Source organism: Microbacterium sp. 69-7, from assembly GCF_001897985.1.
In the GTDB taxonomy this organism is placed as follows: domain Bacteria; phylum Actinomycetota; class Actinomycetes; order Actinomycetales; family Microbacteriaceae; genus Microbacterium; species Microbacterium laevaniformans.
The window spans coordinates 1-50,185 of sequence record NZ_MKRU01000090.1; the positions used below are offsets into that span (position 1 = coordinate 1).

The 50,185-nt window shown below is 70.1% G+C and carries 47 protein-coding genes and 1 pseudogene; 26 read left to right on the plus strand and 22 right to left on the minus strand.

Annotated elements, in window-relative coordinates; translation table 11 throughout:
• The coding region (argG, locus tag BGN98_RS09670) for an argininosuccinate synthase (protein WP_288121154.1) at positions 1 to 1,435 on the minus strand (1,435 nt) is incomplete at its 3' end.
• A 396-nt stretch (positions 1,436 to 1,831) separates the two neighbouring features.
• Between argG and BGN98_RS09675 the strand changes: the two genes are divergently transcribed.
• The 4 genes and pseudogenes from BGN98_RS09675 to BGN98_RS14830 all read left to right on the plus strand — a co-directional run bounded on the left by BGN98_RS09675 (position 1,832) and on the right by BGN98_RS14830 (position 4,185).
• Positions 1,832 to 2,005 carry an LPXTG cell wall anchor domain-containing protein gene (locus BGN98_RS09675; protein WP_204946392.1) on the plus strand — a complete coding sequence of 58 codons (174 nt, stop codon included), beginning with the start codon at positions 1,832 to 1,834 and terminating at the stop codon, positions 2,003 to 2,005.
• Between the two features lie 157 nt (positions 2,006 to 2,162).
• Positions 2,163 to 3,449: an adenylosuccinate synthase gene (locus tag BGN98_RS09680; RefSeq protein WP_036282698.1), complete on the plus strand. Its 1,287-nt coding sequence runs from the start codon at positions 2,163 to 2,165 to the stop codon at positions 3,447 to 3,449.
• A 34-nt stretch (positions 3,450 to 3,483) separates the two neighbouring features.
• Positions 3,484 to 3,937, plus strand: a pseudogene (locus tag BGN98_RS14825) (beta-propeller fold lactonase family protein); the annotation flags it as partial.
• Positions 3,916 to 4,185, plus strand: coding sequence for a beta-propeller fold lactonase family protein (locus BGN98_RS14830; RefSeq protein ID WP_502687827.1), 270 nt, complete (start codon positions 3,916 to 3,918; stop codon positions 4,183 to 4,185). The pseudogene BGN98_RS14825 and the gene BGN98_RS14830, both read left to right, overlap by 22 nt.
• Before the next feature lie 41 nt (positions 4,186 to 4,226).
• Here BGN98_RS14830 and BGN98_RS09690 read toward each other — a convergent pair whose 3' ends face one another.
• Positions 4,227 to 5,417, minus strand: a complete 1,191-nt coding sequence (locus BGN98_RS09690) for an AI-2E family transporter (RefSeq protein WP_288121157.1) — start codon at positions 5,415 to 5,417, stop codon at positions 4,227 to 4,229.
• A 72-nt stretch (positions 5,418 to 5,489) separates the two neighbouring features.
• Here BGN98_RS09690 and BGN98_RS09695 point away from each other — a divergent pair, with 72 nt between their 5' ends.
• A complete protein-coding gene (locus BGN98_RS09695) occupies positions 5,490 to 5,780 on the plus strand; it encodes a chorismate mutase (protein ID WP_036288797.1) in 291 nt (96 codons plus the stop codon).
• Between the two features lie 30 nt (positions 5,781 to 5,810).
• Here BGN98_RS09695 and BGN98_RS09700 read toward each other — a convergent pair whose 3' ends face one another.
• From BGN98_RS09700 to BGN98_RS09710, 3 genes are read right to left on the minus strand one after another with little or no spacing between them, the layout of a single operon-like run.
• Positions 5,811 to 6,497 (minus strand): hypothetical protein, encoded by a 687-nt coding sequence (locus BGN98_RS09700; protein ID WP_288121160.1) that lies wholly within the window; start codon positions 6,495 to 6,497, stop codon positions 5,811 to 5,813.
• Positions 6,494 to 7,420: an ABC transporter ATP-binding protein gene (locus BGN98_RS09705; RefSeq protein WP_061681203.1), complete on the minus strand. Its 927-nt coding sequence runs from the start codon at positions 7,418 to 7,420 to the stop codon at positions 6,494 to 6,496. The genes BGN98_RS09700 and BGN98_RS09705 overlap by 4 nt, the downstream gene beginning before the upstream one ends.
• Complete coding sequence (locus BGN98_RS09710) at positions 7,417 to 7,809, minus strand: GntR family transcriptional regulator (RefSeq protein ID WP_061681240.1); 393 nt, start codon at positions 7,807 to 7,809, stop codon at positions 7,417 to 7,419. Before BGN98_RS09710 ends, BGN98_RS09705 begins: the two co-directional genes overlap by 4 nt.
• A gap of 356 nt (positions 7,810 to 8,165) precedes the next feature.
• Here BGN98_RS09710 and BGN98_RS09715 point away from each other — a divergent pair, with 356 nt between their 5' ends.
• Genes BGN98_RS09715 through BGN98_RS09725 form a run of 3 tightly spaced genes read left to right on the plus strand, consistent with a single transcriptional unit; the run spans position 8,166 to position 11,295 of the window.
• The gene (locus BGN98_RS09715) at positions 8,166 to 9,452 is read left to right on the plus strand and encodes a quaternary amine ABC transporter ATP-binding protein (RefSeq protein WP_005054850.1); all 1,287 of its coding nucleotides are present in this window, start codon (positions 8,166 to 8,168) and stop codon (positions 9,450 to 9,452) included.
• Complete coding sequence (locus BGN98_RS09720; RefSeq protein ID WP_288121163.1) at positions 9,452 to 10,402, plus strand: ABC transporter permease; 951 nt, start codon at positions 9,452 to 9,454, stop codon at positions 10,400 to 10,402. Before BGN98_RS09715 ends, BGN98_RS09720 begins: the two co-directional genes overlap by 1 nt.
• Positions 10,399 to 11,295, plus strand: coding sequence for a glycine betaine ABC transporter substrate-binding protein (locus tag BGN98_RS09725; RefSeq protein WP_288121164.1), 897 nt, complete (start codon positions 10,399 to 10,401; stop codon positions 11,293 to 11,295). The genes BGN98_RS09720 and BGN98_RS09725 overlap by 4 nt, the downstream gene beginning before the upstream one ends.
• 6 nt (positions 11,296 to 11,301) lie before the next feature.
• Here BGN98_RS09725 and BGN98_RS09730 read toward each other — a convergent pair whose 3' ends face one another.
• The 5 genes from BGN98_RS09730 to BGN98_RS09750 form a co-directional block, all read right to left on the minus strand.
• Positions 11,302 to 12,063: a hypothetical protein gene (locus BGN98_RS09730; RefSeq protein WP_288121166.1), complete on the minus strand. Its 762-nt coding sequence runs from the start codon at positions 12,061 to 12,063 to the stop codon at positions 11,302 to 11,304.
• Positions 12,064 to 12,072: 9 nt separating this feature from the next.
• Positions 12,073 to 13,029, minus strand: coding sequence for a TolC family protein (locus tag BGN98_RS09735; protein WP_288121168.1), 957 nt, complete (start codon positions 13,027 to 13,029; stop codon positions 12,073 to 12,075).
• A gap of 173 nt (positions 13,030 to 13,202) precedes the next feature.
• Positions 13,203 to 13,337: a hypothetical protein gene (locus tag BGN98_RS09740; RefSeq protein WP_259457186.1), complete on the minus strand. Its 135-nt coding sequence runs from the start codon at positions 13,335 to 13,337 to the stop codon at positions 13,203 to 13,205.
• A gap of 5 nt (positions 13,338 to 13,342) precedes the next feature.
• Entirely contained in the window at positions 13,343 to 15,679 is a 2,337-nt protein-coding gene (gene purL, locus BGN98_RS09745) for a phosphoribosylformylglycinamidine synthase subunit PurL (protein WP_288121170.1), read from the minus strand.
• Positions 15,680 to 15,768: 89 nt separating this feature from the next.
• The gene (locus BGN98_RS09750) at positions 15,769 to 16,038 is read right to left on the minus strand and encodes a hypothetical protein (RefSeq protein ID WP_036288833.1); all 270 of its coding nucleotides are present in this window, start codon (positions 16,036 to 16,038) and stop codon (positions 15,769 to 15,771) included.
• Between the two features lie 108 nt (positions 16,039 to 16,146).
• Here BGN98_RS09750 and BGN98_RS09755 point away from each other — a divergent pair, with 108 nt between their 5' ends.
• The 5 genes from BGN98_RS09755 (at position 16,147) to BGN98_RS09775 (ending at position 24,196) form a co-directional block, all read left to right on the plus strand.
• The gene (locus BGN98_RS09755; protein ID WP_036288819.1) at positions 16,147 to 16,542 is read left to right on the plus strand and encodes a VOC family protein; all 396 of its coding nucleotides are present in this window, start codon (positions 16,147 to 16,149) and stop codon (positions 16,540 to 16,542) included.
• A 126-nt stretch (positions 16,543 to 16,668) separates the two neighbouring features.
• The gene (locus tag BGN98_RS09760) at positions 16,669 to 22,197 is read left to right on the plus strand and encodes a metallophosphoesterase (RefSeq protein WP_288121173.1); all 5,529 of its coding nucleotides are present in this window, start codon (positions 16,669 to 16,671) and stop codon (positions 22,195 to 22,197) included.
• 82 nt (positions 22,198 to 22,279) lie between these two features.
• Positions 22,280 to 22,609: a TraR/DksA family transcriptional regulator gene (locus BGN98_RS09765; RefSeq protein ID WP_288121175.1), complete on the plus strand. Its 330-nt coding sequence runs from the start codon at positions 22,280 to 22,282 to the stop codon at positions 22,607 to 22,609.
• A gap of 260 nt (positions 22,610 to 22,869) precedes the next feature.
• Positions 22,870 to 23,232 carry an ArsR/SmtB family transcription factor gene (locus tag BGN98_RS09770; RefSeq protein ID WP_043341692.1) on the plus strand — a complete coding sequence of 121 codons (363 nt, stop codon included), beginning with the start codon at positions 22,870 to 22,872 and terminating at the stop codon, positions 23,230 to 23,232.
• 1 nt (position 23,233) lies between these two features.
• Entirely contained in the window at positions 23,234 to 24,196 is a 963-nt protein-coding gene (locus tag BGN98_RS09775; protein WP_288121179.1) for an SRPBCC family protein, read from the plus strand.
• A 158-nt stretch (positions 24,197 to 24,354) separates the two neighbouring features.
• Here BGN98_RS09775 and BGN98_RS09780 read toward each other — a convergent pair whose 3' ends face one another.
• From BGN98_RS09780 to kdpF, 6 genes are all read right to left on the minus strand, one after another.
• Positions 24,355 to 25,044 (minus strand): response regulator, encoded by a 690-nt coding sequence (locus tag BGN98_RS09780; RefSeq protein WP_288121181.1) that lies wholly within the window; start codon positions 25,042 to 25,044, stop codon positions 24,355 to 24,357.
• A 4-nt stretch (positions 25,045 to 25,048) separates the two neighbouring features.
• On the minus strand, positions 25,049 to 27,601 hold the full coding sequence (locus tag BGN98_RS09785; protein ID WP_288121183.1) for a DUF4118 domain-containing protein: 2,553 nt from the start codon (positions 27,599 to 27,601) through the stop codon (positions 25,049 to 25,051).
• Positions 27,602 to 27,857: 256 nt separating this feature from the next.
• Positions 27,858 to 28,466: a potassium-transporting ATPase subunit KdpC gene (kdpC, locus tag BGN98_RS09790; RefSeq protein ID WP_288121185.1), complete on the minus strand. Its 609-nt coding sequence runs from the start codon at positions 28,464 to 28,466 to the stop codon at positions 27,858 to 27,860.
• A gap of 23 nt (positions 28,467 to 28,489) precedes the next feature.
• Positions 28,490 to 30,661: a potassium-transporting ATPase subunit KdpB gene (gene kdpB, locus BGN98_RS09795; protein WP_288121187.1), complete on the minus strand. Its 2,172-nt coding sequence runs from the start codon at positions 30,659 to 30,661 to the stop codon at positions 28,490 to 28,492.
• 1 nt (position 30,662) lies between these two features.
• A complete protein-coding gene (gene kdpA, locus BGN98_RS09800; RefSeq protein WP_005054350.1) occupies positions 30,663 to 32,351 on the minus strand; it encodes a potassium-transporting ATPase subunit KdpA in 1,689 nt (562 codons plus the stop codon).
• Positions 32,351 to 32,440 carry a K(+)-transporting ATPase subunit F gene (kdpF, locus tag BGN98_RS09805; RefSeq protein ID WP_016463763.1) on the minus strand — a complete coding sequence of 30 codons (90 nt, stop codon included), beginning with the start codon at positions 32,438 to 32,440 and terminating at the stop codon, positions 32,351 to 32,353. Before kdpF ends, kdpA begins: the two co-directional genes overlap by 1 nt.
• Positions 32,441 to 32,772: 332 nt before the next feature.
• Here kdpF and BGN98_RS09810 point away from each other — a divergent pair, with 332 nt between their 5' ends.
• Genes BGN98_RS09810 through BGN98_RS09820 form a run of 3 tightly spaced genes read left to right on the plus strand, consistent with a single transcriptional unit; the run spans position 32,773 to position 35,776 of the window.
• The gene (locus BGN98_RS09810) at positions 32,773 to 33,918 is read left to right on the plus strand and encodes a heme/hemin ABC transporter substrate-binding protein (protein WP_288121190.1); all 1,146 of its coding nucleotides are present in this window, start codon (positions 32,773 to 32,775) and stop codon (positions 33,916 to 33,918) included.
• Positions 33,915 to 35,000, plus strand: coding sequence for a FecCD family ABC transporter permease (locus tag BGN98_RS09815; protein WP_288121191.1), 1,086 nt, complete (start codon positions 33,915 to 33,917; stop codon positions 34,998 to 35,000). The genes BGN98_RS09810 and BGN98_RS09815 overlap by 4 nt, the downstream gene beginning before the upstream one ends.
• Positions 34,997 to 35,776 carry a heme ABC transporter ATP-binding protein gene (locus BGN98_RS09820; RefSeq protein WP_016463760.1) on the plus strand — a complete coding sequence of 260 codons (780 nt, stop codon included), beginning with the start codon at positions 34,997 to 34,999 and terminating at the stop codon, positions 35,774 to 35,776. The genes BGN98_RS09815 and BGN98_RS09820 overlap by 4 nt, the downstream gene beginning before the upstream one ends.
• Positions 35,777 to 35,857: 81 nt before the next feature.
• Here the strand turns inward: BGN98_RS09820 and BGN98_RS09825 are convergent, their stop codons facing one another.
• Entirely contained in the window at positions 35,858 to 37,183 is a 1,326-nt protein-coding gene (locus BGN98_RS09825) for an NAD(P)/FAD-dependent oxidoreductase (RefSeq protein WP_061681134.1), read from the minus strand.
• A gap of 139 nt (positions 37,184 to 37,322) precedes the next feature.
• On the opposite strand from BGN98_RS09825, the gene BGN98_RS09830 reads away from it, so the two are divergent.
• A complete protein-coding gene (locus BGN98_RS09830; protein WP_016463758.1) occupies positions 37,323 to 37,646 on the plus strand; it encodes a hypothetical protein in 324 nt (107 codons plus the stop codon).
• A gap of 154 nt (positions 37,647 to 37,800) precedes the next feature.
• Here the strand turns inward: BGN98_RS09830 and BGN98_RS09835 are convergent, their stop codons facing one another.
• Positions 37,801 to 38,409 carry a zinc-binding alcohol dehydrogenase gene (locus BGN98_RS09835; protein WP_288121193.1) on the minus strand — a complete coding sequence of 203 codons (609 nt, stop codon included), beginning with the start codon at positions 38,407 to 38,409 and terminating at the stop codon, positions 37,801 to 37,803.
• A 99-nt stretch (positions 38,410 to 38,508) separates the two neighbouring features.
• Here BGN98_RS09835 and purM point away from each other — a divergent pair, with 99 nt between their 5' ends.
• The 3 genes from purM to BGN98_RS09850 all read left to right on the plus strand — a co-directional run bounded on the left by purM (position 38,509) and on the right by BGN98_RS09850 (position 42,436).
• Positions 38,509 to 39,621, plus strand: a complete 1,113-nt coding sequence (purM, locus tag BGN98_RS09840) for a phosphoribosylformylglycinamidine cyclo-ligase (RefSeq protein WP_288121196.1) — start codon at positions 38,509 to 38,511, stop codon at positions 39,619 to 39,621.
• A gap of 61 nt (positions 39,622 to 39,682) precedes the next feature.
• A complete protein-coding gene (gene purF / locus BGN98_RS09845) occupies positions 39,683 to 41,164 on the plus strand; it encodes an amidophosphoribosyltransferase (RefSeq protein WP_061681110.1) in 1,482 nt (493 codons plus the stop codon).
• 30 nt (positions 41,165 to 41,194) lie between these two features.
• A complete protein-coding gene (locus BGN98_RS09850; RefSeq protein ID WP_288121199.1) occupies positions 41,195 to 42,436 on the plus strand; it encodes an MFS transporter in 1,242 nt (413 codons plus the stop codon).
• 33 nt (positions 42,437 to 42,469) lie between these two features.
• On the opposite strand, the gene BGN98_RS09855 is transcribed toward BGN98_RS09850, so the two are convergent.
• On the minus strand, positions 42,470 to 42,649 hold the full coding sequence (locus BGN98_RS09855) for a DUF3073 domain-containing protein (RefSeq protein ID WP_005054410.1): 180 nt from the start codon (positions 42,647 to 42,649) through the stop codon (positions 42,470 to 42,472).
• A gap of 166 nt (positions 42,650 to 42,815) precedes the next feature.
• On the opposite strand from BGN98_RS09855, the gene BGN98_RS09860 reads away from it, so the two are divergent.
• A complete protein-coding gene (locus BGN98_RS09860) occupies positions 42,816 to 43,334 on the plus strand; it encodes a universal stress protein (protein ID WP_288121202.1) in 519 nt (172 codons plus the stop codon).
• 128 nt (positions 43,335 to 43,462) lie between these two features.
• Here BGN98_RS09860 and BGN98_RS09865 read toward each other — a convergent pair whose 3' ends face one another.
• The 3 genes from BGN98_RS09865 to BGN98_RS09875 form a co-directional block, all read right to left on the minus strand.
• Positions 43,463 to 44,098, minus strand: a complete 636-nt coding sequence (locus tag BGN98_RS09865; protein ID WP_288121205.1) for a PadR family transcriptional regulator — start codon at positions 44,096 to 44,098, stop codon at positions 43,463 to 43,465.
• Positions 44,099 to 44,100: 2 nt separating this feature from the next.
• Complete coding sequence (locus tag BGN98_RS09870; RefSeq protein WP_061681104.1) at positions 44,101 to 44,952, minus strand: DUF4097 family beta strand repeat-containing protein; 852 nt, start codon at positions 44,950 to 44,952, stop codon at positions 44,101 to 44,103.
• A 235-nt stretch (positions 44,953 to 45,187) separates the two neighbouring features.
• Positions 45,188 to 45,349 (minus strand): hypothetical protein, encoded by a 162-nt coding sequence (locus BGN98_RS09875; protein WP_005054418.1) that lies wholly within the window; start codon positions 45,347 to 45,349, stop codon positions 45,188 to 45,190.
• Positions 45,350 to 45,458: 109 nt separating this feature from the next.
• On the opposite strand from BGN98_RS09875, the gene BGN98_RS09880 reads away from it, so the two are divergent.
• From BGN98_RS09880 to BGN98_RS09900, 5 genes are all read left to right on the plus strand, one after another.
• Positions 45,459 to 45,728, plus strand: coding sequence for a DUF7218 family protein (locus BGN98_RS09880; RefSeq protein ID WP_016463750.1), 270 nt, complete (start codon positions 45,459 to 45,461; stop codon positions 45,726 to 45,728).
• A gap of 1 nt (position 45,729) precedes the next feature.
• On the plus strand, positions 45,730 to 46,692 hold the full coding sequence (locus BGN98_RS09885) for a DNA topoisomerase IB (protein ID WP_288121212.1): 963 nt from the start codon (positions 45,730 to 45,732) through the stop codon (positions 46,690 to 46,692).
• Positions 46,693 to 46,712: 20 nt separating this feature from the next.
• Positions 46,713 to 47,147: a fluoride efflux transporter FluC gene (locus BGN98_RS09890; protein WP_231477239.1), complete on the plus strand. Its 435-nt coding sequence runs from the start codon at positions 46,713 to 46,715 to the stop codon at positions 47,145 to 47,147.
• Positions 47,144 to 47,521: a fluoride efflux transporter CrcB gene (gene crcB, locus BGN98_RS09895; RefSeq protein ID WP_005054428.1), complete on the plus strand. Its 378-nt coding sequence runs from the start codon at positions 47,144 to 47,146 to the stop codon at positions 47,519 to 47,521. The genes BGN98_RS09890 and crcB overlap by 4 nt, the downstream gene beginning before the upstream one ends.
• 162 nt (positions 47,522 to 47,683) lie before the next feature.
• On the plus strand, positions 47,684 to 50,185 hold a 2,502-nt coding region (locus BGN98_RS09900; protein WP_288121217.1), incomplete at its 3' end, for an efflux RND transporter permease subunit.

Below are 50,185 nucleotides of genomic sequence, written 5' to 3' on the forward strand. Positions count from 1 at the left end.
CGCCGAAGTCGAACGACGCCGACTCGGATGCCTCGTCGACCGCCTCCGCGAGCTGTTCGCGCGCCTCGTCGAACGGGGCCACGTGTCCGGTGATCTGCGCCGACGCGCCCGACGCGAGGTCGCCGACCAGTTCGGCGGTCGCGCCGCCGATGAGTCCGAGGCCCGCGTACTGCTCGAGACGGGCCCGCGAGTCGGCGATGTCGAGGTTGCGCATCGTGAGCTGACCGATGCGGTCGGTCGGCCCGAACGCGGAATCTCCGACGCGCTCCATCGAGAGCTTCTCCGGGGCGTACGACAGGTTCGGCGACACGGTGTCGAGGATCGTGTAGTCCTCCCCGCGGCGAAGGCGCAGGGTGACGGTGCCGCTGATGGCAGAGCCCACCCATCGCTGGATCGACTCGCGCAGCATGAACGACTGCGGCTCCAGCCAGCGTCCCTCGTACATGAGGCGGCCGAGTCGGCGACCCTGCTCGTGATACGTCGCCAGCGTGTCCTCGTTGAGGATGCCGTTGACGAGGCGCTCGTACGCGATGAACAGGAGCGCCATGCCGGGTGCCTCGTAGATACCGCGGGACTTCGCCTCGATGATGCGGTTCTCGATCTGGTCGCTCATGCCCAGTCCGTGACGGCCGCCGATCGCGTTCGCCTCTCTGACCAGGGCGACGGCATCGGCGAACTCGACGCCGTTGATGGCGACCGGCCGGCCGGCCTCGAAGGTGATCGAGACGTCCTCCGTCGCGATCTCGACGGTGGGGTCCCAGAAGCGCACGCCCATGATCGGGTCGACGATCTCGAGCGAGACGTCGAGGTGCTCGAGGGTCTTGGCCTCGTGGGTCGCACCCCAGATGTTGGCATCGGTGGAGTATGCCTTCTCGACCGAGTCGCGGTACGGGAAGTCGTGCGCGACGAGCCACTCGCTCATCTCTTTTCGACCACCCAGCTCGGTGACGAAATCGGCATCCAGCCAGGGCTTGTAGATGCGCAGCGCCGGGTTGGCGAGCAGGCCGTAGCGGTAGAAGCGCTCGATGTCGTTGCCCTTGTACGTCGAGCCGTCGCCCCAGATGTCGACGCCGTCTTCCTTCATCGCGCGCACGAGGAGCGTGCCGGTGACGGCGCGGCCGATGGGCGTCGTGTTGAAGTAGGTGCGCCCGCCCGAGCGGATGTGGAACGCACCGCAGGCGAGGGCGACGAGGCCCTCCTCGACCATCAGCGGCTTGCAGTCGATGAGGCGCGACTTCTCGGCGCCGTACTGCAGGGCGCGACCGGGGATCGCATCGATGTCGTCCTCGTCGTACTGGCCCAGATCGCCGGTGTAGGTGTACGGGACGGCGCCCTTGTCGCGCATCCATGCGACGGCGACGGAGGTATCGAGCCCCCCGGAGAAGGCGATGCCGACGCGCTCGCCGACGGGCAGGGACTGAAGGACCTTCGACATGGAACCTCAGTCTACTGAGGGGCGGCGGTGCAACCTGCGGGTGCGGGCTCTCACGGCCGCGGGGGTCACCGGATTCGCATAGCCACGCATCCATCCACTACGTTCTGCCCGTGCCGTTCGACCTGACGTTCCAGAACACCGGCACCGGCTTCCTCACCGTCTCGGAACTCACGACACGCTTCCGGCGCAGCTGAACTACCTGGCGACGCCGGCGCCCGTGTTCACGAAGCAGGCCGACGGTCTTCTCTCCGACAAGGTCACGGTGGGTCTCAGCCCCGACGGGCGCACGGTCACGTTCACGTGGCCGTCGGACGGCAACCGCATGAAGCCCGGCGAGGTGTTCAAGGTCCGCCTCTTCCTCGAGCTGCAGCCGGCCACTCCGCCGACCCGGCCAGCGTGGTCATCGGCGCCGACACGACGATCGCGATCGGCGTCGACAACCGCTTCGACAAGCCGTTGCCCGCGACCGGTGGCAGCTCCGCGCTCGTGCTCGGGGTGTCCGGCTTCGGTATCGCGGGTGTGATCGTCGGCATCGTGCTGCTGACGCGCCGCCGCCGCCGCGAGGTCTGACGGATGCGCCCGGCGGGGCGGGCGTGATGATCGCCCGCCCGCCCCGCCCGCGCAGCGTCGGAGCGCAGCACGGGCTGCTCGATAGGATGGGGTGTACCGGCATTCCCGGTGCAACCGTCCGATATGCGCCAGAAGGCCGAAAACGGGGGAGCAGTCCATGCCAGGCATCGTGATCGTCGGCGTCCAGTGGGGAGACGAAGGCAAGGGCAAGGCCACCGATCTTCTCGGTGAGCGCACCGACTGGGTCGTCAAATTCAACGGCGGCAACAACGCCGGTCACACCGTCGTCATCGGCGATGAGAAGTACGCGCTGCACCTGCTGCCCTCCGGCATCCTGTCGCCCGGCGTGAACGCCGTCATCGGCAACGGCGTCGTCGTCGACCTCGAGGTGCTGTTCGCCGAGCTGGAGGCGCTCAACGCCCGGGGCCTCGACACGTCGCGCTTGAAGATCAGCGCCAACGCACACGTGATCACGCAGTATCACCGCACCCTCGACAAGGTCACCGAGCGCTTCCTCGGCAAGCGCATGATCGGTACGACCGGGCGCGGCATCGGTCCGACCTACGCCGACAAGATCAATCGCGTCGGCATCCGCATTCAGGACCTCTTCGACGAGAACATCCTGCGCCAGAAGGTCGAGGGTGCGCTCGATCAGAAGAACCACCTGCTGGTCAAGGTCTTCAACCGCCGTGCCATCACCGTCGACGAGGTCGTCGACGATCTGCTCTCCTACGTCGAGCGCCTGCGCCCCATGGTCTGCGACACCGGGCTGCTGCTCAGTCGGGCATTGGATGCCGGTGACGTCGTCGTCTTCGAGGGCGGCCAGGCCACGATGCTCGACGTGGACCACGGCACGTACCCGTTCGTGACCTCCTCCTCCGCCACCGCCGGCGGCGCCTCGACCGGTTCGGGCGTCGGCCCCAACCGCCTCGACCGCATCGTCGGCATCGTCAAGGCCTACACGACACGCGTGGGCTCCGGCCCGTTCCCGACGGAGCTGTTCGACGACAAGGGCGAGTGGCTGCGCAAGCGCGGCTTCGAGTTCGGCACGACGACGGGTCGGCCCCGCCGCGTGGGCTGGTACGACGCGCCGATCACGCGCTACGCGACCCGCATCAACGGCATCACCGACCTCGTCCTCACCAAGCTCGACATCCTCACCGGACTCGAGCAGATCCCCGTGTGCGTCGCATACGACGTGGACGGCGAGCGGTTCGATGAGGTCCCGGTCAATCAGAGCGACTTCCACCACGCGACCCCGATCTTCGAGTACTTCCCGGGCTGGCAGGACGACATCTCCGGCGCACGGAGCTTCGAGGACCTGCCCGTCCCGGCGCAGGAGTACGTGCTGGCTCTCGAGGCGATGAGCGGCACGCGCATCTCGGTGATCGGCGTGGGGCCCGCCCGTGACGCGGTCATCGTGCGTCACGATCTCGTCGACTGAGGTGCGCTTCTTCCTCGGCGGATACTCCGCCGATATGGGCGGCCGCGCGGAGGGCGTCGGAACGCTCCTGGCGGGCAACGCCGATGACGTGTCGGCCGGCGGAGAGCTCGCCCGGCGCACGGAGGTCGCGGTGCGCGCCGACTCGCCGTCGTGGCTCGCGTGGCATCCGACCCTTCCCGTCGTCTACGCGGCACTCGAGGGGCGCGGTGTGGTGCAGGCCTATCGCCGCATCGGCGACGAGAGGTTCGTTCCGCACGGGGGTGCGCTGGAAGCCGGCGAGGCCGTCTGCCACATCGCTGTCGCAGCAGACGCGACTGTCGCGCGCGCACCACGTGCGCTTCCTCCCGCGCGACACGATCGCGACGACCGATCTCGGGCTCGATCTGGTGCGGTTCTGGCGGGGTGACCCGGCGCGGGGCTCGCACGACGTCGCGCTTGCGCGGGAGACCGGGCCGCGCCACAGTCGATGGCATCCCTCCGAGCATCTGTTCGTGGTGACCGAGCTGTCGAACGAGCTCTACGCACTGGCCCACGATGCGAGCGGGCAGTGGCGGGTCGTCGCCGGGGCGTGGACTGGCCGCGGCATCACGTCGTCGTGCGCGACACCCTCCTCGTGGCGGGTCAGCGCTCCGACGAGATCGCCGCGCTCACGCTGGATGAGCGCACCGGGGTGCCGGGGCGCGCCCGACGCCGCGTGGACGCCCCCTCGCCCACCTGCCTGCTCGCGGCATCCTGAGGTCGCCGCCGAGGGCCGCCGGGTCGGGAAGCCGATGGGGCTCAGGTCGCAGCATCCTGCTTGGGGATGAAGACCTTCTTGATGATCAGCAGGATGGAGGCGGTCACGGGAATCGCGACGAGCGCGCCGAGCAGACCCATGAGCGTGCCGCCCACGAGGGCGCCGATCACCACGAGTGCGCCGGGCACGGCGATGGCCTTGTTCATCACCTTCGGCGTGAGCACGTATGCCTCGAGCTGCATGTAGACCAGATACGCGACGGCGAAGATGAGCGCCGACAGGGGACTGGCGAAGAGGGCGACCACCGAGGCGATGCCCCAGAACAGCACCGTACCGACGAGCGGAATGATCGTGAGGCAGAAGGCGACCACCGCCATCAGGGCGGGGAACGGCAGGCCCAGCACCGTGTAGAGGATGAAGCTCACCACGGCGTTGAAGAAGGCGAGCACCACCATGCCGCCCAGGTAGCCACCGACGGACTCGGTGATCTGCTCGGTCAGGTCGGCGGTCAATGAGCGACTGCGCGCGGGCATCAGGCGGTAGAACGCCTGCTTGATCTCGGGCAGCGAGGCGAGGAAGTACAGGCTCAGCACGATGACGATGATCATCCCGGAGATCGTGGTGCCGATGGAGATGCCGATCTGCAGCACGCCTCCGCCGATCGCCGCGAGATGGCCCGGGTCGGTGAGGAACTTCTGCACCTCGGCGACGATCGCGGGCACCTGGTCGCCGAACTGATCGCGGGCCCAGCGGTAGAGGTCGGTCTGCTGGAAGGACGTCACGAGGGTGGGAACGTCCGTGATGAACTGGGCGATCTGGCGCACCACCGTCGGCACGATGAGCCACAGAACCGCGACCAGCAGCAGCGCGAGGGCGAAATAGACGATCACGATCGCCCACGCGCGACCGACTCCGTGCCGCTGCAGTCGCTGCACGACGGGGTTGAGCCCGAGCGCGACGAACAGGGCGAAGGCGACGTAGATCCACACCGTGACCAAGCTGGTGACGGCCATGCCCAGCAGGATTGCCACCAGGCCGCCGAGCGTCAGGAAGAAGCCCACGACGAAGGGGCGGTTCAGGGTCGTCCACACCGCCCGCCCCGTGTGTGAGCGATGCGCAGCAGCCTCGGCCGACACCGCACCGTCGGTCGTTCTCGCCCGGTCGGAACCCGCAGCGGTCTTCGTGCCACGCCGGAGCGAACGCGGGCGGGGCTCGTTCGATGCTGCTGCCATGGTCACACTCTAGGGCTGTCGGCGGATGCCGCGGGGAGAGGCGGTAGTGTCGGCGAGGACGAGAGGAAGCCCATGACCGACGCCGCCGTTCACCTGCAGCGCCTGCGTGCCAGCATCGACAACATCGACGCGGCGCTGATCTTCATGCTCGCCGAACGCTTCCGCTGCACGCAGCAGGTCGGGGTGCTCAAAGCGGAGCATCGGATGCCGGCATCCGACCCCGCTCGCGAAGAGCAGCAGATCGCGCGTCTGCGTCGCCTCGCTCTCGAGGCCGACCTCGATCCCGAGTTCGCCGAGAAGTGGTTCAACTTCGTCGTCGCCGAGGTCATCCGCCATCACACCGCCGCGGCGGCCGCCGACTGATTCCTGCGGCCGGGCGACGGCGCCGCCGGGTCAGGGGGTGGCGCGCCGCAGCGTGAGGAACGATGCGGCGCCGAGGACGACCGTGAGCGCAGCCAGCACCGCCGTCAGCCCCATCGGCCCCAGGTCGGCGAGCCAGGTCCACACCGTCGCCCAGGCATCCATCCGCCCGACGAGCCACAGGGCGACGATCAGCAGCACCCCCACGCCCGACAGCGTGAGCGTCAGCCCGAGAGGGCCGAAGCGGCGGTAGAGAGTCGCTCCCCAGAAGCCGGCCACGAACAGCACCATCCCCACCACGGCGAAGAAGACTCCCGCCCCGACGGGGCCGGCGGTCCACACCCAGTCGAGCGAGAAGAAGTAGCCGTTGACGCCCCAGCCTCCGGTGGCGCGCTCGATCGCGCCGCCGGCGGCGAAGACCGCGCCCAGGAGGACGGCCGTCACCAGGGCCGCGAGCATCGTGCCGAAGAAGAACTCCCGACGGGTGATGCTGAGCGCCTGAGAGAACGGGAACGTGTAGCTCAGCGACATGATGCCCAGGCCGAAGAAATACCAGATCGGAGCCTGACTTCCGCCGCCGTACTTCGCCCCGCCGTAGGGGATGAGCGCGAAGATCGCGATCGAGAGCACGAGGCTGACGACGAGGATGATCAGCGGCAGCCACACGAACGTGTACTTGTTGACGAACTGCATGCGAGTGACGGTGAGAACCCGGTTCATCGGCGTGCTCCTTCGGCGGGGGTGGTGGCGGCGGCGCTCGCCGCGACCGAGGATTCGGCGTCGTGCTGGGTGAGGCGGACGATTAGCTGCTGCAGAGAGACCGCACCCACCTCGAGCCCGGATGCCGCCAGCTGTGCCCTGTCCTGCGTGTCGAGTTCGCCGAGCAGGGTCGCGCTGGCCACGCGGCCGAGGCTCTCGCGGTGAAGCACCTCGCGCCCCGCGGTGAAGGCGTCGACGGCGACGGCGTCGCCGATGATCGTCGAGGCCCGGCCGCGGACGGCATCGGTCTCCTCGTCGAGGATGATGCGCCCGCGATCGATGACGATCACCCGTTCGATGAGGTCGGCGACTTCGTCGATGAGATGGCTGGACAGCACGATCGTGCGGGGGTGTTCGGCGTAGTCGGCGAGGAGACGGTCGTAGAAGATCTGGCGCGCGACGGCATCCAGTCCGAGGTAGGGCTCGTCGAAGAACGTCAGCTCGGCGCGCGAGGCGAGTCCGATGATGACACCGACCGCCGACAGCTGCCCGCGGGAGAGCTTCTTGATCCGCGTCTTCATGGGCAGCTGGAACGCATCGATGAGCTCGTCCGCGAGATCCTGGTTCCAGTGCGGGAAGAACATCGCCGCCATCCGGAAGGCGTGGACGGGTCGGGCGTCGTCGGGATAGCGCTGACTCTCGCGCACGAAGCAGATCCGGCCCAGCACGCGGCTGTTCTCGTACGGGTTCTCGCCGAAGACGCTGACCTCGCCGCTCGTCGCGAAGTTCTGGGCGGTCAGGATCGACATCAGGGTCGTCTTGCCGGCGCCGTTGCGGCCCAGCAGGCCGTAGATGACGTTCTCTTGGAGGGTGAGGGACACCCCGTCCAGAGCAGCGGCGTTCTTGTAGCGCTTGACGAGGTCGGTCACCTGGACGACGGTCATCGGGCGCCTCCTTCCGGGGTCGATGTGGGGTGGGCCGCCGCCTGGTCGCGGACCATGGCAGCGAGTTCGTCGGCGCTGAGGCCGAGCGTGTGCGCCTCCGCGAGCAGGGGCTGGATGAATCGGGCGGCGAAGGCGGCGCGGCGCTCGGCGCGCAGGCTCTCGCGGGCGCCTGCCGCCACGAACATGCCGATTCCGCGGCGCTTGACGAGCACGCCCTTTTCCACGAGCATGTTCACTCCCTTCGCGGCCGTGGCCGGGTTGATGCGGTAGAACGCCGCCAGTTCGTTCGTCGACGGCGCGCGGGTGTCTTCGGGAAGGCTCCCGTCCACGATGGAGTCCTCGACGCTCTCGGCGATCTGCACGAAGAGCGCGCGTCCCTCATCGATCACGTGGCCTCCCGGCATCCAGTGAATTGGTTAGTTACTTGACTAAGTAACCATAGAACGTTGACGGCGTCAAGCGCTGCCGGAGCGCCGCGGTCTCCGCGTGCGCGCGATAGCGAGAAGTCGGCGTCGCGTCCAATTTGCGTGCGCATTCACCGGATGAAACGGTGGTGGCGGCCCCACGCGGGGTCGACCCCCAGACCAGTCCGCGACCGCTGTCGTGCCCGTTGGCACCGGCGGACGTAAGGTCGGCGGCCTGTGCCCGGATCCGATGTCCGGTGCCGAGCGCTCTGCCCGAGCGCGAGTGGCCGTCACCCGGGCGTGACCGATGCAGCCTGTGCACCGGGCTGCCGAGGTGTTCTGTGACCGACGCTGTTTCCGCTGCGCCCCTGTTGGAGGCGCGGCATCTGTTCAAAGTCTTCGGACGCGATCCGAAGGATGCCGTCGCGCGCTTGCGCGCCGGTCAGTCCCGCGCCGAGGTGGCGGATGCCGGGACGGCCGCCGTCGTCGACGCCAGCTTCACCGTCAACCGCGGCGAGATCTTCGTGATCATGGGACTGTCCGGATCGGGCAAGTCGACCATCATCCGCATGCTCAACGGGCTGCTCGCCCCGACCGCGGGCGACGTGACGATCAACGGCCGCAACGTCACCACGGCCTCCGCCGCGCAGCTGCGCAGCATCCGCCGCGAGTCGGTGTCGATGGTCTTCCAGCATTTCGCGCTGCTACCGCACCTCAGCGTGCTCGACAACGCGGCCTACGCGCTCGAGATCCAAGGCGTGGGCAAGGCCGAGCGTCGGGAGCGCGCACGGGAGATCCTCGACCGGGTCGGGCTCGGCGACCGTGTCGACGCCCTTCCCGACCAGCTCTCCGGTGGCATGCGCCAGCGCGTCGGCATCGCTCGGGCCCTGACGGCCGGCACCGACATGCTGCTCATGGACGAGGCTTTCTCCGCCCTCGATCCCCTCATCCGTCGCGAAATGCAGGAACAGCTCGTCGAACTGCAGCGCGAGCTCGGACGCACGATCGTGTTCATCACCCACGACCTCAACGAGGCGATGTTCCTCGGCGACCGTATCGCCGTGATGCGCGACGGTCGCATCGTGCAAAACGGCACGCCCGAGGAGATCCTCACCGACCCGGCGAACGACTACGTCGCCCAGTTCGTGCAGGACGTCGACCGGGCCCGGGTGCTCACGGCATCCGCCGTCATGGAGCCGCCCACCCTGTCCACCCCGATCACCGCGGGCGTGCGCGGGGCTCTGCGCGCGATGCGCGAGAACCAGGCCGGCGCCGTGTTCGCCATCGAGAACCGGCGCCTGGTCGGCGTCGTGACCGACCGCGCGGTCATCCGCGCCGTGAAGGCGGGTGAGACCGACCTTCGCCGCATCGTCGATCGGCACGTGCCGACCGTGGGGCCAGACGACCTGCTGACCGACATCGTCGAAGCCGCGGTCGAGGCCACCGTGCCGCTCGCCGTCGTCGACGAGCACGGCCGGCTGCGCGGGGTGATCCCGCGCATCACGCTGCTCGCGGCGCTCGGCAACGTCCCGCCCACCACGCGGGAGATGCCCGTCGTGCAGACGCCGCTGGAGATGGTCGCGGAGTTCACGCCGCTCGTCGACGCCGCAGCGGAAGGGGGGCGCTGATGGAGGGGTTCCGCATTCCCATCGGGCAGTGGGCCGAGGCCATCGTCGACGCCCTGAGTGACGCGCTGCGCGGATTCTTCGACGCCGCGGCATTCGTGCTCGGAGCGGTCTACGACGGGGTGGATGCCGTGCTCATGGCGCCCCCGTTCTGGGTGATCGTCGTGGTGTTCGCCGCCCTGGCCTTCGCGGTCAGCGGCTGGCGGCTCGCCGCCGGCACCGCACTCGGGCTTCTGCTGATCGTCGCCGTCGATCAGTGGGACAACGCGATGGACACGCTCGCGCTCGTCATCGTCGCGGCCCTGGTGGCGATCATCATCGCGATCCCCGTCGGCATCTGGGCGGCACGCAACGACACCGCGTCGCGCATCGTGCGCCCGGTGCTCGACTTCCTCCAGACGATGCCCGCGTTCGTCTACCTGATCCCCGCCATCATCTTCTTCGGCGTCGGCGCGGTTCCCGGCATGATCGCGACCATCCTGTTCGCGATCGCGCCCGGCGTCCGGCTCACCGAGCTCGGTATCCGCGGCGTCGACACCGAGGTGGTCGAGGCCGGCTACGCCTTCGGAGCGTCTCCGGCGCGCGTGCTGCGCCAGATCCAAATCCCGCTCGCGCTGCCGTCGATCATGGCCGGCATCAACCAGGTGATCATGCTCAGCCTGTCGATGGTCGTCATCGCGGGCATGGTCGGAGCCGGGGGCCTGGGCGGCGAGATCGTCCGCGCCATCGGCCGGATCAACGTCGGCCTCGGCTTCGAGGCCGGACTGTCGGTCGTGATGATCGCCATGATCCTCGACCGCTTGACCTCGGCGCTGGGCCGCCCACGCGCCCCGCGCCGCCTCCGCGCCACCACCCGACCCGGCGGGCACGTTGCCCGCCCCAGCCGCGGAGAGTCCGCGGCTGACACCGAACGATCCGCGGACAGCACGCGGATGGAGAGGACGTCAGCATGAAGCACACCAGGAGCATTCTGGGCGGCATCGCCCTGACCGCCGCCGCCACGCTCGCTCTGAGCGGGTGCGCCGGAGGCGCCGGCGACACCGCAACGCCCGGCGCCGAGAAGAAGTCGATCGAGATCGCCGTGTTCAACGGGTGGGACGAGGGCATCGCCGCGTCGTATCTGTGGCAGTCGATCCTCGAGGACAAGGGCTACGACGTGAAGCTCACGTACGCCGACGTCGCGCCCGTCTACCAGGGCCTTGCGCGCGGCGACTTCGACCTCGTCCTCGACACGTGGCTGCCCACGACCCACGCGGACTACATGAAGCGCTACGGCGACAAGGTCGAGGACCTCGGCGCCTGGAACGACGACGCGCGGCTGACGATCGCGGTGAACAAGGACGCGCCGATCGACTCGCTCGATCAGCTCGCCGCGGCATCCGACCAGTTCGGCGGACGCATCGTCGGCATCGAGCCGGGCTCGGGGCTCATGCGCATCACCGGCGACGATGTCGTGCCCGGCTACGGCCTGGAGTCGATGCAGCTGGTGGAGTCGTCCACTCCCGCCATGCTCGCCGAGCTCAAGAAGGCGACGGATGCCGGCCAGAACATCGCCGTGACCCTCTGGCGGCCGCACTGGGCCTACAGCGCTTTCCCCATCAAGGACCTCGCCGACCCGAAGGGGCTGCTGGGCTCCGCCGAGAGCATCCACTCCGTGGCCTCCACGTCCTTCGCGAAGGACCACCCCGAGGTGCACGGCTGGATCTCGAACTTCTCGATGCCCAGCGACAAGCTCGCCTCGCTCGAGGACGTGATGTTCAACCAGAACAACGGAGACGACTACGGCCCCGCGCTCACGCAGTGGATCGCCGACAACCGGGCGTGGGTCGACGGCCTCACGTCCTGAGGCGACTCAGGGTCGGGGTCCGGCGCTCGCCGGGCCCCGTTCGTCGTCGGGGGCGGGGTGCGGCCGTTCGATCTGCAGGGCGACCTTGTTCTCCAAGATCTCGACGGCTTCATCGGACAGGGCCAACAGGCCGTCGACCTCCTCGCGCACGCGCCGGTAGGCCACCTGCCGCTCGGCCGGCGTGGCGGAATCGTCGAGGGCGACGCTCAACAGCTGCTGGGCAGTCGCGAGGCGCTTGCGCTCGGTCTCGGTGAACTGCGAGTCGCGCACGCGGCGAGCGTCGCGCTCGGCGAGATCGAAGGCCACCTCGTAGTCCGTCACGGCGGTGCGATACTCGGCGAGCTGCTCAGGGCTCACCCGGGCGTCGGCGGTCGGCGGGCGCAGGCGGTCGGCGACCTTCTTGGCGCGGAGGAACGCGGCGGTCAGGGGCTGCCGGCCGTCGCTCATGGTCGGGAAGGCGATCATGCGGGCGACGTCGAGCTCATACTCCAGCCAGCGCGCCGTGACGTCGTCGTGCACGGCGAAGAGCTTCTCGAGCTGGTCGGGAAGGGGCGACGGCTTGGTGATCGGCTGCGGCTGGCCGCCACCGGTGACCCGCGTGGACGCGGTGACGGTCTTCAGCTCGGCCTTCGCGCGCATCACCTCGACCCGGCGCGCGTGGCGGCGCTGCGCGAGCACGTCCCAGCGGCGCGCGGCACCGCCGGCGATGCCGAGGAGCGGAAACACCAGCCACCAGTAGCTGCCGGCGAAGGTCCAGAAGTGATCCACGGGCTTACCCTACGCGCGGGGGCGGCGCGGAACCGGCCACACACGGCGACCGCCGCCGGCATCCGGATCGCCCGCGGCACCGTCGTCGGCACTCGCCGTGCCCGAGGACGCCGCGTCGGACACCACCGGTGACGTGCGTGCCGAGACAACCCGGGCCAGCGCCTCGGTGCCGCGCGCGAGGGCGGTCTGCGTCAGGCTCTGGGCGATGATCGTCCATTGCTCGCGCACCGGGGCGCCCGTGGTCCTGGCATCCGGGTCTCCGGGCTGGGGACGCGCGGGAGCGTCGCCCGCGGCGCGCGCCTGCCGCCAGGCCTCGGCCTCGGCCACGGCGAAGGCGCGCCCGGCGGCGGCCACCGCGTCGCGGTACGCGGTGAACTGCGCGGGCGTGACGCGGGCGTGCGCGGAGGCCGGACGCTGCTCCCGCGCCGCCTTGTCAGCGGCGAGGAAGGCGGCGGTCAGCGGCTGGCGCGCATCGGTCATCGCGGGGAAGGCGATGAGCCGCGCCGGATCGGTCTCATAGGTCATCCATCGGGCGATGATCTCGTCGTGTGCCCGCATCATGCGCGCGACCGGTAGGTGGGCGTCGTCGCCGGCCGCCGGCAGCGCGGCCCGCGCGGCGGTCACGTGCGCGCGCCGCGACCGGGCCGTCGCCGTCGCGACGCGGACCTCGTCGGTGGCGCGGTCGAGCTGCCGCCGCGCCGCGGCGACATCTGTCGCACTCGCGCGACCGGTCGCGCGCTCGGCCTGCAGCCGATCGAGCTCTGTGCGCGCCACCCGCACCGCGGCACGGGCTGTCGCCGCATCGCGCTTCGCCGTTCGCAGCTCCAGCCGGGCCGCGTCGAGCTCGATACGCCGGCGACGCTCGCGCCGTTCGCGGCGCAGCCCGAGCCAGCCGAGGGCGCCGGTGCCGATCGTCGCCGGCCCGATCCACCAGAACTCGGCGATCGTCGCCCAGAGCGGATCCACGACCTCAGCCTACCGAGGCCGGCTGGGAGCGCTCGCAGAGAGGGATGCCGCGGCATCCGCCCCTCGCCCGCACGCGTGAACGTCGACGAACTCCGCAGATTGTGACGAACTCCGCACGCATCCGGGCACGCGGGTGCGGAGTACGTGCCTGTGTGCGGAGTTCGTGGGGCGGCTCAGCCGAAGAGCAACGCGAGCACCGTGGCGCCGCCGCCGACGAGGATCAGCGCGACGATCGTGACCCAGGCGATGATGCGGGTGCGGCGCGTGCGCGCCTCGTTCATGCCCTCGTACTCGTCCTGCTCGCTCATGCGCCTCAGCCTACGGGCTCGACGACCGTCGGTCCGAAGGCGGCCGGCAGTGTCGCCTGCGAGCGCGCCCGCAGCTCCGAGACCGCAACCGTGAACACGTCCTGCACCTCGAGGGCGTTCTCTGCGGTGTCGGCGGTCGCGTCGGTGACGCCGATGCGCAGTACCGGATAGCCCCGGCCCTCGCACAGTCCGCGGAACTTCACGTCCTCCTCGCGCGGCACCGAGACGATGACGCGGCCGGTGGACTCGCTGAACAGGGCGGTCGCGGCATCCACGCCGTCGCGCTCCATGATCTCGCGCAGCCAGACGCGGGCGCCGACGCCGAAACGCGTCACCGCTTCGGCCAGGGCCTGGGCGAGTCCGCCCGACGAGAGGTCGTGGGCGCTGGAGACGAGCTCCTGCTGGGATGCCGCGTGGATGAGCTCCGCGAGACGCTTCTCCTGGGCGAGGTCGACCGCCGGCGGACGTCCGCCGAGGTGGCCGTGCACGGTCTCGGCCCACGCCGAGCCGCTCAGCTCGGTGGCCGTGACGCCCAGCAGGTAGATGTTCTCGCCGGCATCCTGCAAGCCGCTCGGAATGCGGCGGGCGACGTCGTCGATGATGCCGAGCACGCCGACGACGGGCGTCGGGAAGATCGGGGTGTCGCCGGTCTGGTTGTAGAAGCTGACGTTGCCGCCGGTGACCGGGACGCCGAGCTCGAGGCACGCGTCGGCAAGACCGTCGACGGCCTGGCCGAACTGCCACATGACCTCGGGGTTCTCCGGGCTGCCGAAGTTGAGGCAGTCGGTCACGGCGGTCGGAACGGCGCCCGTGACGGCGACGTTGCGGTACGCCTCGGCGAGGGCCAGCTGCGCGCCCGCGTAGGGGTCGAGCTGGCAGAAGCGCCCGTTGCAGTCGGTGGCGATGGCGAAGCCCAGGCCGCTCTCCTCGTCGACGCGGATCATGCCGGCGTCGTCGGGGAAGCTGAGGGCGGTGTTGCCCATGACGTAGTAGTCGTACTGGTTGGTCACCCAGCTCGTGTCGGCGAGGTTCGGGCTGCCGAGCAGATCGAGGAACTGCGTGCGCAGGGTGGCGGGGTCGTCGGTGCGCGGCAGGGCGGATGCCGAGTCGTCGCGCAGGGCGTCGATCCAGGTCGGGTAGGCCACGGGGCGCTCGTAGACCGGGCCGTCGACCGCGACCGTGGATGGGTCGACGTCGACGATCTGCTCGCCGTGCCAGAAGATCTGCAGGCGGCCGTCGCCGGTCACCTCGCCGAGCACGCTGGTCTCGACATCCCATTTGCCGGTCACGGCCAGGAACGCGTCGAGCTTCTCGGGCGCGACGATCGCCATCATGCGCTCCTGGCTCTCGCTCATGAGGATCTCTTCCGGCGTGAGCGTGGGGTCGCGCAGCAGCACGTTCTCGAGGTCCACGCGCATGCCCGAGCCGCCGTTGGCGGCCAGCTCGCTCGTGGCGCAGGAGATACCCGCGGCGCCGAGGTCCTGGATCGCCTCGACGAGCTCGTCGCGGTACAGCTCGAGGCAGCACTCGATGAGCACCTTCTCGGCGAACGGGTCGCCGACCTGCACGGCGGGACGCTTGGTCGGGCCGCCGTCGGCGAAGGTGTCGGACGCGAGGATCGATGCGCCGCCGATGCCGTCGCCGCCCGTGCGGGCGCCGAAGAGCACGACCTTGTTGCCCGCGCCGGTGGCGTTGGCGAGCTTGATGTCCTCGTGTCGCATGACGCCGACCGCGAGGGCGTTGACCAGCGGGTTGCCCTGGTAGACGGCGTCGAACACCGTCTCGCCGCCGATGTTCGGCAGGCCCAGGCAGTTCGCATAGAAGCTGATGCCGCTGACCACACCGTGCACGACGCGGGCGGTGTCGGGGTTGTCGATCGCGCCGAAACGGAGCTGGTCCATGACGGCCACCGGACGGGCGCCCATCGAGATGATGTCGCGGACGATGCCGCCCACACCGGTTGCGGCGCCCTGGAACGGCTCGATGTAGCTCGGGTGGTTGTGGCTCTCGACCTTGAAGGTCACCGCCCAGCCCTCGCCCACGTCGACGACACCCGCGTTCTGGCCCATGCCGACCATGAGCCGCTTCTTCATCTCCTCGGAGACCTTCTGGCCGAAGCGGCGCAGGTAGATCTTCGACGACTTGTAGGAGCAGTGCTCGCTCCACATCACCGAGTACATTGCCAGCTCGCCGCTGGTGGGACGGCGACCGAGGATCTCCTTGATCTGCGCGTACTCATCGCTCTTGAGGCCGAGCGCCGCGTACGGCTGCTCCTTCTCCGGCGTCTGGACGGCGTTCTCGACAGTGTCTGCGACCTTGCTGTCGGATGCGGGGGTGCTCACGCGGCGGGACTCCAAGACTCGGGTGCCGGGGACGGCCTCAGTCTAGCCGGGCGGCCGTCGACCGGGCGGCGCGGGTCGGGCCGTGCCGTTCAGGCCTCGTCGTCGATCACGCCGATGCCGACGGCGTGATGGCTGGGCTCGGCGGCCTGCGGCAGCGTGGGCTCGGTCGGGTGCGGCGCGAGCGGCTCGTCGGGATGCGGCGCCAGCGGCTCTTCGGGATGCGGCGCCAAGGGCTCCTCGCCCGGCTCCTTCTCCGTGCTCGGCGCGGTCAGCTCTTCAGTGTCGGGCTCGGTCGTCGCGGGCGCGTCTTCGGTTCCCACACCAGGCGTGTTGTCGGGGGATGTGTGCGGGTCGGTCATGTGGTCCTCCTGCGTCATGACCTCCACTGTTCGCCGCCATCGGCGGTGATGCACGGGGGTTGACAAGAGGGCTCGTGGATGTTGCCGCTGCGACGTATCCTCGCCCCCATGACCGGACTCACCCCGTATCTCTCCTTCGACGGCACGGCTCGCGCGGCCCTCGAGTTCTACCGCGGGGTGTTCGGCGGCGAGCTCGTCCTCGCGACGTTCGGCGATTTCGGGCGCGACGACGGGCCCGCCGACCACATCGCGCACGGCATGCTGCAGGGTCCCGTCGAGCTGTTCGCGTCGGATGCCGCTCCCGGCGAGCCGACTCTGGAGCTTCGCGGCATCCTGTTCTCCCTCTTGGGCACCGCCGAGCCGGCGACGCTCGAGGAGTGGTTCGCGGCGCTCGCCGAGGGCGGCGACGTGCTCGACCCACTCGCGCTGCGACCCTGGGGCGACCATGACGGTCAGGTGCGCGACCGGTTCGGGGTGGCCTGGCTCATCGGCTACCAGGGATGAGCGACCCGGTCGCTGCGCGGCGGAAGGGGATGGTATCCCGAGTCGAACAGACGGTGCCCTCGCGGTCATCGGCGGTTAACCTGCTCGCTTCCGGCCGTCTGCTTCCGACCGCTTTGCTCACCCTTTGTGTCCCTCCACGTACCGTCCTTCCTTCGCACCCATGGGGCCGGAGCGCTCGTCGTCGCTCTGGCCTTCGGAACTCTGACCGCGACCGGAGCGGTTGCGGCCGAGCAGCCCGCGGCGTGGCCTCTGCTTGTCTCCGAGATCGCGCCTGACAACGCGGGCACCCCCGACCTCGTCGGTGGGAGCACGGGGGATCAGGACCAGTTCGAGTTCTTCGAGATCACCAATCTCTCCTCGGCGCCGATCGATGTGCGCGCGGGCGGGTACGCGCTCAGCTACATCTACAACGCGACGGGTTCCCCCACCGACGTCACCGCCGAGAAGCCCCTCATCGTCACCGAGGCGAGCCCCGTGATCCCCGCGGGCGCGTCCGCCGTGTTCTGGATGCAGTACACCAGCGGCTCGACGGTGGACAGCACGCGCTTCACCGATGCGCAGTTCCGCGCACACGTGGGAGCCACCGACGAGGTGCCCCTGTTCCACGTGACAGGACAGGCGGGGATGTCCAACACCGGCACTCGCGGCATCCGCATCGCACGCAACGGCGAGACGGTCACGTGGTCCTCGTACACACGAGACGCGACCGACAAGGGTCGCTCCACCCACTTCGGCGTCCCGACGGACGCATCCTCGCGGGGCGCGCTGTCGCTCGGAGACGGCGTGTACACGGCCGGCACCGTGACGGACGCGCAGAGGAAACCCGCCGTCATCACGCCGACCGAGCCCACCCCGACCCCCACCCCCACCCCGACCCCCACGGCCACAGCTCCCACCGTGGGTCCCGGCGCCGCCGGCAACGCGGCCCGCTACTTCCCGCTCGCGATCACCGAGATCCTCGGCGACAACCCGGGCACCGACCTGTACGAGTACCTCGAGGTCACCAACACGACCGATCAGCCGATCGATCTCGACGCGCAGAAGATCGGCATCCGTTACAACACGTCGCAGTGGAACGCCGGCAGCGACCAGCCCATCTTCCGCCAGGACGGCGACGGCACCACCGCCACGGTGATCCCCGCCGGCGGTGTGGCCCTGTTCTGGATGAACTACAAGGAGAGCAGCACGCAGCGCTCGATGAGCATCCAGCAGTTCCGGGATTTCTACAGCCTCGGCGCCGACGTGCCTGTCTACCGTTTCGGAACCCAGGAGGGCTTCGCCAACGGCGGGAACCGGGGCTTCAGCCTTGTCAAGGACGGCGCCGTGATCAACCGCGCCTGGGTGGGCGCAGGCAAGATCGACAGCGCAGGCGGGGTCGTGCAGTTCGGCGTGCCCTCGACCATCGGCGGCACCGACGCGGTCGTCGTCGCCGAGAACGCCCCGCGCACCCCCGGTGCGATCACGACCGCTCAGGTCACGAGCGCGCTCACGCGCCCGACCGACGCGGCACTGACCTCGCCGATCCTGCAGATCACCGAGCTCGCCCCCGACACCGTGAACGTGCACGGGTCCGACGCCTACGAGTTCGTCGAGGTCTACAACGCCTCCGACGCGCCGGTGAACTTCGGCGACTACGTCCTCAACTACGTCTACACGGACAACTCGCTCAGCGGCCCGGTCTCGCAAGGATCGACGCAGTGGCCGGCGACGCCCGCGAACCCGGTCATCCAGCCCGGCACGGCGTTGGTCCTGTGGGTGAAGAACGGCAACAACACCGCGCTGACAGCCGCTGACTTCAATGCGCAGTTCGGCACGTCACTGGTCTCCGGCCAGAACCTGATCGAAGTGTCGTCCGGTGGCATGGCCAATGGCGGATCGCGCGGCATCCAGATCTCCACCAACGTCGGCACCGATGTGAGCCGTGCCTACTACTTCAGCGACGACCAGACGACGTCCACGACGGCGATCCAGTACGCCTGGAATCCGCAGGGCGCCGCGCCGATCTGGTCTCCCCAGCCCGCCGACGGCACGGTCCAGGCGCTGCTGCGCCTCGACACCCCGACGCCCGGGTCCGTCAGCGACGACCAGGTGCGCTCCGGGCTGCGCCCCGCTCCCGCCGCAGGTACCGCACCCGTCATCACCGACCTCACCGGCGGCACGGAGACACCCAGTACGCCGGGCCTGGACCTCGGGTTCGACATCACCGACGATCACGAGGTGCGTACCGTCACCCTCACTCTCACCGACAACCTGGGTGCGACGATCACGCGCAATCTCACCTTCGGCGCCGCGAACCGCTACCTGTACTCCGTGCCTCAGGTCGACCTGTTCGGCAAGCGGTGGGTGGAGTACACCCTGACCGCGACCGACGGCTCGCAGACCACGACCCTGGGCCCCGTGCGCGTCACGTTGACGGATGCCGCGACCGACCCGGTGCGACTGAACCTCACCGAGGGGCAGTTCGTGTCGGGCCCGGTGCGCGTGCAGGGCACGAGCGACGCCGCACCCGGCGCTCTGGCGCTCAGCGCCGACGGTGCGGCGCTGGACTCGGCGACCCCGTCGCTGGAGGCCGGGCCGATCTTCGCCTTCGAGGCGACCAACACCGACGCGTTCTTCCGCAACGGCGTCAAGCTCGGTGACGACGTGCTGAAGATCTTCGACGAGGGCTATTACGAGCGCATCGTCACCGTCGACGCGGCGGTGCCGGTCACCCGTGTGGAGAAGGGCAAGCCCCTCACCCTCACCGTCACGTCTGGCACCAAGGCCCAGCCCAGCGGCGACCCGAACGAGAACAACGACGACTTCTCTGCGCTGAACTTCCGCCTGGCGCTGCCCGACGGACGCGTGCTGCGCCCGGTCAGCTGCGCGACCAGCTGGGAGGCCGACGGGGCGGTGACCGCTCCGGCGCCGTACACGTGCGCCACGGGCGACAAGCGCGTGAACTTCAGCGACGACGCGCTCGTCTCGATCGATCTCACGTTTGACATCCCGGCCGACGCGTTCGACTCGATCGCCGCCACGTGGGACACCACGAAGGTCGGCGACGGTGCCCACACCGTCGCGGCCACCGACGGCGCGGACCGCGTCGCACGGTCGGTGCGGGTCGACAACACCGCGCCCGTCATCACGACGGCCCTCACCGACGGTCGGCTCTACCGAGGTGAGTTCTCGGTCGACGGTTCGGCCGCGGATGCCGGCTCGGGTCTCGACACGCTGACCGCGACACTGGACGGCGCCGCGGTCACGCTGCCGCTGACCACCTCGTCGCTGAAGCTCGCCCCGGGCGACCACACGGCCGTCTTCACGGCGCGCGACCACGTCGGCAACACCGCCACGCGGACGATAGCCTTCCGCACGGCGGACGAGCGCCCGGGCATCACGCTGCTGGCGCCCTCGGCGGGCGGCACCGTCACGGGCGACAAGGCGACGCTCTCCGCCACTGCGACCTCGGCCGAGGCCGACGCGCTCGACCTGAGCTTCCGCCGGGGGTACACGTTCACGCCCGCGCAGAGCCAGGTGCACGTGGCATCCGGAGCGACGACGACGGCAGCGGCGGGCGACCGCACGGATGCCGTGCCGCTGAGCGCCGCCGACCTCGCCACGCTCTCCGTGACCGACGGGGTGGATGTCGCCGCCACGAGCGACACGGCCTTCCCGTACCAGCTGTTCACGATCGACGTGCCGGCCGATTCCGGCTCGGGCGCGCTCGCCCGCGTCACCTGGCAGGGGCGCGCCAACGCCGACGCGAAGGTGCTGCTGTACGCCCGCAAGACCGACGGATCGTGGGAGAAGGTCGACCAGTACCTGACGACCGGGGGTGCGGCCACCGACTTCACCCTCAATGCGCTCGTCCCCGTCGACACTCACGCCGACGGCGGCACGCTCACCTTCCTCGTGCAGCACTCGGAAGGCTTCGCCGGCACCGCGCGCTCGAGCCGGACGGATGCCGTGACCGCGTACAACGCGGGGGCCACCCCGCGCGACCAGTACGACTTCACGATCGGCTGGGAGTCGGACACGCAGTACTACAACGAGAACCAGGGCTACCTGGCCGGTACCACCGGTGACGACACCTTCTACCAGCACCAGGTCGACATCCACGACTTCCTGCTGAAGCAGCGCGACAGCCTCAACCTGCAGTACGTCATGCACACCGGCGACATCGTCGACGACTACGTCGCCACCGACCGGGCCGCCGGCAACGACGACCCCGAGTACGAGTGGAAGAACGCCGACGCACAGTACAAGCGTTTCGACGAGGCGGGGCTGCCGTACGGCGTCCTCGCCGGGAACCACGACGTGGGCCACGCGGCCGGTGACTACTCGAACTTCTCGACGTACTTCGGCGAGAGCCGCTACCGCGGCAACCCCTGGTACGGCGGGTCGTACAAGGACAACCGTGGCCACTACGACCTCATCACGGTCGGCGGAGTCGACTTCCTGATGCTGTACATGGGCTGGCCCGCGGTCAACAACGCGGCGTCCAACGATGAGGACATCGCGTGGATGAACGCCGTCATCCAGCGCTACCCCGAGCGCAAGGTGTGGATCGACCTGCACGAATACATGCTCACCACCGGTGGTCTGGGGCCGATCCCGCAGCGCATCTTCGACGAGGTCGTCAAGGCCAACCCGAACGTCTTCGCGGTCAGCTCCGGCCACTACCACGACGCGTACACGCGCACCGACGCGATCGACGACAACGGCGACGGCCAGCCCGACCGCACGGTCTACTCGATGCTGTTCGACTATCAGGGTCTGCAGGAGGGTGGGCTCGGCTACCTGCGTCTGCTGCACTTCGACAACAAGGACGGGCGGATGATCGTCCGCACCTACTCGCCGTCGCTGGACATGTTCGACTCGCAGGACCCGGCGCTCACGAGCCCCGAGGGCATGCAGGAGTTCACGATCCCCTACTCCGCGATCGGACTGAAGACGCAGACCAAGACGCTCGCGACCGACTCATTCCGGGCCGACATCCTCACCGCCGACGAGGTCGGAAAGGTCGCCCAGGCGCCCTCCGGCTCGGTCTCCACGGTCGACTGGAAGAGTCTGACGGCGGGCGAGCGCGGATGGTACGTCACGGCCACCGGCCCGCACGGCGGACTGGAGTACTCCGAGGTGCGCACCTTCACCGCGGTCACGGGCGGTTCGACCGATCCGGGCGCGGGGGGCGGCACCGGGCAGCCCGGAACGGGCGGTGGCGCTCCGCAGCCGGGCACGGGAGGCGGCACCGATCTGCCGAGTACCGGCGGCGCTACCCCGGCGGTCGCGCTCGCTCTGTCGCTCGACCGCGTGAGCGCGGGAGCAACCGTGCGCGTGATGGTGCAGGGGCTCACGCCCGCGGCCTCCTACCGGTTGGTGCTGCATTCGACGCCGGTGCTCCTCGCGACAGTGACCGCCGCCGCGGACGGCTCGATCGACGTGACCGTGGTGATACCGCAGTCCATCACGCCCGGAGCGCACACCCTGCAGCTGTCGCGCGCCGACGCTCCCGACACGGTCGTGGCGTCCGCCGCCGTGACGGTCACGGCGGCGGACCTGGCCGCCACCGGTGGACACGGTGACGACCTGGGGGCGGTTCTGGCGGGAGGCATCCTGCTGATGCTCACCGGCCTGGTCGTGGTGATGCGGCGTCGCCGTCACGCGCACTGATCCCGTCGCCGCAGGGGGGTGCATCCGTTCGCGGGTGCGCCCCCCGCGTCGCGGCGGGGGAGCTCTGACGTACCCTCGGGGCATGTCCCGTGACGTCCTCTCCGCGCGGCGGTGGGAGCTCAATGCCCTGCTGATGCGGCTCGACACCGATGACGCGGCCGTGCGCGCCGACCGCTCCGACGCGACGGCCGACGACGAGCACGACCCCGAGGGCTCGACCCTGTCGGGCGAGTGGCAGCGCATCGATGCGCTTCGTCGTTCCGTGCTCGACGAGCGGGCGGAGGTCGACGCCGCGCTCGCCCGCGTGGATGCCGGGACCTACGGCATCTGCGTCGTCTGCGGGAACGTGATCGCGCCCGGCCGGTTGGAAGCCCGGCCGATGGCCACCACCTGCATCGACTGCGCCGCCTGACCCGTAGCCGATCCTGCGCGCCCGAGCGCCCGGCATCCGAGCGCCCGGCATCCGGTCGGACGCATGACGCGGCGTCCCGAACTCCTCCATTCGGCCGGTTCACGGCGGTGTGGAGCGGCCTCAGCTGCAGGATCGGGCCGAGATGGAGGAGTTCGGCGCGCCCTCCGCACGCAACGCGGTGGCAGCGCCTGGCCGGGAGGCGCCGGTCGACCCACCGAGGGTGTTGACGCCCGGCATCCTCTGCCCTAATGTACAACCAAATGGTTGCACAAACTGAGTTGAGCGACGATGAGACCGACCGCCTGTTCCACGCCCTCGCGGCGGCGACGCGGCGCGACATCCTGCGGCGCACGATCGTCGACGAGCAGTCGGTCTCGACGCTCGCCGCGGACTACGACATGTCGTTCGCCGCGGTGCAGAAGCACGTGGCGGTGCTCGAAGCCGCCGGCCTCGTCGTCAAGCGCGCCGAGGGACGCGAGCGCCTCGTGCGCGCCGACCCGCGCATGATCTCCCGCGCCCGGGCGCTGCTCGCCCGTTACGAAGACCTGTGGCGCTCGCGCATCGACCGTCTCGACGCCCTGCTGGCTGAACCGCACGATCCCCGTCCCACGCAAGGAGACTGACATGCCCGTCACCGACATCACGACCGACCCCGAGAACCTCACGATGACCCTCGTCGCGGATGCCGCGGCGCCCGTCGCCCGCCTCTGGGAGGCCTTCACCGACCCCCGGCAGCTCGAGCGCTTCTGGGGCCCTCCCGGCTGGCCCGCCACCTTCACCGCGTTCGACCTGCGCCCCGGCGGACGCGTCGACTACCGCATGACGAGCCCGCAGGGCGAGCGCTCCGCCGGATCGTGGGAGGTGCTGAACGTCGAGCCCGGACGCAGCTTCGAGGTGCTCGACTCGTTCATCGGCGACGACGGTGAGAAGCTCGACGGCTTCCCGTCGATGCGGATGCTCTTCTCATTCGAGGCGACCGCCGAGGGCTCGCGCCTCACCAACACCACCTTCTTCACGTCGCTCGAAGCGCTCGAGCAGGTCGTCGCGATGGGCGCGATCGAGGGTTCGCGTCTGGCGATGAGCCAGCTCGACGCGGTGCTGCAGGACCTCCGCGCCTACGCGCAGGGCAAGGGCACCCGCACCGAGCTGCTGACCGATCAGCACGTGCGCATCACCCGGCTCATCGAGGGCTCGCGCGAGCTGGTGTGGCGCGCCCACCACGAGCCCGAGCTGCTGCGGCAGTGGCTGCTGGGGCCCGACGGCTGGCAGATGATCGAGTGCGAGGTCGGCGAGACCACCCGCTTCGTCTGGCAGCAGGGCGACGACGAGTCGACCCGGTTCGGGTTCGAGAGCGAGACCGTGCTCAGTGAGCCGATCTGGCGCGAGGTCTCCACCGAGCGGATGATCGGGATGCCGGGACCGGCGACGGTCAATGACCTGCAGCTCTACGAGGAGGACGGCGCGACCCTGCTGACGTTGCTGATCGAGTATCTCGACAAGGAGACGCGCGACATGGTCCTCGCCACCGGCATGACCGACGGCATGGAGACCTCGTACGCACGCCTGGAGGCGGTCGTCGCCGCCTGAGGGGTCGGGGCGTTTCGACTCGGCCGTCCTCGAGCGATCCGCGACGCAACTGCAAGGGATGCTGCCCGACACGCCGCGGCATCCCTTGTCCCTCCCCGCGTGTCGCGGCTACGGCCTTGCAGTTCGGATGGGGGCGGGGCGGGGCGACTCGACCGCGGTCAGTCGCCGAGCACGAGTCGGTAGCCCATGCCCTGCTCGGTGAGCAGATGCTGGGGATGCGCCGGATCGCGCTCGAGCTTCTTGCGGAGCTGCGACATGTAGAGGCGCAGATAACCCGAGTCGGCCACCTGGTCGGTTCCCCAGATGTCTCTCAGCAAGTTCTGCCGGGTCACGAGCGTGCCGGGATTGCGGGCCAGGAACTCGAGCATCCGCCACTCCGTCGGCGTCAGGTGCACGACCTCGTCGCCGCGGACGACCCGGGTGGCGGCGAGGTCGACCTCCACATCGCCGAAGCGCACGACAGGCGTGTCCACGGATGCCGCGGATGCCACGCCCCGCCGACGTGCGAGGGCGCGCAGGCGTGCGAGCAGCTCGTCGATCTGGAACGGCTTCGTGACGTAGTCGTCGGCGCCGGCATCCAGAGCCTCGACCTTGTCGGCCGAGCCCGTGCGTCCGGACACGACGAGGATCGGCAGGTCGGTCCACCCGCGCAGCGCGTGGATCACCTCGATGCCGTCCAGGCGCGGCATGCCGAGATCGAGCATGACGACGTCGGGGCGCGCCTGGGCCGCCGTGGCGATCGCGGCGGCGCCGTCGGGCGCGGCGATGACGTCGTAGCCGTGCGCGGCGAGGGTGATCCGCAGCGCCCGCACGAGCTGCGGATCGTCGTCGGCGACCAGGATCTTCACGATCTCATCCTCCCGCTTCGGCGACCGAGGGCGCGGCGAGAGTGGATGCCGCGGCATCCACCGGCAGCGAGACCACCATCGTCAGCCCCCCGCCGGGCGTGGTCTCGGGCGTCAGCGTGCCGCCCATGCCCTCGGTGAAGCCCTTCGACAGGGCGAGCCCGAGCCCGAGCCCCGTGGTGTTGTCGGTGTCGCCGAGCCGCTGGAAGGGAGCGAAGATGTCGTCCTGGCGGTCGGCGCTGACGCCCGGGCCGTGGTCGACGATCCGCAGCTCGACGGTCGAGCCGAGCCGGCTGGATGCGATGCGCACGCGCGTGCCGGGCGGCGCGTAGCGGCGCGCATTGGCGAGGACGTTGACGATGACCCGCTGCAGCAGCACGGGGTCGGCGCGCACCGCAGGAACGGTCTGATCGAGCGCGAGTTCGACGACGTCGGGTCCGATGCCCAGCTCATCGAGGGCCTCGAGCACTGCTCCCGCAAGGTCGACAGGGGAAAGCGAGACGGCGAGCACGCCCGCCTGCACACGGCTGACGTCGAGCAGATCGGTGACCAGCGCCGCGAGCGCGGCGAGCGACTCGTCCGCGGTCGCGACGAGCTCGTCGTGATCGGCGGCGCTCAGCGACGGCCCCGCCGCACGCAGGCCGCCGACGGCGGCGATGGCCGCGGCGAGCGGCCGGCGCAGATCGTGGCTGACCGCCGACAGCAGCGCCGTGCGCACCTGGTCGGTCGCGGCCAGGGCGTCGGCGGTGCGGGCCGTCTGCGTGAGCTCGCTGTGCTCGAGGGCCGCAGCGAGTTGCGCGGTGATGACATCGAGCAGGCGCCGCTCCGGGGCCCCGACATCGCCGCCGTGCAGCTCGAGCGTGGCGCGAGGGCCCCCCGCGGCATCCGTGCCCACGGGCACCACGACCGCCCGGCCGTCGCGCACCGGTTCGCCGTCGGTCGCCAGCACCTGCTGGGTGGATCCGTCTCCGGCGAGCAGGCGCGCCCCGCTCACGCCGAACGCCTCGCGGGTGCGGCTGACCAGAGCCGGGACGGCGCTCTCGCCGCGCAGCACGCTGCCCGACACCGTCGCCAGCAGCTCCGAATCGGCGGCCGCGCGCCGAGCCCGGCGCGTGCGACGTGCGGCTTGATCGACGATCCAGCTCACCAGGATCGCGATCACCACATACAGCACGAGCGCCAGCGCGTGCAGCGGGTTGTCGATCGTCACCGTGAAACGCGGATGGATGAACAGGAAGTCCAGCGTCAACCCCGACAGCACCGCCGCGAACAGCGCCGGCCAGATCCCGCCGATCAACGCGACGACGACCACGAGCAGTTGGTAGGAGAGCACGTCGGAGGTGATCGTCTCTTCGTTCGAGGTCGCGAACAGCAGCCACGACAGCAGCGGCCCGCCGGTGAGCGCGACGACCAGCCCCAGGATGCGCCGCCGCCAGCCGAGTGCCCCTCCGGTCAGCCGCGGCAGGTGCAGGTTTCCGCCCGCGGCGGCGTGGGTCACGATGTGCACGTCGATGTCGCCCGACTCGCGGATGACCGTGGCCCCGATGCCCGGGCCGGTGAACGCCGCGCCGAGGCGGCTACGGCGGCTGGCGCCCAGCACGAGCTGCGTCGCGTTGACCGATCGCGCGAACTCGACGAGGGTCCGCGGCACGTCCTCGCCGATCACCTGGTGGTAGCTGCCGCCGAGCGACTCGACGAGGGCGCGCTGGGCCGCGAGGGCACCGGGAGCAGCCGCACGCAGCCCCTCCTGCGTCGTCACGTGCACCGCGAGCAACTCGCCCCCGGCGGCGCGCGCGGCGATACGCGCCCCGCGCTGCAGCAGCGTGTCGCCCTCCGGGCCGCCGGTGAGGGCGACGACGACGCGCTCGCGCGCCTGCCACGCCCCGCGGATGCCGTGCTCCTCGCGGTAGCTCTGCAGCGCGTTGTCGACCTCGTCGGCGAGCCACAGGAGGGCGAGTTCGCGCAGGGCCGTGAGGTTTCCGAGGCGGAAGTAGTTCGACAGGGCCGCGTCGATGCGCTCGGCGGGGTAGACGGCGCCGGCGGCGAGCCGGTCGCGCAGCGACTGCGGTGCGAGGTCGACGACCTGGATCTGGTCGGCGGCGCGCACCACGGCATCCGGTACCGTCTCGCGCTGCGTGACTCCGGTGATCTGCGCGACCACTCCGCCGAGCGAGGCGATGTGCTGGACGTTGACGGTCGTGATGACGTCGATACCGGCGGCCAGCAGCTCTTCGACGTCCTGCCACCGCTTCTCGTTGCGGGAGCCGGGTGCGTTGGTGTGGGCGAGCTCGTCGACGAGCGCGATCTCCGGATGCCGATCGAGCAGGCCGTCGAGGTCGAGTTCGTCGAGCTCGACCTCGCGGTGGCGCAGACGCCGGCGTCCGAGCGTGGGCAGGCCTTCCGCGCGGGCCGAGGTCGCCGCACGGCCGTGGGTCTCGACGATGCCCACGACGACGTCACGACCGTCGGCGAGCAGGCGATGGCCCTCGGACAGCATCTCGTACGTCTTGCCGACGCCGGGCGCGGCTCCGAGCAGCACCCGCAGACTGCCGCGCTTCATGCGTTCACCCTAGTTCTCCTGTCCGTTCCCCGGCCGCCCGCCCCGACCCGGCCACCCCCACCTCTGCCCGAGCTGAACCAACCGCAACCGACCCGAACTGCAAGGGATGCCGGGGGACACGCCGTGGCATCCGTCGCACCGGCGGCGTGTCGCGGCGTCGACCTTGCAGTCCGGTTGCTCCCGCGAGTTCCGACTCGGCCCCGCTCGTTGAGCGACGCAGCGCGTCGAAGCGCCGCTTGCCGCCGTCCCGCACGCGTCAGCGTCCGAGGGCGTCGAGGGCGATGTTGAGCTCGAGCACGTTCACGCGGGGCTCGCCCAGGAAGCCGAGGTCCCGCGCCGTGGTGTGCTGATCGACGAGCGCCGTCACCACGGCCGGGTCGAGGCCGCGCGCCGCCGCCACACGGGCCACCTGCAGCTTCGCGTACGCCGGCGAGATGTGCGGGTCGAGTCCCGATCCGGATGCCGTGACGGCATCGGCGGGGATGTCGCCCACCGGCACGCCGTCCGCCGAGGCGATCGCGGCCTGACGCTCACCGATCGCGGTCACGAGGTCGCGGTTCTCGGGCCCGAGGTTCGACCCGCTCGAGGCCGTGCCGTCATAGCCACTGCCCGCGGCCGATGGCCGCGACTGGAAGTACTGCGGGAGGGCTGCGCCGTCGGCATCCGTGAAGGACTGGCCGATCAGCGCGCTGCCGACAACCTGCCCGTCGGCGTCGCGGACGAGCGAGCCGTTCGCCTGCGCGGGAAGCGCCAGCTGGCCGACGCCCGTGATCACGGCCGTGTACGCGATGCCGAGCACGGCCGTGGCGACGAGCATCGCACGGGCGGCGACGCCGAGGTGGCGGAGAGAGGTGCGGGTGGACATGACGATGCCTTTCGGAAGCCCGGTCAGAAGCCCGGGAGGAGGCTCACGACGAGGTCGATGAGCTTGATGCCGACGAAGGGGGCGATGACGCCGCCCAGGCCGTAGATGAGGAGGTTGCGCCCGAGGATCTGCGAGGCGCTCGCCGGCCGGTACGCGACGCCCTTCAGCGCCAGCGGGATCAGGACGACGATGATGATCGCGTTGAAAATGATGGCGCTGGTGACCGCCGACGCGGGCGAGTGCAGCTGCATGAGGTTCAGCGCCGCGAGTCCGGGGAAGACGCCCATGAACATCGCCGGGATGATCGCGAAGTACTTCGCGATGTCGTTGGCGAGAGAGAACGTCGTCAGCGCTCCACGGGTGATGAGCAGCTGCTTGCCGATCCGGACGATGTCGATGAGCTTCGTCGGGTCGGAATCGAGGTCGACCATGTTGCCGGCCTCCTTCGCGGCGGAGGTGCCCGTGTTCATCGCGACGCCGACGTCGGCCTGCGCGAGCGCGGGGGCGTCGTTGGTGCCGTCACCGGTCATCGCGACGAGCGCACCGCCGGCCTGCTCGCGCTGGATGAGCGCCAGCTTGTCTTCCGGGGTCGCCTCGGCGAGGAAGTCGTCGACGCCCGCCTCCGCGGCGATCGCCCGCGCCGTCAGCGGGTTGTCGCCCGTGATCATCACGGTGCGGATGCCCATCGCGCGCAACTGCGTGAACCGCTCGGCGAGGCCCTCCTTGACGACGTCCTTCAGGTGCACGGCGCCGAGCGGAACTCCTCCAGTTCGGGGGTCGAGCGTGGCGACCACCAGCGGGGTTCCGCCGGACTGGGCGATGGCGTCGGTGAATTGGAGGAGTTCGGCGCGCGGCTGCGGCGCCACGGGCTGCCCCTCCGCCTCGAGCCAGGCGAGCACGGCGGATGCCGCACCCTTGCGCACCTGCGTGCCGTCGGCCAGGTCCAGACCGCTCATGCGCGTCTGTGCGGTGAACGGCACGGGAGTCGATCCCTCGGGTGCGGCGGGGGCGACCCCCTGAGTCGCGGCGAGTTCGACGATCGACACCCCCTCGGGGGTCGGGTCGGCGAGCGAGGACAGCACGGCCGCGCGGGCCAGCTCGTCGCCGTCGACACCGGTGAGCGCGGCGAAAGCGCTCGCGCGGCGGTTGCCGTAGGTGATCGTTCCGGTCTTGTCGAGCAGCAACGTGGTCACGTCGCCGGCGGCCTCGACGGCGCGCCCCGACATGGCGAGCACGTTGTGCTGCACCAGTCGGTCCATGCCGGCGATGCCGATCGCCGACAGCAGCGCGCCGATCGTCGTCGGGATCAGACACACCAGCAGGGCGACGAGCACGGGGATGCTGACGGGGCTCGCCGCGTACGAGGCGATCGGGTTGAGCGTCAGCACGACGATCACGAACACGATCGACAGGCTGGCCAGCAGGATGCCGAGGGCGATCTCGTTGGGGGTGCGCTGACGGTTCGCGCCTTCGACGAGCGCGATCATGCGGTCGACGAAGGTCTGGCCCGGCTGGGAGGTGATGCGCACGACGATGCGGTCGCTGAGCACGCGGGTGCCGCCGGTGACGGCGCTGCGGTCGCCGCCGGACTCCCGGACGACGGGCGCCGATTCGCCGGTGATCGCGGACTCGTCGACCGTGGCGATGCCCCAGATCACGTCGCCGTCGCCGGGGATGAGCTCGCCGGCCGACACGACCACGACGTCGTCGAGGGCGAGCTCCGAGGAGGCCACGTCGTCGGTGGCGGCGGCGGTGGCCGCGGCATCCGTGGCGGCGTCGTAGGCGCGCACCCGGTGCGCGACCGTCGCGGTGCGGGTCGTGCGCAGGGCCTGCGCCTGCGCCTTGCCGCGGCCCTCGGCCACCGACTCGGCGAGGTTGGCGAACAGCACGGTCAGCCAGAGCCAGACGGCGATGCCCCAGGTGAAACCGGCCGGCACGGGCGTGCCGCCCGAGTTCTGTGGGCCGCCGAGGAAGGGTTCGGCGATGGCGATGGCGGTGGTGAGGGCCGCGCCGACCCTCACGAGGAACATGACGGGGCTGCGCCACAGCTCGGCGGGGTTGAGTTTGCGGAGGGCGCCGGGAAGGGCGCCGACCAGCTGTGTCCAGCCGAACGCGCGGCGGGTGGGAGCGGGCGACGACGCGGCGTCGTCACCGGCGGGTTGCGGACGGTCGAGGACCGGAGCGGACGTGTTCATGTCAGGAGAGACCTTCTGCCAGGGGACCCAGCGCGAGAACGGGGAAGTAGGTGAGAGCGGTGATGACGACCGTCACGACCGCGAGCAGGCCGACGAACTGCGGGCGATGCGTCGGGAGGGTGCCGGCGGTGGCGGGCACGCGCTCCTGCGCGGCGAGCGAGCCGGCCAGGGCGAGCACGAGCACGATGGGAACGAACCGGCCGAGGAGCATCACGACGCCCAGCGCCGTGTTGAACCAGGGCGTGTTGGCGGTGAGTCCGGCGAACGCCGAGCCGTTGTTGTTCGCGGCCGATGTGAACGCGTAGAGCACCTCGGTCATGCCGTGGATGCCGGGATTGAGGATCGACGTCGCCTCGACATCGGCCCGCACGGCGGGGATGCCGAAGCTCAACGCCGTTCCCGCCAGCACCAGGGTCGGAGTCACCAGGATGTAGAGGCTCGCGAGCTTGATCTGGGTGGGGCCGATCTTCTTGCCGAGGTACTCGGGGGTGCGACCCACGAGCAGTCCGCCGACGAACACGGCGATGATCGCGAGCACGAGCATGCCGTACAGGCCCGACCCGACACCGCCGGGAGCGACCTCGCCGAGCATCATGTTCAGCAGCGGAATCATGCCGCCGGTGGCGGTGTACGAGTCGTGCATCGAGTTCACGGCGCCGGTCGAGGTGAGGGTAGTCACGGCTGCGTACAGCGCCGAGCCGACGATGCCGAAGCGTTGCTCCTTGCCTTCCATCGCGCCGCCCGCGAGCTGCGGGGCGGTGCCGTGTCCGGCGACCTCGAGCGCGCTCACCGCGGCGATCGACGCGATCGCCAGTGTCGACATGACCGCGAGGATCGCGTAGCCCTGACGGTTGTCGCCGACCATGCGGCCGAACGTGCGGGGGAGCGAGATCGGGATCACGAGGATCAGCAGCAGCTGGACCAGGTTCGTCCACGGCGTCGGGTTCTCGAACGGGTGGGCGGAGTTGGCGTTGAAGAACCCGCCGCCGTTGGTGCCGAGCATCTTGATCGCCTCTTGCGAGGCGACCGGTCCGCCCGGGATCGACTGCGTCGCTCCGGTGAGGGTGTGCGCGTCGACGAAGCCGTTCAGGTTCTGGATGACGCCGCCGGACAGCAGGACCACCGCGGCCACGACCGCCATCGGCAGCAGCAGCCGACCGAGGCCGCGCGTGAGGTCGACCCAGAAGTTGCCGATCGTGCTCTGCCCGCGCCGCGCGAAGCCGCGCACGAGCGCGATGGCGACCGCGATGCCGACGGCGGCGGAGACGAAGTTCTGCACGGTGAGGCCGGCGAGCTGCACGAGGTAGCCCATGGTCGCCTCGGGAGAGTACGACTGCCAGTTGGTGTTGGTGACGAAGGATGCCGCGGTGTTGAACGCCAGGCCCTCCGGCACGGCCGGGAGCCCGAGCGAAGCGGGCAGGAAGGCTTGCAGGCGCTGCAGCGCGTAGACGAAGAGCACGCCCATGAGCGAGAAGGCGAGCACGCCGCGGGTGTAGGCCTGCCAGGTCTGTTCGCTGCGCGCGTCGACGCCGATGAGACGGTAGACGACCCGCTCTGCGGCGGCATCCTTCTCGCCCGTGAAGATGCGGAACATGAGGTCGCCGACGGGGCGGTACAGCAGAGCGAGCAGCAGGATGAGGGTGGCGATCTGGAGCACGCCGAACCAGATGTCTGCGGAATCGACGCCCATCAGAAGCGCTCCGGCTTCACGAGGGCGACGACCAGGTAGACGACGCTGGCGACACCGAGGACGGCGCCGATGATCGAGAAGATGTCCATCAGAGCCGCTCCGCCCCCTTCGCGACGAGGGCGACGATCGCGAACACCGCGATCGTCACGACGACGTAGATCACATCGAGCACAGGAACTCCCGGACACTGACCGCGCTCGCTGATCCCGCGCGGGCGCCCACCATGGGCACGGGATCCGATACAACTCCGCTGCCGCGGCGGCTTCCGACGTCCTTACGGTTTCCCTACGGGTGCTCGCGATGTCCTCACGGCTCGCTCACGTCGCGGGCGGGGGCCGCGCCGAAACGCCGATCCGGCGCAGCCTGCCGCATCCGCTACCTTAGGTAAGGCAATCCTTACTCAAAGATCGTAGGAGGTCCCGTGCGCGGTTCCGTCTCGTCGCGTCCATCCGCCGCCGCGGCTCTGCTGCTCGTCGCCGCCCTGCTCACGGGGTGCGCGGCCGTCGCCACTCCCGCCGACACCGAGGCGAGTGCGCCGCGCGCGCCGCTGACCGAACTGACGCCGCTGGCCGATCCGCGCAGCCATGTCGGTCCGTCGACCGCGACCCTCACCGACGCGCGGATCCTGCGGGTGGCCGAGAGCCCCACCCCGAGCCTGCCCGTCACCGTCACGTCGCACGACCTGTCCGGCGACGTGCCCGTGACGGTGACGGACGTCTCCCGCATCATCGCGATGGACCTGTCCGGGTCGCTCGCCGCGACCGTTGCGGGCCTCGGCTTCGCGGGCGGGCTCGTCGGACGCGACATCTCCACGACCTTCCCCGAGGCGCGCGAGCTGCCCCTCGTCACCGCCGGCGGACACTCCGTCAACGCCGAAGCCGTCATCGCGCTCGCCCCGACCCTCGTCATCACCGACGGCAGCATCGGACCCGCCGACGTCGTCCAGCAGCTGCGCGACGTCGGCATCACGGTCGTCTTCGTCGAACGCTCGACGTCGTTCGCCGGTGCCGTCGCGCAGGCTCGGCAGGTCGCGCAGGCACTCGGCGTGCCCGAGACCGGTGAGCTGCTGGCCACGCGCATCCAGGACGACGTCCAGCGGGTGACGGCGGAGGTCGCACGGCTCGCGCCGGCCGCGGCATCCGACCGCGTGCGCATGGCGTTCGTCTACCTGCGCGGGTCCGCCGGTATCTACTACCTGTTCGGCAAAGAGTCGGGCGCCGACGACCTCATCGCGGCGCTGGGCGGCGTGGATGTCGCCGGGGAGCTGGGATGGCGCGGCATGCAGCCGCTCACCGACGAGGCGATGGTCGCCGCCGACCCCGACCTCATCCTGGTGATGACCGACGGCCTCGCCTCCGTCGGCGGCGTCGACGGCCTGCTCGCCGCGAAGCCGGCCATCGCCCTCACGGCCGCCGGCCAGCACCGCCGTTTCGTCGACATGGCGGACGGGCAGATCCTCTCGTTCGGGCCCCGTTCGGCCGACGTGATCGACGCCCTCGCGCGCGCCGTCTACGCTCCGGATGCCGCGCCGTCCACCTCCGGGACGAGCCCGGCGCCCGCGCCGTGAGGGCCGCTGCGCCACCCCTCGTGAGGGCCGCCGTCGCGACGGCCTCGTCCCCGGGGCGCCGCGCCGTGGTCGGGATCGTCACCGGGATCCTGTTGGTGGCCGGGGTGATCCTCTCCGCCGGGAGCGGTCAGCTGCCCATCGGTCCGGCCGAGGTCGTCGGCTCGCTGCTGCGCGCCGTCGGCGTTCCGAACGGGTGGGCACCGACGGTCGCCCTCGTCGAGCAGACCCTGTGGCAGATCCGATTCCCCCGGGTCGTGATGTCCGTGCTCGTCGGTGCGCTCCTCGCCGTCGCCGGCGCGATCATGCAGGCGATCTTCGCCAACCCCCTGGCCGAACCCGGGGTCGTGGGCGTGTCGTCGGGAGCCGCCGTCGGTGCGGCGCTCGCGATCACCCTCGGGCTGAGCACGTTCGGCGGATGGACGACCGCGGCGCTCGCCTTCCTCGGCGGGCTCGCGGCGACCCTCATCGTCTACGCGACCGCGCGATCGCAGGGGCGCACGGAGGCGGTCACGCTGATCCTCACCGGCATCGCGGTCAACGCGTTCACGGGCGCGGCGCTCGCGGTGATGATGTTCCTCGGCAACACGGCGTCGCGGGAGCAGATCGTGTTCTGGCAGCTCGGATCGATGAACGGGTCGCGGTGGCCCGAGGTGGCGCTCGTCGCACTGATCGGCCTCTTCGCCACGGCCATCGCTCTCTCGCTCGCCCGGCCGCTCGACCTCCTCGCGCTCGGCGACCGCACGGCCGCGCACCTCGGCGTGCGCGTGGAGCGGCTGCGGGTCGTCAGCATCGTGCTCGTCGCGCTGCTGACCGGTGTCGCGGTGGCGTTCATCGGGATCATCGCGTTCGTGGGTCTCGTCGTCCCGCACGTCATGCGCATGCTGCTCGGCCCGTCCAACCGTGCGCTGCTGCCCGCATCGCTCCTCGGCGGCGCGGTCGTGCTCGTCTACGCCGACCTGCTCGCGCGCACGGTGATCCCCTCGGCCGATCTTCCGATCGGCATCCTCACCTCGCTCGTCGGCGGCCCGTTCTTCTACGCGCTGCTGCGGCGCAACCGGCGCCGGTCGGGAGGATGGGCGTGAGCGGCGTCGCGTACGCGCTGGAGGGGGTCGGTCGCCGGGTCGGCGCACACGAGCTGCTCGCCGGAGTCGGTCTGGAGATCGTCTACGGTCGCGTGCTCGCGCTGGTCGGACCGAACGGCGCGGGCAAGTCCACGCTGCTGAGCGTGCTGACGGGGGATGCCGCGGCATCCACCGGCAGCGTCCTGCTCGACGGGCGTCCGCTCGCCGCGTGGCGCACCCGTGAGCTGGCCCGCACGAGAGCCGTGCTGCTGCAGGCGCAGCACGTCGCGTTCTCGTTCACGGCCCGCGAGGTGGTGGAGATGGGGCGCGCGCCGTGGACCGGCACGGAGCGGGCGGATGCCGATGAGGAGCGGATCGCGGCGGCGATGGCGCGGGCCGACGTGACGCACCTCGCCGATCGCGCCTACCCCTCGCTGTCGGGCGGTGAGCGCGCCCGGGTGGGTCTGGCGCGGGTGCTCGCGCAGGACACGCGGATCGTGCTGCTCGATGAGCCCACGGCGGCGCTCGACCTGCGCCATCAGGAGGACGTGCTGCGCATCGCACGCGATCTCGCCGCCGCGGGACGGGCGGTCGTCGTGGTGCTGCACGACCTGTCGCTGGCGGGAGCCTACGCGGACGAGGTCGCCATGCTCGACGGGGGCCGTCTGGTCGCCTCCGGCGCCCCCGAGCGAGTGCTCACCGCGGCGCGGGTGGAGGACGTGTACGGGACGCCGGTGCGGGTGCTGGCCGACCCCGACACGGGGCGACCTCTCGTACTCCCGCGCCGCGGGTCGTGACGCGGCCCGCTCCCCGCGCGCTTCCCGGTCGTTGAGCGAGGCGCCGGGCGCCGAGTCGAAACGCCCCGGCGCCCGGCGTGCTCAGGCCTCGGGGGTGCGCCGGCGCTGCGCCTTCGACGGGCGGATCGCGGGCACGTCGCCGACGATCGGCACCGGCGTGCGGTACAGGTGCACGCCGTAGCGCGCCACGAGCCCGATGAGCACCATCAGCTTGTTGCGCGGGCCGAGCAGGCTCACGATGTGGACGAACAGCCACGTCATCCACCCGAACGAGCCCGTGAGGGTGACCGTCTTTCGCAGCAATGGGATCTTCGAGAGGAAGCGCAGAGCATGCAGCCCGGGGAGGTTGGCGATGCCGGGCAGCTCCCCGATGGCGGCGCGGCGGCCGATGATCGCCAGCTGTCCCTTGTCGTAGTACGAGAACGGCTGCGTCGGCTGTCCCGCGATCAGGCGGACGATCTGGCGCGCCACGTGCTCACCGCCCTGGATCGCCGGCTGTGCCAGCTGAGGCAGGTCCTGCGGCGCGATCGCGACGTCGCCGGCGGCGAAGACTCCCGGCAACCCCACGACCTGCAGATCCTCGCCGACGCGGATGCGGTCGCCCTTGTCCAGCGGCAGGCTCCAGTCCCGCACCTCCTCATGCGGTGCGACGCCCGTCGCCCACACGGTGAGATCGGACGGCAGCACCGTGCCGTCCGAGAGCACGACGGCATCCGGTCGCACCTCGTCGACGCCGGAGCCGAGGCGCAGTTCGACGTCGCGGCGGCGCAGCTGGGCGGCCGCATAGTCGCGGAGCTTCGGGATGAACGGCTTGAGGATCTCGCTGCGCTGCACGAGCGTGATGCGGAACGCATCGCCGTCGAGCTCGGGGTACGCCGGCTCGAGGCCCTGGTCGCGCAGCTCGGCGAGGGCACCCGCCATCTCGATGCCGGTCGGCCCGCCGCCGATCACGACGACCGAGAGGCCCTTGGTGCGCTCGCCCTGCACGGCGACGCGCTCCAGCCGTGTGAAGAGGGCGTCACGGATCGCGATCGCCTGCGAGCGGGAGTAGACCGCGAAGGAGTTCTCCTTCGCGCCCGGCGTGCCGTGATACGCCGTCGTCACCCCGTTGGCGACGAGCAGGTAGTCGTAGGACATCTCCTGACCGTCCAGCAGACGCACCGTGCGGGCATCCGTGTCGATCTCCATCAGGTGCTCGTGCACGACGTCGAGGTTGGGCTGGCGCACCCGCAGACTGCGGAGGAAGTGGGTGACGTCGCCCGGGTTCAGACCGCCCGTGGCGACCTGGTACAGCAGTGGCTGGAACGTGTTGTAGACGCGGCGGTCGACGAGCGTCACCCGCACGTCGGCGTGACGCAGGGCCCGCGCGGCGCTGATGCCGGCGAAGCCGCCGCCGATGATGACCACGTGCGGCCTCGCGTCGTGCGTCGGGTTCGTCGAGTCGTCGGGAGCCTGCGATGCGGATGCCGTCATAGCCGCAGATTACCGCGACCACGTGACAGACCCCTGTCCCTCGCGGCCGATGCGGGGGTGGGAGAATAAGGGGATGAGCCCTTCCGACGACCGCCGCATCGAGACCGCGCAGGTGCGCCGCAGCCCGCGGTACACGGTTTTCCTGCTGGCGGGCGCGTTTGTCGGCATCCTGGCCGCCCTCGTGCTCACGTTCGCCTTCGGCGGCGACAACGAGAGCGCGAGCACGGGGGTCTCGTACTCGACGACACAGGTCTTCGGGTTCATCTGCCTGTTCGCGATCCCGATCGGCGTCGCCGTCGGCGGCGTGGTCGCGCTCGTTCTCGACCGTTCGCTGGCCCGTCGCGCCCATGAGGTGCGCGTCGAGCGCGAGGTCATCACGATCGACGACGCAGAGTAGCCGCCCGGCGCTCGCCCCGGAGTCGCCAGCGGCAGGCAATCTGCCCAGAACAGGCCGATCAGCCGCGCAATGGCCTGCCCCCGGCAGATTGCCTCTGCTCGGTCGAGCCGGGGATGCCGCGAGCGCCGGATGTTGCCGCTCCCGGATGCCGCCGCTACGCGATGTCGGCGATGATCGGCGCGACCGCGGCGTCGAAGGCGACGATGTCGCCGCGCAGGCCGTCGGTGACCGCGATCGTGAGCGCCCCGATCCACCAGACGCCGCGCTGCGTGAACGGCAGCACCTGGACGTTGAGCTCGAACGAGTGCGCGCGCCGTCCCACGACGCGCTCGTGCTCGGCGATCGCACTGGCGTAGGCGCGGTACGACGCTCCCGTTCCCAGACGCGACCGGTAGTGCTGATGTTCCGCACGGGCATACGCCACGGCATCCGGCCCGTGGGGCGTGATCGCGTCGGCGAGCTCCTCGAAGCCCTCGACGGGAAGTGCGACCACGGTCTCGAAGCCGTCGATGAGTTCGAGCGGGACGGGGGAGGGGTTGGCCTGCGGTTCGACCGTCAGATCCCAGTACGCGCGCCACTGCCGCTCGATCGCGGAGCGGTCGTCGTACTCGCTGATCGGTGCGCTGCGCGGAGGGACGCCCCGCAGGTGCGGCAGCTCCTCCGGAAAGCGGATGCCGAGCACCTGGCGCAGATACAGTGCGACGAGGACCGGGAGGGTGGCGTCCTCGCGGACGATCCACTCCGGTGCTTCCGCCGCTGCCATGCCGCCATCCTAGGGACAGCGCTCGGCGCGGCGACAGGGTGCGTCTGCTGCGCAGCTCCCACGGTCCGCGCGCCCCGCCCCTGCCGGTAGGCTGTTCGCGTGGCAGAAGCCCCACAGAATCCCTATTCCGAAGCCGGCGTCGACACCGCGGCGGGAGATCTCGCCGTCGAACTGATGAAGTCGGCCGTTCGTCGCACCCACGGGCCCGAGGTGCTGGGCGGTGTCGGCGGGTTCGCCGGCCTGTTCGACGCGTCGGCGCTGAAGTCGTACGAGAAGCCGCTGCTGGCCACGTCGACCGACGGCGTCGGCACCAAAGTCGCGATCGCGCAGGCGATCGACAAGCACGACACGATCGGCCACGACCTGGTCGGCATGGTCGTCGACGACATCGTCGTGGTCGGCGCGAAGCCGCTCTTCATGACCGACTACATCGCCTGCGGCAAGGTCTTCCCCGAGCGCATCGCCGACATCGTCCGCGGCATCGCCTCCGGCTGCGAGCTGACCGGCACGGCACTCGTCGGCGGCGAGACCGCGGAGCACCCCGGCCTGCTCGGCATCAACGACTACGACGTCGCGGGAGCGGCGACCGGTGTCGTCGATGCCGGTGACGTGCTCGGGGCCGACCGCGTGCAGCCGGGCGACGTGGTGCTGGCCCTGGCCTCCAGCGGGCCGCACTCGAACGGCTACTCGCTCGTCCGCCACATCGTCGCGGGCAAGGGCATCAGCTACGGCGCCCACGCCGCCGACTTCGGCCGCACGTGGGGGGAGGAGCTGCTCGAGCCCACCCGCCTGTACACGCTGCCGCTGCTGGACCTTCTCACCTCGCTGCCGGGTGCGATCCACGCGCTCAGCCACGTGACCGGTGGCGGCATCGCCGCGAACCTCGCCCGCGTGCTGCCGCCGCAGGCGTGGGTCGAACTCGACCGGTCGACGTGGGCGCCCAGCCCCGTGTTCCGCGTGCTCGCCGACCTGGGCGGGCTGCGGCTGGAAGACACCGAGGGCACGTGGAACCTCGGCATCGGTTTCGTCGCCGTCGTCTCGGCCGAGAAGGCGGATGCCGCGGCATCCCTCCTGTCGGCCGCCGGCATCGCGACGTGGCAGGTCGGCGTCGTCCAGGAGGGTGCGCGCCCGGAGGGCCACTTCGAGCAGGGCGCCAAGGGCGTGGACGGCGGCGCCGTGCGTCTCGTCGGCGCGTATTCATCAGCCGTCTAGGTTCATCGGCTGCCGAGGTTCATCAGCCACCTCGGCGCAGAAACGGATTGAGCAACACCACATGTGCGGAATCGTCGGCGTTGTCGGACAGGGCCCGGTCAATCAGGACATCTACGACTCGCTGCTGCTGCTGCAGCATCGCGGGCAGGACTCGACGGGTATCGCGACGGCCGAGACCAGCGGCGTCTTCCACCTGTTCAAGGCCAAGGGACAGGTGCGCGAGGCGTTTCGCACCCGCGACATGCGCGCCCTCTTGGGCAACATCGGCCTCGGACACGTGCGCTACGCCACGAAGGGCACCGCGTCGAGCGAGGAAGAGGCGCAACCGTTCTACGTCAACGCCCCCTACGGCATCGTCCTGGTACACAACGGCAACCTCACCAACACGCGTGAGCTGACGCAGGAGCTCTTCAGCAAAGACCGCCGTCACCTCAACACGAGCTCCGACACCGAGCTGCTCGTCAACGTGCTCGCCAACGAACTGCAGTCTTCGATCTCCGGGCTCGAGCTCGACCCAGCGCAGGTGTTCCAGGCGGTCACGCGGGTGCACGAGCGCGTCGAAGGCTCGTACGCGACCATCGCGTTGATCGCCGGGTACGGTCTGCTCGCGTTCCGCGACCCCTTCGGCATCCGTCCCCTCATCCTCGGCACGCGCCCCGCGGTGGATGCCGAGGGAGCCCCCACCGGCCGCTACGAGTGGATCGTCGCGTCCGAGTCGCTGGTGCTGGAGAACGGCGGCTTCGAGGTCGTCCGCGACGTCGAGCCCGGCGAGGCCGTGTTCATCGACGTCGAGGGCAACCTTCACACCCAGCAGTGCGCGACGAACCCGCAGCTGGTCCCGTGCTCGTTCGAGTACGTCTACCTCGCCCGTCCCGACTCGATCATGAACGGCATCTCGGTGTACGAGGCGCGGCTGCGGATGGGGGAGCGCCTGGCCGACACGATCGCGAAGTACACCCCCGCCGGCACGATCGACGTCGTCATGCCCATCCCCGACAGCTCGCGACCGGCGGCCATGCAGGTTGCGCGCAAGCTCGGCATCGAATACCGCGAGGGCTTCTACAAGAACCGCTACGTCGGTCGCACGTTCATCATGCCCGGCCAGGCGGTGCGCAAGAAGAGCGTGCGGCAGAAGCTCAACGCGATGTCGAGCGAGTTCAAGGGCAAGAACGTGCTGCTCATCGACGACTCGATCGTGCGCGGGACGACGTCCAAGGAGATCATCCAGATGGCCCGGGATGCCGGGGCCAAGACGGTCACGTTCGCCTCAGCCGCCCCGCCGGTGCGCTACCCGCACGTCTACGGCATCAACATGCCCTCGCGTCACGAACTCGTCGCGCACGGCCGCACGATCCCCGAGATCGCCGAAGAACTCGGTGCCGACTACATGGTCTATCAGGAGATCGACGACCTGAAGGCCGCGATCCTCGAGGGCTCGACCGACGTCCAGGACCTCGACATGAGCTGCTTCGACGGGCGCTACATCACCGGCACCGTCTCGGACGAGTACCTCGCCTGGGTCGAAGGCACGCAGGAGAGCTGACCCTTCCCCGCGCGCCCTAGGGTGGATCGGGTGACCGATCCCCGCCCCCGCTCCCTCTGGCGGGGACGGCTCCTCGCGCTCGTCGGCGTCGTGCTCGTCGCGTTCTCCCTGCGTTCGGCCGTCGCCGCGCTGTCGCCGATCATCTCGGAGGTGCAGGCCGACTTCGCCGTGCCGACGTGGGTTGTGGGTCTCATCGGCACCGCGCCACCGGTCTGCTTCGCCGTCTTCGGCATCGTGACTCCGACCCTCGAGCGCCGGTTCGGGCTGGAACGGCTGGCGGCGGCATCCATGCTCATCGTCACCGCCGCCCTCATCACGCGTTCCCTCGCGGGGGATGCGGCCACGCTGCTGCTGGCGACGACGGTTCTGTTCGCCGCCGTGGGCGTGGGCAACGTCGTCCTGCCGCCGTTGATCAAGACCTACTTCCCCGACCGCGTGGGCACGATGACTGCGCTGTACTCCGCTCTTCTCGCGATGGCCGCGTTCGTACCGCCGCTGGTGGCGGTGCCGGTCGCGGATGCTGCGGGCTGGCGGTTTTCGCTGGGCATGTGGGCGATCCTCGCGCTTCTGGCGGTCGTGCCCTGGGTGACGCTGGTGGCGCGCGCGAACGTCGCCCGCGCGCAGGCGCCCGTCACCGTGGATCTCGACGCCCCCGCGCCCGGGGTGTTGGGACGTCTGCCTCGGCTGGCGCTCGCGTGGGCGCTGGCCGGGACATTCGGCATCTCCGCGGCGAGCGTCTACGCGTGCTTCGCCTGGCTGCCGGTCGTTCTCGTCGACATCGCCGGCGTCTCGCACGCCGAGGCCGGCGCGCTGCTGTCACTGTTCGGTGCGATGGGCTTGCCGTGGTCGATCATCGTGCCGATCCTGATCACCCGGTCGCGTCGGGTCGGCGTCGTGTACGCCGCCGCTCTGATCGCGGGGCTGACGGGGGTGGCCGGAATGCTGATCGCGCCCGCCGCGGCCACGATCCTCTGGGTCGTGCTGCTCGGTACCCCTCAGGCGTTGTTCCCGGCGGTACTGGTGCTCATCCAGCTGCGCTCGCGCACGCACGAGGGCTCCGTAGCGCTCAGCGGCTTCGCGCAGAGCGTCGGCTACGGCATCGCCGCGCTGTTCCCGCTCATGTTCGCCGTCGTCCACGAGCTGACCGGACAGTGGCAACCGGTGCTCATCGTCTTCGGCTTGCTGTTTCTCGCGACGATCCCCACCGGCCTGATCGTGACGAGACCGCGCACGATCGAGGACGAGTGGGAACACCGTCACGGAACGTGGTGAGCGCCTCTCAGCGCGCGAGCGAGTCCCGACGCGTCAGGCTGTCTCCAGCTCGTCCTCGTCGTCGGCATACTGATCGGCCCACTTGTCGACGTACGGGTCTTCCTCGTGGTGTCCGAGCTCCTTTTCGAGCGCGGAGTAGTTCACGTTGTAGGTGTCGTACTTCAGCTCGCGAGCGATTTTTGTGTGCTTCGCTTTCTGACGGCCACGCCCCATGCGAGACCCCCTCATTTCTGAGTCACGGACGATGCGGGTTTCCCGCATTTCGCCCGGCGCATTCACGATGCGATTGACGATCCGGCTTCCTGCCGGGAAGAGTAGCATTCAGAATAACACGGTGCCCCCGGCGCCTCGCGGTGCGGGGGAGGACGGGGAGTGTCGCATGGCCGAGACAGACGAGAGCCCGGTGCCTCAGCGAGCGGTGATCGTCGGCGTCATTCCCGACCAGCCGGCTCGCGTGCTCAAAGAAGCAGCCCGGTACGCGAAGCTCTTCTCGGCGCCCTTGATCGTCGCCCACGTCGACGTCACGCGCTTCGTCACGTACGAGGATCCGGACGGCTATATGCACACCGCGCCGATCGACATCGACCTCGCCATCGGAGAGGCCCAGCTGAGTGCGGTCACCAGTGCCGCGGCATCCGTCCTCGACGGCTCGGGCGTCGACTGGAGCGTCACCCAGCTCGTCGGCGACCCGGCTCTGGCGATCAAGCACCTCGCCGAGAAGGCTCAGGCGCGCCTGATCGTCGTCGGCACGCGCCGTCGCGGGTTCGGCGAGTCGGTACGCGAGTTCTTCACGGGGTCGGTCGCCGCTCGTCTCGCCCACCGCCAGTCACGCCCGATCCTCGTCGTCCCCCTGGAAGACCCGGTGGGCGACGACGAGGACCTCTGGCCCGCGCCGTAGCCCCCTCCCCCCTCCCCGCGAGCCGCTACGAACTCGCCGAGCCGCCATCTTTTGACACGCCGGAATGTGGCGGATCGGCGGAAAGATAGCGGCTCGGCGGAGAAGGCGAGAGCGGACGGGCCCGTGCGTCAGCGGAGTGCGCGGGTCAGGGCGGCCAGGGTGTCGTCCAGCGCGCGCGACAGGTCGTCGACGACGTCGGCCGCGAGTTGTCCGCCGTGGGCCAGATGCGTGCGCAGGTCGGCCCGCACGGTCGCGCGGAACTCGGCGACGATCGCCTCGGCGCGTCTCATCTGCTCTCGCGACGACTGCCGCGCCTCGTCCCCCCCCGACGCGGATGCCGAGGCGCGTGCGCCGGTGCGGTCACGGTCGGCGTTGTCTCGTTCCGACTGCGCCGAAGCGGCGAGATCGGCGCGGAGGCTCTTCATCGCCTCGCGGACGCTGCCGCGGACCTCGTCGGCGATCAGCCGCACGCTGTCGGCAAGCCCCGCCTCGATCCCCTCGAGCTCGTGGGCGCGAGCGGCCACCTCGGCGCGCCCCGCCTCGGTGATCGCGTAGACGGTCTTGCGGCCGTCCACGGTCTTGGTGACCAGGCCCTCCTCCTCGAGCTTCGACAGCCGCGGATAGATGGTGCCGGCGCTGGGCGTATAGGTTCCGCCGGTGCGATCTGACAACGCCTGCATCAAGTCGTAACCGTGGCGCGGCGACTCGTCGAGCAGGTTCAGCAGGTAGAGGCGCAGATCGCCGTGCGAGAAGACGGGAGGCATGCTCAGTTCTCCTCGGCGGTCGCGGATGCCGCGGCATCCGGAGCGGCCGGCGAGCGGCGCAGCACCGTGACGTCGCCCGAGACCGAATTGGCGCGCACGTCGGCGAAGCTGCCGCTGAGCTCCCCGACGGAGTCGACGTAGTTCGAGGGCCCAGAGCTCGAGCGCTTGACGCCGTCGACCATGAGCCGCCCGCTGACGCTGCGCAGCACGAAGTTGGCCGGGTGGCCCTCGTCGAGACGCACGGTCGCGTCGCCCGACACGGTGTTGAGGCTGACCAGGTCGACCCGATCGGTCGAGTCGACGAGCATGCCGCCCGAGACGGTGTCGATCGTCGCCTTGCGGATGCTGCCGGTGGCCGCCACATCACCGGACACCGAGTTGGCGCTGAGTGCGCCGTCGAGGCCGCGGATCTGCACGTCGCCCGAGACGGCGTTGACCGACAGGTCGCCGGTGAGGCCGTCGACGATGATGTCGCCGGAGACGGTGTTCAGGCGCGCGCCCGAGGCGAGGCCCGACACGAGCGCGCTCGCGGAGACGACGCCGAGGGTCAGCAGGATGCCGCGGGGGACCGCGACGCTGATCTCCGCCTTGGGGCCGCCGGAGCCGAAGTTGCGGAACACCTCGAGGAAGTTGTCCCAGCGCAGCTGTGGGTGATCGATCTCCACCACGTCGCCGGAGGCCTCGATGCGGAGGTCTTTGATGGTGACGGCATGCACTTCGATGCGGACGCCGGGCTCATCGTGCGCGACGACATCGATCTGGCCGCCGACGAGGCCCACCTTCAGCTTGCGGATGTCTTCGAGGTCGATCACCCGGGTCTCGCCCGGCTTGATGAGCCACTTCTCCAGAGTCATGGTGTTCTCCTGACACGAGGCGATTCGAGATATATCGCGTTGAACCAACGATAACACGATATATCTCGACTTACCAGTGCGCGCCGACTCCCGGGTTCGTCCGTCCCTTGTTGACGCTGACGGGCGGCGTCACCGACAACAAGGGACGGACGACGCGAGCGATTCGTGGGCCGCAACGCAGACGCGCCGGCCCACCGTGAGGTGAGCCGGCGCGTTGTCCGGTTGAGCGGCGTCGCTACGCGCGACCGCCGCGAACGAGTCGCAGCAGGAACGCGATGATCGCGATCACGGCAACGATCAGGGCGACCCACAGCAGCCAGTTCAGGGCGGCGTTCATGCCGCCGACGATCGCGAGGACGATCGCGACGACGATGATGATGATCAGAGCGAGATTCATGTGATTGCTCCATTCTCGAGGGACTCCATGACCCCCTGAAACTAGCCGTGTTCCGAGGGGCGGACACCCCCCTTGCCGCAGCCCCCGAAACTGCGATAGGGACGGATGCATGCCCCAGAACGGAACATCTCCTTCGCTCAAGGATCCCGAGCTCTACGAGGAGCTGCGCGCGGACGGCGCGTCGAAGCAGAAGGCCGCCCGCATCTCCAACGCCGCCGCGCGGGACGGCCGTGAAGCCGTGGGGCGACGGGGCGGCGCGTCCGGCTCATACGAGGACTGGACGGTCGCCGAGCTGCGTGCCCGTGCGAAGCAGCTCGGCATCCGCGGATACTCCGGGGCGCGCAAGGCGGAGCTCATCGACATGCTCCGAGACTCCTGACGTGCCGCGCCTTCGCCGCGTCCGCCCCGGACGCGACCTCGGCTACCGGCGCCTGCGGTCCGGTTCGGGATTCCGATACGTGGATGCCGACGGGGCCGCTCTCCCCGCCGCGGAGCGTGAACGCGTCGTCGCGCTCGTCATCCCGCCCGCCTGGAACGACGTCTGGATCTGTGCCGCCGCGAACGGGCACGTCCAGGCCACCGGCGTCGACGAGGCCGGACGGATGCAGTACCTCTATCACCCGGACTGGTCGACGACCCGCGACAAGGGCAAGTACGCACGGGCGCTGCAGCTCGCCGAGTGCCTCCCACGCGCCCGGGGCCGCATCACCGCGTCGCTCCGCCGCGACGGCCTCGACCGCGAGCGGGTGCTGGCGACCGCGTTCCGGCTGCTCGATCAGGCGGCACCTCGAGTGGGCAGCGAGCGCTACTTCACGGCGCACGGCAGCCGCGGTCTCACCACGCTGCAGCGGCGGGATGCCGCCGTCAGCGGCACGGTCACGAGCCTGCGCTTTCCGGGCAAGAGCGGCAAGCGGCAGAGCCTCGAGGTGGATGACGAGGACCTCGCCGTCGTCGTCGAGCTGCTCGCGTCGGGCCGACCGGCCGCACCGCTGCTGGCGTATGTGCGTGGCCGACGCCGCGTTGCGCTCACCCCGCGGGATGTCAACGTGTACGTCCGCACGATGACCGGCGGCAGCTTCACCGCGAAGGACTTCCGCACGCTCCGCGGCACCATTCTCGCCGCCGACGCCCTGGCGCGCATCGGGACCACCGCGACCAAGACCGACCGCAAGCGCGCCGAGGTGCTGGCCATCAAGGCGGCGGCCGCGGGTCTGGGCAACACGCCGACGGTGGCCAAGAGCTCCTACATCGACCCCCGCGTGTTCGCGCGGTATCGACGCGGCGAGCTGTTGGACACGACCGTTTCGCCGGAATCGGCGATCCGTGCGCTGCTGTCCCCGTAAGGCGACGCTAGTCTGCGGACGTGACTCGTCCTCGCTGGTTCTCGCCGGTCGCCCTCGTGCTGGTGATCCTCGGCGGAATGATCGGTGTCGCGATCCGCGCTGTCGTGGTGGTGCCCCTGGGCGCTGCGAACCCGCATCCGCTCGTGGTGCCGGCCGTCACACTCGTGATCAACCTCGTCGGTTCGCTGCTGCTCGGCGTCATCGTGGGCTGGCTCGCCGACCGGCATCCCCGCGCCCGCCTCTTCCTCGGTACGGGAGTCATGGGCGGCTTCACGACGTACAGCGCCTTCGCCGTGCAGGCGCTGTCGACCTCCAGCGCCTCGCCCTATGTCGGCATCATCCTCGTCGTGGTCTCGCTGTTCGGCGGTGTCTTCGCGGCCGTCGTCGGTCTTGCCTTCGGACGACGGATCGCCGATCGGCCGGGCGAGATCGAACAGCCGGAGGATGCCGAATGAACCCGTTCGAGATGGCAGCGCTCGTCGTCGGCGGCGGGCTCGGCGCCGGCGCGCGGTATGTGATGGATGCCGCGATCATGCGCGGGCGATCCGGCGCCTTTCCGCTCGGCATCCTTCTCGTGAACGTCCTCGGGTCGTTCCTGCTGGGTCTGGTCACCGGTCTCGGACCGAACGTCTCGCCGGCGTGGGCCAGCATTCTCGGAGTGGGCGTGCTGGGCGGGTTCACGACGTTCAGCACCGTGTCCACCGAGACGGCTCTGCTGGCCGAGCGCGGACGCCGTGACTGGGCGTGGGTCAACCTCATCGGCACGCTCGTGCTCGCCCTCATCGCCGCCGCTGCCGGCCTCGTCATCGGCGAGCTCTTCCCGCGCTGAGCGCCGGCTGAGCGTCGGCACCCCTGGGTGTCGACTGTTCGGATTGTCGGGTTATCCCCCGGCTCCCGCCGCCGCCCGCCGCCGGTCCGCGTGCGAGAATGAGGCGGATACACGCGTGTATCGAACGCTTCGTCCGCGCCCGTCCGAGAGCAAGGGTCTTCTGTGTCGCACCTCGCCGTCCTGAGCCTGAAGAACCGGGCGCTGATCGCCCTCATCACGATCGTCGCGGCCATCTTCGGCGGCCTCGCCCTCACGAGCCTCAAGCAGGAGCTCATCCCCTCGGTCGAGTTCCCGCAGCTCTCGATCCTTTCGACGTACCCCGGTGCGTCGCCCGATGTGGTCAACAATGACGTGTCGACGCCCATCGAGACGGCGATCCAGGGCATTCCCGGCCTCGAGTCGACCACGGCGACGAGCACGACGAACGCCTCGATCATCCAGGCGTCCTTCACCTACGGCACCGACCTGGCGACCGCGGAGCAGAAGATCCTGCAGGCGATCAACCGCATCAAGTCGACGCTGCCCACCGGCGTCGAACCCAATGTGGTCTCCTTCTCGATCGACGACCTGCCGGTCATCGCGCTCGCCGTCACCGGCTACGGCGACGAGAAGACGATCCAGGCGCAGCTGCAGGCCACGACGATCCCCGATCTCGAAGACGTCAAGGGCGTCAGCGCCGCCACGATCGTCGGCGGCCAGGGCCAGCGGGTCACGATCACCCCGGACCAGGCGAAGCTCGCCGCCGCCGGCTTCACCCAGAACGCGCTCACCGACGCCCTCAAGCAGAACGGTGTGCTCTTTCCCGGCGGCACCGTCACCGAGGGCGACCAGACCCTCACGGTGCAAACCGGCAGCAAGCTCACCTCGGTCGATCAGATCTCCGCCCTGCCGCTCGTGCCCACCTCGGCGGCCCAGTTCGAGGGGGCGGCCAAGAACGGTCCGCTGAAGATCGGCGACGTGGCCACCGTGGCGCTCGCGCAGGACCCGGTGACCTCGATCTCGCGCGTGAACGGCGAGCCCGCACTCACCATCTCCATCACGAAGCTCCCAGCCGCCAACACCGTCGACGTCAGCCGCGCCGTCACCGCTCTCCTGCCGAAGCTGCAGAGCGACATCGGCGGCGATGCCCGCTTCAGTGTCGTCTTCGACCAGGCTCCCTTCATCGAGCAGTCGATCGAGTCGCTGGCCCAGGAGGGGCTGCTGGGCCTCGTCTTCGCCGTGCTCGTGATCCTTCTCTTCCTGCTGTCGGTGCGCTCGACGCTCGTGACCGCGATCTCCATCCCGACCAGCGTCCTCATCACGTTCGTCGGCATCCAGGCGTTCGGCTACTCGCTGAACATCTTGACCCTGGGTGCCCTCACGATCGCGATCGGCCGCGTCGTCGACGACTCCATCGTGGTCATCGAGAACATCAAACGTCACTACGTCGAAGGTGCCGACAAGCTCTCGTCGATCCTGCTCGCCGTCCGTGAGGTCGCCGCCGCGATCACGGCGTCGACGATCACCACCGTCGCGGTGTTCCTGCCGATCGCGTTCGTGGGCGACGTGACCGGCGAGCTGTTCCGGCCGTTCGCGATGACGGTGACGATCGCGATGGCGGCGTCGCTGTTCGTGGCGCTGACGATCGTTCCCGTGCTCGCGTACTGGTTCCTGCGACCCGGCAAGCCGGTGCGCGACGCCGAGGGCAACCAGGTCGACCCGGAAGACCCCGCGGCGCCCCCCTCGCGCCTGCAGCGTGCCTATCTGCCGATCCTCGGCTGGACCCTGAAGCATTCGTGGGTGACGCTGCTGGTGGCCGTTCTCGTGCTCGGTGGCACGATCGCCGCGGCGCCGTTCATGAAGACGAACTTCCTCGGCGACAGCGGACAGAACACGTTCACCATCACGCAGCAGGTTGGACAGGCCCCCAGCCTCGACGCCGAGGATGCCGCCGCGAAGAAGGTCGAGACCGCGCTGAAGGGCGTGGCCGGCATCACCACGGTGCAGACCTCGATCGGATCGAGCGGTTCGGCCGTGCGCGATGCGTTCCGCGGCGGCAGCACCGGCATCACCTACTCGGTGACCACCGACACGTCGGCCGATCAGGTGACCGTGCGCAATGACGTGGAGCAGGCGCTCGCCGACCTCACCGATGTCGGCACCGTCACCGTCTCGTCCGGCCAGGGCGGCTTCGGCTCCAGCAACGTGGAGGTCGACGTGACGGCGCCGTCGGCCGACGCGCTGCAGACCGCGACCGACGCGGTCGTCACCGGTCTGCAGGGCAAGAACGGCATCGGCCAGGTCACCTCGAACCTCTCGGCATCCCTCCCCTTCGTCGCCGTCACGGTCGACCGCGCCAAGGCCGCGCAGCTGGGGCTGTCGGAGGTCGCCGTCGGCGGACTCGTCTCGAACACGATGCAGCCGCGCCAGATCGGATCGGTCGAGATCGACGGCACATCGCTGACCGTCTACCTGCAGTCGTCGTCGGTGCCGAAGACGATCGACGAGCTCAAGGGACTGCAGATCGCCTCGGCGAACGGGCTCGTCCGCCTCGATCAGGTCGCGACCGTCGAGCAGAGCAAGGGCCCGACCTCGATCACGACGCAGCGCGGTCAGCGCACCGCGACGGTGACGGTGACCCCGTCGACGGACGACCTGAACACCGCCTCGGCGAGCGTGCGCACG

Excerpts from the sequence above, each read along its gene's own strand:
- crcB (WP_005054428.1), top strand. The coding sequence starts at position 47,144 with ATGAACCCGTTCGAGATGGCAGCGCTCGTCGTCGGCGGCGGGCTCGGC.
- BGN98_RS09680 (WP_036282698.1), top strand. The coding sequence starts at position 2,163 with ATGCCAGGCATCGTGATCGTCGGCGTCCAGTGGGGAGACGAAGGCAAG.
- BGN98_RS09865 (WP_288121205.1), bottom strand. The coding sequence starts at position 44,098 with ATGCCTCCCGTCTTCTCGCACGGCGATCTGCGCCTCTACCTGCTGAAC.
- BGN98_RS09750 (WP_036288833.1), bottom strand. The coding sequence starts at position 16,038 with ATGACCGACCCGCACACATCCCCCGACAACACGCCTGGTGTGGGAACC.
- BGN98_RS09835 (WP_288121193.1), bottom strand. The coding sequence starts at position 38,409 with ATGGCAGCGGCGGAAGCACCGGAGTGGATCGTCCGCGAGGACGCCACC.
- kdpA (WP_005054350.1), bottom strand. The coding sequence starts at position 32,351 with ATGGGCGTCGATTCCGCAGACATCTGGTTCGGCGTGCTCCAGATCGCC.
- BGN98_RS09775 (WP_288121179.1), top strand. The coding sequence starts at position 23,234 with ATGCCCGTCACCGACATCACGACCGACCCCGAGAACCTCACGATGACC.
- BGN98_RS09695 (WP_036288797.1), top strand. The coding sequence starts at position 5,490 with ATGACCGACGCCGCCGTTCACCTGCAGCGCCTGCGTGCCAGCATCGAC.
- BGN98_RS09870 (WP_061681104.1), bottom strand. The coding sequence starts at position 44,952 with ATGACTCTGGAGAAGTGGCTCATCAAGCCGGGCGAGACCCGGGTGATC.
- kdpC (WP_288121185.1), bottom strand. The coding sequence starts at position 28,466 with ATGTCCACCCGCACCTCTCTCCGCCACCTCGGCGTCGCCGCCCGTGCG.
- BGN98_RS09785 (WP_288121183.1), bottom strand. The coding sequence starts at position 27,601 with ATGAAGCGCGGCAGTCTGCGGGTGCTGCTCGGAGCCGCGCCCGGCGTC.
- BGN98_RS09755 (WP_036288819.1), top strand. The coding sequence starts at position 16,147 with ATGACCGGACTCACCCCGTATCTCTCCTTCGACGGCACGGCTCGCGCG.
- BGN98_RS09705 (WP_061681203.1), bottom strand. The coding sequence starts at position 7,420 with ATGACCGTCGTCCAGGTGACCGACCTCGTCAAGCGCTACAAGAACGCC.
- BGN98_RS09770 (WP_043341692.1), top strand. The coding sequence starts at position 22,870 with ATGGTTGCACAAACTGAGTTGAGCGACGATGAGACCGACCGCCTGTTC.
- BGN98_RS09690 (WP_288121157.1), bottom strand. The coding sequence starts at position 5,417 with ATGGCAGCAGCATCGAACGAGCCCCGCCCGCGTTCGCTCCGGCGTGGC.
- BGN98_RS09880 (WP_016463750.1), top strand. The coding sequence starts at position 45,459 with ATGCCCCAGAACGGAACATCTCCTTCGCTCAAGGATCCCGAGCTCTAC.
- kdpF (WP_016463763.1), bottom strand. The coding sequence starts at position 32,440 with ATGGACATCTTCTCGATCATCGGCGCCGTCCTCGGTGTCGCCAGCGTC.
- BGN98_RS14830 (WP_502687827.1), top strand. The coding sequence starts at position 3,916 with ATGGCATCCCTCCGAGCATCTGTTCGTGGTGACCGAGCTGTCGAACGA.
- BGN98_RS09860 (WP_288121202.1), top strand. The coding sequence starts at position 42,816 with ATGGCCGAGACAGACGAGAGCCCGGTGCCTCAGCGAGCGGTGATCGTC.
- BGN98_RS09855 (WP_005054410.1), bottom strand. The coding sequence starts at position 42,649 with ATGGGGCGTGGCCGTCAGAAAGCGAAGCACACAAAAATCGCTCGCGAG.
- BGN98_RS09830 (WP_016463758.1), top strand. The coding sequence starts at position 37,323 with ATGAGCCCTTCCGACGACCGCCGCATCGAGACCGCGCAGGTGCGCCGC.
- BGN98_RS09740 (WP_259457186.1), bottom strand. The coding sequence starts at position 13,337 with ATGAGCGAGCAGGACGAGTACGAGGGCATGAACGAGGCGCGCACGCGC.
- BGN98_RS09875 (WP_005054418.1), bottom strand. The coding sequence starts at position 45,349 with ATGAATCTCGCTCTGATCATCATCATCGTCGTCGCGATCGTCCTCGCG.
- BGN98_RS09700 (WP_288121160.1), bottom strand. The coding sequence starts at position 6,497 with ATGAACCGGGTTCTCACCGTCACTCGCATGCAGTTCGTCAACAAGTAC.
- purF (WP_061681110.1), top strand. The coding sequence starts at position 39,683 with ATGTGCGGAATCGTCGGCGTTGTCGGACAGGGCCCGGTCAATCAGGAC.
- BGN98_RS09720 (WP_288121163.1), top strand. The coding sequence starts at position 9,452 with ATGGAGGGGTTCCGCATTCCCATCGGGCAGTGGGCCGAGGCCATCGTC.
- BGN98_RS09765 (WP_288121175.1), top strand. The coding sequence starts at position 22,280 with ATGTCCCGTGACGTCCTCTCCGCGCGGCGGTGGGAGCTCAATGCCCTG.
- kdpB (WP_288121187.1), bottom strand. The coding sequence starts at position 30,661 with ATGAACACGTCCGCTCCGGTCCTCGACCGTCCGCAACCCGCCGGTGAC.
- BGN98_RS09725 (WP_288121164.1), top strand. The coding sequence starts at position 10,399 with ATGAAGCACACCAGGAGCATTCTGGGCGGCATCGCCCTGACCGCCGCC.